Annotated in this window: 59 protein-coding genes and 1 pseudogene (1 of these 60 running past the window's edge); 24 read left to right on the forward strand and 36 right to left on the reverse strand. The window is 63.4% G+C overall.

Going from position 1 to position 54,130, the window contains the following annotated elements; genetic code table 11:
- Positions 1-317 precede the first annotated feature (317 nt).
- Positions 318-1,058, reverse strand: coding sequence for a sulfotransferase family protein (locus tag C7I87_RS24600; protein WP_149906654.1), 741 nt, complete (start codon positions 1,056-1,058; stop codon positions 318-320).
- 212 nt (positions 1,059-1,270) lie between these two features.
- On the opposite strand from C7I87_RS24600, the gene C7I87_RS24605 reads away from it, so the two are divergent.
- On the forward strand, positions 1,271-1,516 hold the full coding sequence (locus C7I87_RS24605; RefSeq protein WP_149906655.1) for an exopolysaccharide production repressor protein: 246 nt from the start codon (positions 1,271-1,273) through the stop codon (positions 1,514-1,516).
- A 65-nt stretch (positions 1,517-1,581) separates the two neighbouring features.
- On the opposite strand, the gene C7I87_RS24610 is transcribed toward C7I87_RS24605, so the two are convergent.
- A complete protein-coding gene (locus C7I87_RS24610) occupies positions 1,582-1,857 on the reverse strand; it encodes a hypothetical protein (protein ID WP_140759750.1) in 276 nt (91 codons plus the stop codon).
- Positions 1,858-2,648: 791 nt separating this feature from the next.
- Here C7I87_RS24610 and C7I87_RS24615 point away from each other — a divergent pair.
- Positions 2,649-2,948 (forward strand): DUF1236 domain-containing protein, encoded by a 300-nt coding sequence (locus C7I87_RS24615; RefSeq protein WP_149906656.1) that lies wholly within the window; start codon positions 2,649-2,651, stop codon positions 2,946-2,948.
- Between the two features lie 79 nt (positions 2,949-3,027).
- On the opposite strand, the gene yghU is transcribed toward C7I87_RS24615, so the two are convergent.
- A complete protein-coding gene (gene yghU / locus C7I87_RS24620; RefSeq protein WP_149906657.1) occupies positions 3,028-3,894 on the reverse strand; it encodes a glutathione-dependent disulfide-bond oxidoreductase in 867 nt (288 codons plus the stop codon).
- A gap of 248 nt (positions 3,895-4,142) precedes the next feature.
- Here yghU and C7I87_RS24625 point away from each other — a divergent pair, with 248 nt between their 5' ends.
- Both C7I87_RS24625 and C7I87_RS24630 read left to right on the forward strand, forming a co-directional pair.
- Positions 4,143-5,048 carry a S1C family serine protease gene (locus C7I87_RS24625; protein WP_149906658.1) on the forward strand — a complete coding sequence of 302 codons (906 nt, stop codon included), beginning with the start codon at positions 4,143-4,145 and terminating at the stop codon, positions 5,046-5,048.
- 11 nt (positions 5,049-5,059) lie between these two features.
- Positions 5,060-6,025, forward strand: coding sequence for a LysR family transcriptional regulator (locus tag C7I87_RS24630; RefSeq protein WP_149906659.1), 966 nt, complete (start codon positions 5,060-5,062; stop codon positions 6,023-6,025).
- A gap of 116 nt (positions 6,026-6,141) precedes the next feature.
- On the opposite strand, the gene C7I87_RS24635 is transcribed toward C7I87_RS24630, so the two are convergent.
- On the reverse strand, positions 6,142-6,870 hold the full coding sequence (locus C7I87_RS24635) for an SDR family oxidoreductase (protein WP_149906660.1): 729 nt from the start codon (positions 6,868-6,870) through the stop codon (positions 6,142-6,144).
- 190 nt (positions 6,871-7,060) lie between these two features.
- Complete coding sequence (locus tag C7I87_RS24640) at positions 7,061-7,405, reverse strand: VOC family protein (RefSeq protein WP_149906661.1); 345 nt, start codon at positions 7,403-7,405, stop codon at positions 7,061-7,063.
- A 192-nt stretch (positions 7,406-7,597) separates the two neighbouring features.
- Between C7I87_RS24640 and C7I87_RS24645 the strand changes: the two genes are divergently transcribed.
- Complete coding sequence (locus C7I87_RS24645) at positions 7,598-8,197, forward strand: YdeI/OmpD-associated family protein (protein WP_149906662.1); 600 nt, start codon at positions 7,598-7,600, stop codon at positions 8,195-8,197.
- 5 nt (positions 8,198-8,202) lie between these two features.
- Here C7I87_RS24645 and C7I87_RS24650 read toward each other — a convergent pair whose 3' ends face one another.
- From C7I87_RS24650 to C7I87_RS24660, 3 genes are all read right to left on the reverse strand, one after another.
- Positions 8,203-8,832 carry a glutathione S-transferase family protein gene (locus C7I87_RS24650; protein WP_149906663.1) on the reverse strand — a complete coding sequence of 210 codons (630 nt, stop codon included), beginning with the start codon at positions 8,830-8,832 and terminating at the stop codon, positions 8,203-8,205.
- 165 nt (positions 8,833-8,997) lie between these two features.
- Positions 8,998-9,255 carry a hypothetical protein gene (locus tag C7I87_RS24655; protein ID WP_373424760.1) on the reverse strand — a complete coding sequence of 86 codons (258 nt, stop codon included), beginning with the start codon at positions 9,253-9,255 and terminating at the stop codon, positions 8,998-9,000.
- Between the two features lie 185 nt (positions 9,256-9,440).
- Positions 9,441-9,755: an EthD family reductase gene (locus C7I87_RS24660; RefSeq protein ID WP_149906664.1), complete on the reverse strand. Its 315-nt coding sequence runs from the start codon at positions 9,753-9,755 to the stop codon at positions 9,441-9,443.
- Positions 9,756-10,028: 273 nt separating this feature from the next.
- On the opposite strand from C7I87_RS24660, the gene C7I87_RS24665 reads away from it, so the two are divergent.
- Positions 10,029-11,651 (forward strand): ABC-F family ATP-binding cassette domain-containing protein, encoded by a 1,623-nt coding sequence (locus C7I87_RS24665; protein ID WP_149906665.1) that lies wholly within the window; start codon positions 10,029-10,031, stop codon positions 11,649-11,651.
- Positions 11,652-11,720: 69 nt separating this feature from the next.
- On the opposite strand, the gene C7I87_RS24670 is transcribed toward C7I87_RS24665, so the two are convergent.
- Positions 11,721-12,161, reverse strand: a complete 441-nt coding sequence (locus C7I87_RS24670) for a lipid-binding SYLF domain-containing protein (RefSeq protein WP_149906666.1) — start codon at positions 12,159-12,161, stop codon at positions 11,721-11,723.
- 205 nt (positions 12,162-12,366) lie between these two features.
- Here C7I87_RS24670 and C7I87_RS24675 point away from each other — a divergent pair, with 205 nt between their 5' ends.
- Entirely contained in the window at positions 12,367-12,732 is a 366-nt protein-coding gene (locus C7I87_RS24675; RefSeq protein ID WP_149906667.1) for a hypothetical protein, read from the forward strand.
- A gap of 25 nt (positions 12,733-12,757) precedes the next feature.
- Here the strand turns inward: C7I87_RS24675 and C7I87_RS24680 are convergent, their stop codons facing one another.
- A complete protein-coding gene (locus C7I87_RS24680) occupies positions 12,758-13,462 on the reverse strand; it encodes a hypothetical protein (protein ID WP_149906668.1) in 705 nt (234 codons plus the stop codon).
- A gap of 305 nt (positions 13,463-13,767) precedes the next feature.
- On the opposite strand from C7I87_RS24680, the gene C7I87_RS24685 reads away from it, so the two are divergent.
- Positions 13,768-14,748, forward strand: a complete 981-nt coding sequence (locus C7I87_RS24685) for a GlxA family transcriptional regulator (protein ID WP_149906669.1) — start codon at positions 13,768-13,770, stop codon at positions 14,746-14,748.
- 65 nt (positions 14,749-14,813) lie between these two features.
- On the opposite strand, the gene C7I87_RS24690 is transcribed toward C7I87_RS24685, so the two are convergent.
- The 5 genes from C7I87_RS24690 to C7I87_RS24710 form a co-directional block, all read right to left on the reverse strand.
- Complete coding sequence (locus C7I87_RS24690) at positions 14,814-15,977, reverse strand: ABC transporter ATP-binding protein (RefSeq protein ID WP_149906670.1); 1,164 nt, start codon at positions 15,975-15,977, stop codon at positions 14,814-14,816.
- Positions 15,970-17,112 (reverse strand): ABC transporter substrate-binding protein, encoded by a 1,143-nt coding sequence (locus C7I87_RS24695; protein ID WP_149906671.1) that lies wholly within the window; start codon positions 17,110-17,112, stop codon positions 15,970-15,972. Before C7I87_RS24695 ends, C7I87_RS24690 begins: the two co-directional genes overlap by 8 nt.
- Positions 17,109-17,951 (reverse strand): ABC transporter permease, encoded by an 843-nt coding sequence (locus C7I87_RS24700; RefSeq protein ID WP_149906672.1) that lies wholly within the window; start codon positions 17,949-17,951, stop codon positions 17,109-17,111. Before C7I87_RS24700 ends, C7I87_RS24695 begins: the two co-directional genes overlap by 4 nt.
- A gap of 30 nt (positions 17,952-17,981) precedes the next feature.
- Positions 17,982-18,860, reverse strand: coding sequence for an ABC transporter permease (locus tag C7I87_RS24705; protein WP_149906673.1), 879 nt, complete (start codon positions 18,858-18,860; stop codon positions 17,982-17,984).
- A gap of 287 nt (positions 18,861-19,147) precedes the next feature.
- Positions 19,148-20,110, reverse strand: a complete 963-nt coding sequence (locus tag C7I87_RS24710; protein ID WP_149906674.1) for an SDR family oxidoreductase — start codon at positions 20,108-20,110, stop codon at positions 19,148-19,150.
- 150 nt (positions 20,111-20,260) lie between these two features.
- Here C7I87_RS24710 and C7I87_RS24715 point away from each other — a divergent pair, with 150 nt between their 5' ends.
- Positions 20,261-21,166 (forward strand): AraC family transcriptional regulator, encoded by a 906-nt coding sequence (locus C7I87_RS24715; protein ID WP_188393985.1) that lies wholly within the window; start codon positions 20,261-20,263, stop codon positions 21,164-21,166.
- Positions 21,167-21,236: 70 nt separating this feature from the next.
- Here the strand turns inward: C7I87_RS24715 and htpG are convergent, their stop codons facing one another.
- Entirely contained in the window at positions 21,237-23,123 is a 1,887-nt protein-coding gene (htpG, locus tag C7I87_RS24720) for a molecular chaperone HtpG (RefSeq protein WP_149906676.1), read from the reverse strand.
- A 359-nt stretch (positions 23,124-23,482) separates the two neighbouring features.
- A complete protein-coding gene (locus C7I87_RS24725; RefSeq protein ID WP_149906677.1) occupies positions 23,483-24,367 on the reverse strand; it encodes a hypothetical protein in 885 nt (294 codons plus the stop codon).
- A 136-nt stretch (positions 24,368-24,503) separates the two neighbouring features.
- On the opposite strand from C7I87_RS24725, the gene C7I87_RS24730 reads away from it, so the two are divergent.
- The gene (locus C7I87_RS24730; RefSeq protein ID WP_246696397.1) at positions 24,504-26,561 is read left to right on the forward strand and encodes an ABC transporter ATP-binding protein/permease; all 2,058 of its coding nucleotides are present in this window, start codon (positions 24,504-24,506) and stop codon (positions 26,559-26,561) included.
- A 52-nt stretch (positions 26,562-26,613) separates the two neighbouring features.
- Here the strand turns inward: C7I87_RS24730 and C7I87_RS24735 are convergent, their stop codons facing one another.
- Both C7I87_RS24735 and C7I87_RS24740 read right to left on the reverse strand, forming a co-directional pair.
- Complete coding sequence (locus tag C7I87_RS24735; RefSeq protein WP_149906678.1) at positions 26,614-27,336, reverse strand: haloacid dehalogenase type II; 723 nt, start codon at positions 27,334-27,336, stop codon at positions 26,614-26,616.
- 52 nt (positions 27,337-27,388) lie between these two features.
- Entirely contained in the window at positions 27,389-28,327 is a 939-nt protein-coding gene (locus C7I87_RS24740) for a DMT family transporter (RefSeq protein ID WP_149906679.1), read from the reverse strand.
- 209 nt (positions 28,328-28,536) lie between these two features.
- Here C7I87_RS24740 and C7I87_RS24745 point away from each other — a divergent pair, with 209 nt between their 5' ends.
- On the forward strand, positions 28,537-29,427 hold the full coding sequence (locus C7I87_RS24745; RefSeq protein WP_149906680.1) for a LysR family transcriptional regulator: 891 nt from the start codon (positions 28,537-28,539) through the stop codon (positions 29,425-29,427).
- 703 nt (positions 29,428-30,130) lie between these two features.
- Here the strand turns inward: C7I87_RS24745 and C7I87_RS24755 are convergent.
- The 4 genes from C7I87_RS24755 to C7I87_RS24770 form a co-directional block, all read right to left on the reverse strand.
- Positions 30,131-30,310: a hypothetical protein gene (locus tag C7I87_RS24755; RefSeq protein ID WP_149906682.1), complete on the reverse strand. Its 180-nt coding sequence runs from the start codon at positions 30,308-30,310 to the stop codon at positions 30,131-30,133.
- Positions 30,310-30,669: a hypothetical protein gene (locus C7I87_RS24760; RefSeq protein WP_149906683.1), complete on the reverse strand. Its 360-nt coding sequence runs from the start codon at positions 30,667-30,669 to the stop codon at positions 30,310-30,312. Before C7I87_RS24760 ends, C7I87_RS24755 begins: the two co-directional genes overlap by 1 nt.
- A 317-nt stretch (positions 30,670-30,986) precedes the next feature.
- Positions 30,987-32,618, reverse strand: coding sequence for a chaperonin GroEL (groL, locus tag C7I87_RS24765; protein WP_149906684.1), 1,632 nt, complete (start codon positions 32,616-32,618; stop codon positions 30,987-30,989).
- Between the two features lie 37 nt (positions 32,619-32,655).
- Positions 32,656-32,994, reverse strand: a complete 339-nt coding sequence (locus tag C7I87_RS24770) for a co-chaperone GroES (RefSeq protein ID WP_149906685.1) — start codon at positions 32,992-32,994, stop codon at positions 32,656-32,658.
- A 276-nt stretch (positions 32,995-33,270) separates the two neighbouring features.
- Between C7I87_RS24770 and C7I87_RS36120 the strand changes: the two genes are divergently transcribed.
- Together C7I87_RS36120 and C7I87_RS24780 are read left to right on the forward strand one after the other, a co-directional pair.
- A complete protein-coding gene (locus tag C7I87_RS36120) occupies positions 33,271-33,540 on the forward strand; it encodes a hypothetical protein (protein WP_149906686.1) in 270 nt (89 codons plus the stop codon).
- Entirely contained in the window at positions 33,503-33,769 is a 267-nt protein-coding gene (locus tag C7I87_RS24780) for a DUF1488 family protein (RefSeq protein ID WP_149906687.1), read from the forward strand. Before C7I87_RS36120 ends, C7I87_RS24780 begins: the two co-directional genes overlap by 38 nt.
- 13 nt (positions 33,770-33,782) lie before the next feature.
- Here C7I87_RS24780 and C7I87_RS24785 read toward each other — a convergent pair whose 3' ends face one another.
- The 7 genes from C7I87_RS24785 to C7I87_RS24810 all read right to left on the reverse strand — a co-directional run bounded on the left by C7I87_RS24785 (position 33,783) and on the right by C7I87_RS24810 (position 38,592).
- Positions 33,783-34,010, reverse strand: a complete 228-nt coding sequence (locus C7I87_RS24785; RefSeq protein ID WP_306440517.1) for a hypothetical protein — start codon at positions 34,008-34,010, stop codon at positions 33,783-33,785.
- Positions 33,985-34,209 carry a hypothetical protein gene (locus tag C7I87_RS24790; protein ID WP_149906689.1) on the reverse strand — a complete coding sequence of 75 codons (225 nt, stop codon included), beginning with the start codon at positions 34,207-34,209 and terminating at the stop codon, positions 33,985-33,987. The genes C7I87_RS24785 and C7I87_RS24790 overlap by 26 nt, the downstream gene beginning before the upstream one ends.
- Positions 34,210-34,253: 44 nt before the next feature.
- Positions 34,254-34,385, reverse strand: a complete 132-nt coding sequence (locus tag C7I87_RS36530; RefSeq protein ID WP_281409070.1) for a hypothetical protein — start codon at positions 34,383-34,385, stop codon at positions 34,254-34,256.
- A gap of 43 nt (positions 34,386-34,428) precedes the next feature.
- The gene (locus C7I87_RS24795) at positions 34,429-34,677 is read right to left on the reverse strand and encodes a hypothetical protein (protein WP_149906690.1); all 249 of its coding nucleotides are present in this window, start codon (positions 34,675-34,677) and stop codon (positions 34,429-34,431) included.
- Entirely contained in the window at positions 34,674-34,940 is a 267-nt protein-coding gene (locus tag C7I87_RS24800; RefSeq protein ID WP_149906691.1) for a hypothetical protein, read from the reverse strand. The genes C7I87_RS24795 and C7I87_RS24800 overlap by 4 nt, the downstream gene beginning before the upstream one ends.
- Positions 34,941-35,443: 503 nt before the next feature.
- Positions 35,444-37,120: an acyl-CoA synthetase gene (locus C7I87_RS24805; protein ID WP_149906692.1), complete on the reverse strand. Its 1,677-nt coding sequence runs from the start codon at positions 37,118-37,120 to the stop codon at positions 35,444-35,446.
- Between the two features lie 197 nt (positions 37,121-37,317).
- Entirely contained in the window at positions 37,318-38,592 is a 1,275-nt protein-coding gene (locus C7I87_RS24810) for a peptidoglycan-binding protein (protein WP_188393986.1), read from the reverse strand.
- Positions 38,593-38,918: 326 nt separating this feature from the next.
- Here C7I87_RS24810 and C7I87_RS24815 point away from each other — a divergent pair.
- Together C7I87_RS24815 and C7I87_RS24820 are read left to right on the forward strand one after the other, a co-directional pair.
- Positions 38,919-39,173 (forward strand): annotated as a pseudogene (locus tag C7I87_RS24815) (SDR family oxidoreductase); the annotation flags it as partial.
- Positions 39,174-39,262: 89 nt separating this feature from the next.
- Positions 39,263-39,475, forward strand: coding sequence for a tautomerase family protein (locus C7I87_RS24820; RefSeq protein ID WP_149906694.1), 213 nt, complete (start codon positions 39,263-39,265; stop codon positions 39,473-39,475).
- Positions 39,476-39,479: 4 nt separating this feature from the next.
- Here C7I87_RS24820 and C7I87_RS24825 read toward each other — a convergent pair whose 3' ends face one another.
- Positions 39,480-40,295: an oxidoreductase gene (locus tag C7I87_RS24825; RefSeq protein WP_149906695.1), complete on the reverse strand. Its 816-nt coding sequence runs from the start codon at positions 40,293-40,295 to the stop codon at positions 39,480-39,482.
- 55 nt (positions 40,296-40,350) lie between these two features.
- Positions 40,351-40,647: a YciI family protein gene (locus tag C7I87_RS24830; RefSeq protein ID WP_149906696.1), complete on the reverse strand. Its 297-nt coding sequence runs from the start codon at positions 40,645-40,647 to the stop codon at positions 40,351-40,353.
- A 113-nt stretch (positions 40,648-40,760) separates the two neighbouring features.
- On the opposite strand from C7I87_RS24830, the gene C7I87_RS24835 reads away from it, so the two are divergent.
- Positions 40,761-41,213, forward strand: coding sequence for a winged helix-turn-helix transcriptional regulator (locus C7I87_RS24835; protein ID WP_149906697.1), 453 nt, complete (start codon positions 40,761-40,763; stop codon positions 41,211-41,213).
- 67 nt (positions 41,214-41,280) lie between these two features.
- On the opposite strand, the gene gcvA is transcribed toward C7I87_RS24835, so the two are convergent.
- On the reverse strand, positions 41,281-42,192 hold the full coding sequence (gene gcvA, locus C7I87_RS24840; protein ID WP_149906698.1) for a transcriptional regulator GcvA: 912 nt from the start codon (positions 42,190-42,192) through the stop codon (positions 41,281-41,283).
- 213 nt (positions 42,193-42,405) lie between these two features.
- Between gcvA and C7I87_RS24845 the strand changes: the two genes are divergently transcribed.
- The 3 genes from C7I87_RS24845 to C7I87_RS24855 all read left to right on the forward strand — a co-directional run bounded on the left by C7I87_RS24845 (position 42,406) and on the right by C7I87_RS24855 (position 44,872).
- Positions 42,406-42,603 (forward strand): DUF1127 domain-containing protein, encoded by a 198-nt coding sequence (locus C7I87_RS24845; protein ID WP_149906699.1) that lies wholly within the window; start codon positions 42,406-42,408, stop codon positions 42,601-42,603.
- Entirely contained in the window at positions 42,600-43,478 is an 879-nt protein-coding gene (locus C7I87_RS24850; RefSeq protein ID WP_149906700.1) for an NmrA family NAD(P)-binding protein, read from the forward strand. The genes C7I87_RS24845 and C7I87_RS24850 overlap by 4 nt, the downstream gene beginning before the upstream one ends.
- A 293-nt stretch (positions 43,479-43,771) precedes the next feature.
- Entirely contained in the window at positions 43,772-44,872 is a 1,101-nt protein-coding gene (locus C7I87_RS24855) for a KamA family radical SAM protein (RefSeq protein ID WP_149906701.1), read from the forward strand.
- 7 nt (positions 44,873-44,879) lie between these two features.
- Here C7I87_RS24855 and C7I87_RS24860 read toward each other — a convergent pair whose 3' ends face one another.
- The 3 genes from C7I87_RS24860 to C7I87_RS24870 are packed head-to-tail and all read right to left on the reverse strand — an operon-like array spanning position 44,880 to position 50,109.
- Positions 44,880-45,524: a 4'-phosphopantetheinyl transferase family protein gene (locus C7I87_RS24860; protein WP_149906702.1), complete on the reverse strand. Its 645-nt coding sequence runs from the start codon at positions 45,522-45,524 to the stop codon at positions 44,880-44,882.
- Entirely contained in the window at positions 45,521-45,997 is a 477-nt protein-coding gene (locus C7I87_RS24865) for a GNAT family N-acetyltransferase (RefSeq protein ID WP_149906703.1), read from the reverse strand. The genes C7I87_RS24860 and C7I87_RS24865 overlap by 4 nt, the downstream gene beginning before the upstream one ends.
- The gene (locus C7I87_RS24870) at positions 45,994-50,109 is read right to left on the reverse strand and encodes a Pls/PosA family non-ribosomal peptide synthetase (protein ID WP_373424762.1); all 4,116 of its coding nucleotides are present in this window, start codon (positions 50,107-50,109) and stop codon (positions 45,994-45,996) included. The genes C7I87_RS24865 and C7I87_RS24870 overlap by 4 nt, the downstream gene beginning before the upstream one ends.
- A 597-nt stretch (positions 50,110-50,706) precedes the next feature.
- Here C7I87_RS24870 and C7I87_RS24875 point away from each other — a divergent pair.
- The 5 genes from C7I87_RS24875 to C7I87_RS24895 form a co-directional block, all read left to right on the forward strand.
- Positions 50,707-50,928: a DUF680 domain-containing protein gene (locus C7I87_RS24875; protein ID WP_149906705.1), complete on the forward strand. Its 222-nt coding sequence runs from the start codon at positions 50,707-50,709 to the stop codon at positions 50,926-50,928.
- A 124-nt stretch (positions 50,929-51,052) separates the two neighbouring features.
- Positions 51,053-52,024: an MBL fold metallo-hydrolase gene (locus tag C7I87_RS24880; RefSeq protein ID WP_149906706.1), complete on the forward strand. Its 972-nt coding sequence runs from the start codon at positions 51,053-51,055 to the stop codon at positions 52,022-52,024.
- A gap of 173 nt (positions 52,025-52,197) precedes the next feature.
- Positions 52,198-52,677 (forward strand): tetratricopeptide repeat protein, encoded by a 480-nt coding sequence (locus C7I87_RS24885; protein WP_149906707.1) that lies wholly within the window; start codon positions 52,198-52,200, stop codon positions 52,675-52,677.
- Positions 52,678-52,911: 234 nt separating this feature from the next.
- Positions 52,912-53,433: a DoxX family protein gene (locus C7I87_RS24890; protein ID WP_149906708.1), complete on the forward strand. Its 522-nt coding sequence runs from the start codon at positions 52,912-52,914 to the stop codon at positions 53,431-53,433.
- A 106-nt stretch (positions 53,434-53,539) separates the two neighbouring features.
- Positions 53,540-54,130, forward strand: the 5' portion of a protein-coding gene (locus tag C7I87_RS24895; RefSeq protein WP_149906709.1) for a BA14K family protein. The gene runs 9 nt beyond the window's last position; the window shows 591 of its 600 coding nt (coding positions 1-591); it begins with the start codon at positions 53,540-53,542; its stop codon lies off the right edge, out of view.

Raw genomic sequence — 54,130 nt, forward strand, 5'->3', positions numbered from 1 at the left:
AACCGAGGACACTTCCGGGCGACATGCATTAGGCAAATGCTTGCTTCGAGAAGCTATGCGATCCTCGGATCGAACCGCGCGGTTTTCCCTGTAGGACCAAGGTCTTGGGTGATGCGCGCAAAGGTCCGATGGGGCCTGTTCGGTTCCGGCAATGTCCATTGGACGTTCCGGTATTTTAGTCAATTGAGATATAATAGTGTGGCCTCGCCGCCAGGTTGAGAAGAGGCAAAAGCCCGGTCGGAGAGCCTGTCCAACAGGGAGCGCAAGCGCAAAATTGCAGCGAAGGCCGACATGGCGCAAAAACCGCCAGCGCGCGGTCAGCCCAGCCACCACCACAGCGCCGCGATCACAACCGCGATGGCGGCCGCCGTCAGCCCCAGCATGATGTAGGAGCCCTTGATGATGTCGCGGATGATCTTCTTGATCGTTTCGCGGTCGTTCAGGTTTGGGAAGGGTTCGTTCGGTTGCGCCACGTCGAGGAAATGGCAGAGCGGCCCCCAGCCTTCACTGACCTTGTAGACCAGCAGCTTTTCCGGCGGCACGGCCGCCTTCACTTCGTCGACATAGCTGACGTAGCGGGCCACCGCCTTGTCACGGTCGCCCATGACGCCGGCCAGTGTGCGGCCCCAGATGAGCTTGCGCGACATGTCGCCGAACTTCCGGCCGAACGGGGTAAGCCATTCCAGGATCTTGAACTGCCACAGGTTCTCGGTGAAGTAGATCGTGTCGATCGTGCTTTCGTACCAGGCCTCGGCGCCGCGTGGGTGCAATGTCAGCAGCACTTTGGCGTCGGGGTAAGCCGCCATCAGCTCGCGCCACACGCAGCAGCCGGGATTGTCGACCGTGGCGGTGTAATTGGCAAACACCTTGCCCCAATCCTGCTGAGTGCCGGGCGGGCTGTTGGCCACCTTGCGCCAGAAATCGAGATGGCCCTTATTGGCCTTGTTTATGATCACTTCCTGCATGTGGTAGCAGGGCAGGCCGAGCCTGTTCAGGGCGGCAAAGGTCGACCACGTGCCGGTGCGGCCGAAACCGGCCCCGATAAGCTTGAGCGTCATTCCCAACCCCCACCGGACTTCTTTTCCCGATTATCGCGGTCCGTGAGCATCAGACTGCTCCTGCCAGCGCCGCCGCGCAACAAATTTCTACGGGATGCTCAGCCGCATACCGTACTTGCGTAGTTGCTAAAATAATGAAAACCTGTGCGCGGGTGCGGAGATTAGGTAGGGAGTCGCCGGGACCGGGACGGGTTCGGCGATATTGAAGGTCGATGTATTTTGGGCCATTTCTCGTCGGGATGTCGGCGACCACGATCCTTATCGCGGTCTGGACCTATGTTGCCACGGGTTCTTTCTGGGAGGCACTCGTCTGGATGGCGGTGACCCTAGTTATCCTGCAGGCCGGCTACTTCGCGTTCGTGGTGAGGCTGATCTACAGGCGCACACAAGACGCCGCTGCAAGCCAGGATTCGGTCAACAGCTTGCCCCCGCTGCATAGGGATGGCGTCTGGCTTTGAAGCTCTGCCTAGGCTGCGGCTGGAATGGCGAACCTCGCGGCCCGCCATTCCTTGCCCGAAAGACGTCAGGCGTGGCCGGCCAGCGCGTTCAACTTGGCGCAGAATTCGGCATGCGGCTTGCTCATCGCGGCGTCCTGGCATTCCTTCATCATCGCGGTCTGGTTCTTCTTCGACATTTTCGCCCAGACCTTCTTCATGGCAGCGTCCGACTTCATGGTCTTCATGGTCTTGTCGGTGAAGAAGGGTGCCATCATCTTCGGCTCGTCGAGAATGCCGGCCAGTGCCGAGCCGGCAATCACGGTGGCAGCCAATACTCCCAGGCAGACGGTTTTGATATTCATGGATTACACTCCCCTGTTCCTGCCGCCGGATCGGCGACAGTCTGCGTTTAATACCATCATCCCAAGGTCATTTAGAGGCGGCTTACATTATTGACTGGTCACGTTTCAGTGAGGCGACGCGCCGAAAGCCGCCTGATCGGGTGGCTTACCAGCCCATCCATGCGTGAGCGCCCCAGGCAAGGCCGACAAGAGGCGCCATCAATGCGATAATGACAAACATCAGCGTGAAGGGATGCTTGGTCACGGGAGGACGGGGAGCCATGGCGCGGTGTCCGTGCTGGAAATTTCATCCGGAAAAATGCTGGAGAACAACGTCATGACGTCGACATGGTTGCATGCGGTGCAGGCTACGCTGCACGCCGCTGGAACCGGATCCCGACACCGGCGTTTTCCTCATGTGACCGGTGAGGCGCCACCTCCACCGGTCCATTGGGGGCTCGCTCTGCTCCCGGCAGGGCGGCCCTTTTTTGGATGTGAGGTAGGCCTTGGAACGACATCCGGCTGCAATGCGTTAGATGTTGCCAAGACGATGTGCGAATCGAACCACCCCGAAATGCGCCGTCGATCGCTTTCGCAGGCGCGAGGTTTTTGTTATTTCTGTCAAAACTAAGTAGAAGTTTATGGTGTGCAAACGAAGCATATCTCGGTTGAAATATTCACCTACAACGATAACAAAATGTTGCATACTGTTGGTTATTTGCCTTATTTATTTCAAAAAAGGAATGGAACCTCCAGGTTGCGGACGAGTTTTCCTCCAAGGCGGAACAAGATCGCCAATCACGGAGGTTGTTATGAAACGTTATCTTACGAGTGCCGCAGCTGCCATCGTCCTGCTGGGCGGTGCCGGTGTGGCCCTGGCGGACACCATCGTGGTCCAGCCGGAACAGGAGACGGTCGTTCGCGAATACGTCAAGAAGCAGCCGCTGGCGTCGGTGAACCTTCTCGGCGTCGAACTCAAGCTCGGCTCGCCGGTGCCGGACAAGGTCGAACTGCGTGAAGTTCCCAACGTGAAATATCGCGTTGCGGTGATCAATGATCAGACCGTGCTGGTCGACCCTGACACCCGTCAGATCGTGGAAGTCCTTCACTGATCCGTCTCATGCAATCAAGCAAAAAGCCCATCACCGATTGATCCGGTGATGGGCTTTCATTTTGGCGGCCAGTTGGAATTTACTCGGCGGCCAGCTTGTCCTGCGTCCTGGTGTCGAAATCGCTGGCATCATGGCGTTCGTGCAGCTGCATGGCCGGTTCGCCGAAGGCGCGGTTGACCATACGGCCACGCTTTACCGCTGGGCGTTGATCGATCGCTTTCGCCCAGCGCTGCACGTTCTTGTAATCCTGCACCGACAGGAAAGTGGCGGAATCGTTATACTGCCGGCCGAGCGCCAGTCCGCCATACCAGGGCCATACCGCCATGTCGGCGATCGAATAGCCGGTGCCGGAGAGGTATTCCACCTCGGCCAACCGTCGGTCGAGCACATCGAGCTGACGCTTCACCTCCATCGAGAAGCGGTCGATGGCATATTCGATCTTCTCCGGCGCATAAGCGTAGAAATGGCCGAAACCGCCGCCAAGATAAGGCGCCGAGCCCATCTGCCAGAACAGCCAGGACAGGACTTCGGCACGGGCCGGCTGTCCGGCCGGCAGGAATTCGCCGAATTTCTCGGCGAGATAGACCAGGATCGAGCCGGATTCGAAGACGCGCACCGGGGTCTTGCCGCTGCGATCCATCAGCGCGGGAATCTTGGAATTGGGGTTGATATCGACAAAGCCGCTGCCAAACTGGTCGCCATCGTTGATGCGGATCAGCCATGCGTCGTATTCGGCGCCCTTGTGGCCAAGCGCAAGGAGCTCTTCGAGCATCACCGTCACCTTGACGCCGTTCGGCGTCGCCAGCGAATAAAGCTGGAGCGGGTGCTTGCCGACGGGCAGTTCCTTGTCATGCGTCGGGCCGGCGATCGGCCGGTTGATGCTGGCAAAGGCGCCGCCATTTGCCTTGTTCCAGGTCCATACTTTCGGCGGGGTGTATTCGGTCATGTGAGGTCTCATGTCGTGGGAAGGATGGGTAAGTCATCTATAGCTAGGGTTGTGGAGGAGGAAGTTCAACTTGTGTTGAACTATGTTAATCTGGCGCCACCGCATTGCCGTGCCAGGCGTTCGAGACACGAAAGGCCAAACAATTGGCTTTTCGAGGCTATGGCCACCGTTTCTCACCCCCTTGCGCCTTGTCCCGCGTGGCATACCTATAGAACGAGGCGCCAGGCCATTCGCATCAGGACAAAATCATGACCATCAATCCCAATCCGCGCTCCGTCGTTGCCGTGCGGGCGACCGTTCCGGAGGATGCCTTCACGGCCGGAGCACTCGGCACGCTCAGGGAAGGCAGCGGCGTCGTCATCCGCGACGACGGGCTGGTGCTGACCATCGGCTATCTCATCACCGAAGCGGAGGAGGTCTGGCTGACCTCGCATGACGGCCGCGTCATCCCCGCGCACGCGCTGGCCTATGATCAGGAGTCGGGCTTCGGCCTCGTCCAGGCGTTGGCGCCGGCTGGCCTGCCCGCCGTGGCGCTGGGCGATGCCGGCAAGGCCAGGATCGGCGACGCAGTCGTGCTTGCCGACGGCATCGGTCGGGCGGTCGAGGCCAAGATCGTCACCAAGCAGGAATTCGCCGGCTATTGGGAGTATCTGCTCGACGAGGCGATCTTCATCGCGCCCGCGCATCCGTCCTGGGGCGGCGCGCCGCTGTTCGGCGCCGATGGCGCGCTGCTTGGCATCGGCTCGCTGCGCCTGCAGATGAGCCGCGCCGGCGAGGTGGCCGATATCAACATGGTGGTGCCGATCGACCTGTTGCCGCCGATCCTCGACGACCTCTTGACGCGGGGCCAGGTGGCCAAGCCGCCGCGCCCGTGGCTCGGCGCGCTGTCGGCCGAAAGCGACGGCAAGGTGGTGGTGATGAGCGTGACCGAGGGCGGTCCGGCCGCCAAGGCGGGCCTGCGCGAAGGCGACGTCATTTCCGAGGTGCGCGACGGCGCGGTCGACGGGCTCGCCGATTTCTATCGCAAGCTGTGGGAAAGCGGCTCGGCTGGCGCCGAGATCCCGATGCGGGTGGTGCGCGATGGCCGCGAGACCTGGCTGCGCGTCAAGTCCGCCGACCGCGGCAGCTTCCTGAAGAAGCCGCAGCTGCAGTAGCCGCGCCGGTAATGCATCCGAGACTGCTCAAGACCTTCCTCGCGGTGGCGCGGAGCCGCAACATCACGCGCGCCGCCGAGACTGTTCATCTCGCCCAGTCGAGCGTCAGCGACCAGATCCAGTCGCTGGAGGCAGAGTTGGGTGCGGCCTTGTTCATCCGCTCGAAGTCGGGGCTGGACCTGACACCGGCGGGACTGGCACTGAAGCCCATCGCCGAAGAACTGCTGCGGCTCGATGGCGAGGCGCGCGCGGCGGTGCTGCTGGCTGCCGGGCAGATCGGTGGAACGCTGAGCATCGGCGCGCTGGAGACGATCGCGTCGGCCCGGCTGGCGCCTTGGCTGCCGGGGTTCCAGGCCAGTCATCCCGACATCGCCGTGCGGATGAAGGTGGCCGACAGCGGCACGCTGCTGCGCCAGCTGGAGGACGGCGAAATCGATGTCGCCTTCTGTTTCGGCCGCGATGTCTCGAATGGCGGCACCGATCAGCGCTTCGCCAGGCACACGATAGCGGCCGAACCGCTGGCGCTGGTCGCCGCGCCGGGGCAGAACTTGGCTCCGTGCGATCTGGCCGCCCTTGCCGCAAAGCGCTTCGTGGCGACGGAGCCCGGATGCGTCTACCGGCATATGTTCGACACCGCCTTTGCCGAAGCGGGCATCGGTGCGTCGGAACTTGCCGCCGAAGTCGGCAGCATCGGCGCCATTGCCCGGCTGGTGGCGGCCGGCGCGGGGTTGGGCCTCGTTCCACGTCTGGCCGTCATCGACGCGCTCGAGCGTGGTGAGCTCATCGAACTGCCGTGGCCTGGCCGAGCGCAAGTGGCGCCGCTGACGATGATCTGGCGCCGCCGGCGCGTCCGGCCGCCGGCGCTACGCCAACTGCTCGCCGCCGCGCGCGACACACTGGCGCCGCCGCGCTCCGGAACCGGCTCAGGATCTGAATCGGCGAACCGCTCCAACGCCTTGTTTGCAAAGAATTCCTGACGGATGGCGCCGCTTACAGCATGTCGCTGCGAATAGAATTCGCCCGCCCTGCTGTAAGCTTCTGATTTTATGTATGTCGTTATCCCGGAACCGAGGACACTTCCGGGCGACATGCATTAGACCAGGCGATGCCCGCCCTCGACATGCAGCGTCGTGCCGGTCGTAAAACCATTGCCCATGAGGAAGGCAATCGCGTCGGCGATATCACCCGGCTGGCCGATCCTGCCGACCGGCAGCCGCTCGGCCATCGCCGCAAGCGCCTCTGCCTTCCTGTCGCCCGCCACCTGCGCCCAAATCCCGGTGTCGACCCAGCCGGGCGAGACGGCGTTGACGCGGATTGGCGCGAGTTCTATCGCCAGCGCCCGCACCAGCCCTTCGAGCGCGGCATTTATCGCGGCGACGACCGAGCCGCGCGCGGCGGGCCGGTAGGCGGCGATGCCGGAGACGAAGGTCATCGAGCCGGCCACTGCCAGCCGTGGCGCGCCGTGCTTGGCAAGCAGCAACGGACCGAAGAGCTTGCTGTCGACCACGCGTTGCGCCGCTTTCAAGGCAAGCTCCGGCAACAGCCGGTAGGCGCCTTCGATGTCGGCGGCGGTGCTGAGGATATGGTCGAGGCCGCCGATCCCGGCGAACAATGCCGCGACCTGGTCTTCTCGCGTGATGTCGACAGCGGCCATGTCCAGACCCGCGGGATTGCCCAGCGCCTCACGGGCCTGCCGCAACCTGTCCTCGCCGCGCCCGGCGATGACGACTTTGGCCCCGGCTTCGAGGCAGTGCCCTGCAAGCGCAAGACCCATGCCGGAGCCGCCGCCGACGATCAGGATTTTCTGATTCGAAATGCTCATATCCGCTCTGCCTTCGTTTGGTTGGACAAGGGCCGGGATTGGCAGGTCGGCGTGGAAAGCGAAAACGGAAGAAACCGATGGTGCTATCGGGGATGCCGATGACTGGAGAGACAGCTTGAGCGCCCCCTTTGTCCGGCAGGACAGAGGGGGCGTGAAGGAACGCTGTCCTTTGTACGGTTCAACCGTTCCTCTATTCCCTCTCCGCACTCGCAAACACCACCAGATTGCCATCGGGATCGCGCATGCGCATGATCCAGAAATGGTCGGCTTTCTCGATCGGGCCGGGTTCGAGGCCTGCATCCACCAGCCGCTGCCGCTCGGGCGCCAGCGGCAGGACGCCGAGCGTCAGTGTCGAGGTGCCGGCTTTTTCCTTGTCCTCGAAGAGCTGCACCTCGGCGCTTTCCGTGAACTGCCATTCGGCGAGCCCCGGCATCGGCCGGCGCAGCGGCGGTTTGCCGAAGAGCTTTCCATACCAGCCGATGCTGACCTCGAGGTCGGAGCAACTGACATGGGCGAAAACGGTCTGCACGGCCATCGCGATCCTCCATGGCGATTGCACTCTTGCCGGAACGCGGCGATGGATGGTGCGTTCCGTTGCCTGGCGGCACCGTGCCCCACTGCTGACGAAAACTGGTAGTGAACCATGCCATGATGTCGGGGAATCGCATGAACCGGAGGCAGACGACGTGACGCCAGCGACAACAGCACCGAATAGGCGGGCTTACTGATGGCGCCGGTCAAGGTCGATCCCGACAAGGTGCGGGAATTTCCCGACGCGGCGAGCTTTTACGCCTGGCTCAGCGAACACCACGCCACCGAAACCGAAGTGTGGATCAAGGTGCACAAGGTGGGGTCGGGACTGAAGTCCATCACACCGAAGGAAGCCATCGACGTCGCGCTGTGCTTCGGCTGGATCGACGCCGTGCGCAAGGGGCTGGACGAGAACAGTTTTCTGCAGCGCTACACGCCGCGCGGCAGGAAAAGCATCTGGAGCAAGATCAACATCGACAATGTCGCGCGCCTCGTCGAGGAGGGCCGCATGACCGGGCACGGGCTGAAACAGGTCGAGGCGGCCAAGGCCGACGGGCGCTGGGCGCGCGCCTATGGCAGCGGCAAGGAGATGAAGATCCCCGATGATTTGCAAGCGGCGATCGATGCCGAGCCGGCGGCCAAGGCGATGCTGGAAAAGCTCAGCGCGCAGAACCGCTTCTCGCTGGCTTTCCGCACCCACAATATGAAGACCGAGGCCGGGCGCAAGAAGAAGATCGAAACCTTCGTGGCAATGCTGAAGCGCGGCGAGACGATCTATCCGCAGGGAAAGAAGTAGATTGCTCAGGCGCCCGAATGCGGGTCGATGCCATAGGGATGGACGGGGTAGCCGGGTCCGACGGCATCGCGCACGCGGTCGGTCCATGCGGCGAACGCCGGATAGTCCGCAAGCGAAAAGCCGCAATCCCCGGCAAGATGGCTGTAGGCATAGACGGCGATGTCGGCGACGGTGAAGTCGTTGCCGGCGAGGAACGGCGTTTCGCCAAGGCTGCGGTTCAGGGCCACGAGCGTGCGGGCTCCCGCCTCGCGCTTGCCGGCAACCATGGCCTGGTTGCGCTCCAGCCGTCCAGTCAGGGTCCAGAAGCGCAGCGAGCCGATGACGGGCTCGACATTGTATTGTTCGAAGAACAGCCACTGCATGACCTTGGCGCGCCGGTAGCGGTCGGCCGGCAGGAGCGGCGTGCCTTCCGAGAGGTAGGTGAGGATCGCATTGGATTCGGCGATGGCGTTGCCATCTTCGAGTTGAAGTACCGGAACCGCGCCGGCCGGATTGAGCGCCAGGAAGGCGTCGGTATGGCTCTCGCCCTCGAAGATCGAGACGAGGTGGCTGTCATAGGGGATCTTGAGCAGCCCGAGCAGGACCCGGACCTTCCAGCCGTTCTGCGACGGCAGATAATCGTGAAGCGTGAGCATGACCGATCCTTGTGATGGGTGAACATCGCATGGCGCGACACCCACCGACACCCGATTCATGCGCACCGAATTCATGCAGTCGGTCGCACGATGGCTGTGATCGTGCTTACGCCGACAACTGGCACGGCGGGACCGAGCGCAATAGCCAGACCTTTTGGGCTGTCGTCACTGGTCGAGGTCGATCGGTGTCACGCCGAGAAGCTTCAGGGCGTTGGCATAGGTCCGGATGCCTTGGGCCTGCTTGCTCTCGGCGCACAACCGGTTCGCCTTGTCGTGCAGTGCCGTTACCTCTGCGATCTGGCTCGCGCCAGCACCGGGTTTGGCCTTGGTCTGGATGGCTCCGTCGAGTTGAAGGCCGAGCCGGCTGCAATATTCGCTGCGGGTGACCGCCGCCTCCGCGCCCGGCTGTGCGACCGCAAGCATGGCAAGCGAAATGCCTGTCAGGGCACTTATCCATCCAGCGGAACGTCGTTGCCTTGCAGGCAATATCCCTTGGCGTTGTGGCGGCCGCTGTCCGGCCGCCACGGGATGGTTTATCGCAGAGGATCTTTTCGCCAGTTTTTCCCGGATGTTGAATCTTGTTTCTGGAGTGTGTCTGGAGGCCGGGCTCACACTTCGTCCGCCTCGAACAGCAACATCGTCAGATCGTCGTCGCCCGGGGCCAATATCCGCCGGTCGGCGGCGCAGGCAACGCCGATTTCGCTGGCGAATGCGGTGCGGATGTCGTCGAGGCTGTCGAAATACAATGTCCCGACCAAGTAAGGCATCTCGCCCGCCGAGAGCTTGACGATGGGCCGCCTGCTGACATCGTAGCGCCGCAGGCCGGGAAGCTTCTTGGCGAGCGGTATATGAACATCGAAATAGTGCCGGTCGAACGCGGCCGGATCGGCCGGGGTTTTGTAGATCACAAGCATCTTGGCCATTGCCATGGTCCTGTCCTGTTGGCGTTGCTGGTCGGGCCGTGCGGGCCGCCAATCGCAAGTCGTTCGGCAAGGGTGGATTTCGACCGCCGGTCGATTTTTATCTGCGCGGGCAGGGGCCAGCGGCTATGCAACAGCCGATTTCTCCCATTGGGGAGATCGGCGGCTCGCGTCCCGTCAGGCATCTGCGGCGCTTCTGCCTCTTCCCCCGGCATCGTCATTCGCGTAAGGGCGCGGGCAAATCCCAATTCCGCATCGATACCCTCTGGAATACCCATGATCAGACTTGAAAACATCGGCAAGCAGAACGGCCGCCAGCTTGTCTTCATCGAGGCGTCAGCCTCGCTGCAGAAGGGCGAGAAGATCGGCCTTGTCGGACCCAATGGCGCCGGCAAGACGACTTTGTTTCGGATGATCACCGGGCAGGAGCAGCCCGACGAGGGCCAGGTGCAGGTCGATCGCGGCGTCACCATCGGCTATTTCAGCCAGGATGTCGGCGACATGGCCGGCCACAGCGCGGTGGCCGAAGTGATGAACGGCGCCGGGCCGGTGAGCGACGTGGCGGCTGAGATGGCGGAACTCGAGGCTGCCATGGCCGATCCCGACCAGGCCGACCGGATGGACGAGATCATCGAAAAATATGGCGAGGCGCAGCACCGCTTCGAGGAGCTCGACGGCTATGCGCTGGACGGCCGCGCGCGCGAAGTGCTCGATGGTCTCGGCTTTTCGCAGGAGATGATGGACGGTGATGTCGGCAAGCTTTCGGGCGGCTGGAAGATGCGCGTGGCGCTGGCCCGCATCCTGCTGATGCGCCCCGACGTCATGCTGCTCGACGAACCGTCGAACCATCTCGACCTGGAAAGCCTGATCTGGCTGGAGCAGTTCCTGAAGGGCTATGACGGCGCGCTGCTGATGACCTCGCACGACCGCGAGTTCATGAACCGCATCGTCAACAAGATCGTCGAGATCGATGCCGGCTCGCTCACCGCCTATTCCGGCAACTATGAATTCTACCAGCAGCAGCGGGCGATCGCCGACAAGCAGCAGCAGGCGCAGTTCGAGCGCCAGCAGGCGATGCTGGCCAAGGAGATCGCCTTCATCGAGCGCTTCAAGGCGCGTGCCTCGCACGCCGCGCAGGTGCAGAGCCGGGTGAAGAAGCTCGACAAGATCGACCGCGTCGAGCCCCCCAAGCGTCGCCAGGTGGTGAATTTCGAGTTCCAGCCGGCTCCGCGCTGCGGCGAGGATGTCGTGACCTTGAAGAACGTGCACAAGGCCTATGGCAGCCGCACCATCTATGAAGGGCTCGACTTCCAGGTGCGCCGCCGCGAACGCTGGTGCATCATGGGCGTCAACGGCGCGGGTAAGTCGACGCTGTTGAAGCTGGTGGCCGGCGCTTCCGACCCCGATACCGGCACGGTGGCGCGGGGACCGAGCGTGAAGATGGGCTATTTCGCCCAGCACGCCATGGAACTCCTGGAAGGCGAGCGCACCGTGTTCCAAACGCTGGAAGACAATTTTCCGCGGGCCGGCCAGGCGCCGCTTCGGGCACTTGCCGGCTGTTTCGGCTTTTCCGGCGACGAGATCGAGAAGAAATGCCGGGTGCTGTCGGGCGGCGAGAAGGCGCGGCTGGTGATGGCGCTGATGCTGTTCGACCCGCCCAACCTGCTGGTGCTGGACGAGCCGACCAACCATCTGGACATCACCACCAAGCAGATGCTGATCGAGGCGCTGTCGCAATATGAAGGCACGATGCTGTTCGTCTCGCACGACCGCCACTTCCTGGCCGCGCTTTCGAACCGCGTCCTCGAATTGACGCCCGAAGGCATCCACACCTATGGCGGCGGCTATACGGAATATGTCGAGCGCACCGGACAGGAAGCGCCGGGCCTGCGGAGCTGATTCGAGTTTTCGGTATATGCGCCGAAGCGCGTCGCATGATCCACGGCGACGCGCCCTAGGGATGGCGGCTTATTTCAGCGAGATGGCCAGCCCGCTCAGGTCTGCGTTGACCTGTAGGCCCACCTGTCTGCCCGTGAGTTGGAGCTGGGCGCCCTTGTCGTTGGTCATGACGATCACCTGGGCGCCTTTGCCAAGCGTGCCGCCGCCGCCGGCCGCGCCGTATACGCCGGTCACGTCCCGTACGCGCCTGATGTGGCGCACGGTGCCCTGGAAATAGGTCTTGGAGGCGCCGAAGGCGAGGCCGCCCGAGACGCCGCCGATCGAGATCGGATATTTGCGGCCATGGAAGGTCAGCGTGCCCTCGCCGCCAGAGCCGCCAATGAAGAAGGCCGCCTTGTAGACGGAGAAGCGGATCGTACCGCTGTCGGCATGCGCGGCGCTGGCAAGGCTGACGCCTACGGTCGCGATGGCAGCTACGGCGATCGAACGAAATCCGGACGAAATAGTCATGATGGGAACTCCTGAAGGTGGCCGCCGGCAAGAATGTCTGCGTCGTATCGAAGTTACAACTGAACAGTCTCGCCCAACATTGGTTCCAAGCGGCGGTCTGAATCTGGCGGGGGAGACCACCATGAAACAAGGCCGGCTCTCTGGTCGCGGCGGTCTCTTTGTGGGATGGAGACGCCCGTGTACGTGGTTGGCAAAGGGGTTCGGGATGAGAATTGCGACGGGAGTGGCAATGTCGGCATTGGCCGCGACGATGGCTGGATGCGCGACCTCTCCGGTCGACTATGGAGCCTCACTTTCGCAGCAGGACCAGAAATGGGCGACGCCACAATGCCAGCACGCAAGGACGGCGGCTTCGGACTACGCGGTCCGCGAAAAAACGCATCCAGGTTGGGAATTCGCAGCACTTGGCCCCTACGGGCTGGGGATCATAGCGGCCACCAAGGAGCACGAGCAGAAGCAGCGAAAGCTGCTCGCCCGCGACGTGCACCTGCAATGTTCGAGCCTTCCCCTGCCGAAGGAGCTGCAAGGTGATTTGAGCCCCGCCGGCGCCAGTCATACGCAATATCCATAAGCTGAAAACCACCACGGGCTTGCTTCTAGCGTAGCAATCCGTCCGCCTCGAACGTGTCCCAACCTTCGAGCTTTGGCGCATCGTCCTTTCCCGCATTTCTGGTGCCGCGCGCCGTGCCGCTCCGCTTTCCTGCTCGCGTCAGTGCGGCCTTGCCGGCCCCGCGCCGTCTGTTTTCGGACGCCTCCAGCGCATCCTCCTCCCGCCAGGCGGTCGCCAGGTCGCGATCGAGAACGTCCTCGATGTGACGTGGATCGAAGACATGGAAGGTTACGGCCTTGGATCGCCCGCGCATCTTCACGGTGCGCGTGCCGATGCTTTTCAGGCGGCCATCCCTGAGCCATTTGTGCCGCTCGCGCGACGAGATGGTGAGAATGTCCTCTGCCTCTCGCGGAAGCACGGCCAGGGCTTCGATCTCCTCCAGTGTCCTGGAGATGGTTGCCGAGGCGGCCCGGAACGCATCCGCGTCGGTTTGCAGCATGCGCAAGACGATGCGGCCGGTCTCGGCCTTGGCGAATTTCCGCACCGTCCATGGCAGCCTGGCCCGAACTTCGCGTTCGATCCCTTTCAGGCGCAAGGAGGAGCCAAGCGTCGCCGATGGCGGCAGCGGCCATTCGGCGACCATCGACGCGGTGCTCGTGCCTTGCCCGGCCGTGGGATCAGGGGCGGCGGCAATTTTCGCCGCGACGCCGCTCAGGATCTTCCGCAGGGAACCCCGCTTCTTGTCTGCCATGTCTGGTCTTCGCTCATCGGGTGCCTTCGTGGAACGACAATTCGCACGGCAGACAACCGAAATCAGGCTCAAACAGTTCCCTGCATGCGCAGGCGAGGGACCGTTGATTCATCTGGATGCAACCCTTCACGCAAGCGTCTCTGGACAGCGGTCCTATTACCTTGAAGCCGTGAGAAGGGCGCCCTGGACTGCGCGGCCGGCGACAAGCAAGAAGTCCGATGCCGCTTTTGGCAAACACATCGTCCGGTGTTCCGGGATAATGTGTTGGCTGAATATGCTTGAGACAAGGCGGTTCCGGAAACACCATGGCCAGGCGGTTTGCCTTTCTCCTCGTGCGCGACTTCACGCTGTCGCCGCTGTCGCTGTTCATCGACACGCTGCGGCTGGCGGGCGATGAGGGCGATCGCAGCCGCAGGATAGAGTTCGACTGGGAGATCGTCGGCGAACGCGGCCTGCCGATCCGGGCAAGTTGCGGTGTCGAATTGCTGCCGACCAAGGGGATCGGCAATCCGGAGGATTTCGACAATGTCGTCGTGGTCGGCGGCCTGCTCGACACCAACCGCAGCCTGAGTTCCGAGAAGGAGGCCTTCCTGTTGCGGGCCGCAGGCAAGGGAGTGCCGCTGACGGCGCTCTGCACGGGCAGCTTCGTGCTGGCGCGCTACGGGTTGCTCGATGGCTATAGTGCCGCCGTCAGCTGGTTTCATATCAAGGATTTCCGCAGCCAGTTCCCCGATGTCAACGCCCATGCCGACAGCCTGTTTTCCGTCGACCGTGGCCGCTCGACATGCGCCGGCGGCACGGGTGCGGCCGACCTTGCGGGCCACTTCGTGTCCCAGTTCATCGGCCAGAAGGCGGCGGAAAAGGCCGCCAAGATCCTGGTGCTCGACCGGATCAGGAGCAGCCGCGACGTGCAGCCCGTCGGCGACCTGTTTCCGGAAGCGTCGAGCCGGGCGGTGAAGCGCGCTTTGCTGTTGATGGAGAGCAACCTCCAGGAGACGCTGTCGGTCGCCGAGATCGCAAGCCGCCTGAATTGCTCGCGGCGCCAGCTCGAACGGCTCTTCGGATTGGAACTGGGCACCGGCCCGATGGCCTGTTATCTCGCGTTACGAGTGCATCATGCGAAGTCGCTGCTCGAAGGCAGCGACCTGCAGATCGGCGACATCGCCTACCGCTGCGGCTTTACCAATGCCGGCCATTTCAGCCGCGTGTTCCGCCAGCAGACCGGCATCACGCCAACCCACCTCAGGCATCCAAACCGCCTACCAGGCGGGGCGGCGAGAGTATGAAGCGGGTCAGGAAGCGCGCGCGCCTCGGCGCCGCCCGAGCCGTACCCGCTACCAAGCGGCATGCATCACGAAATCCGCTGGCCGCCCTCGTCGAGCAGAACGCAACCCTCGGCATCGAATCCGAGGTCGACCGTCTCGCCTTCACGAAGGACGCGGCCAGTGATCGGCGCGTTGGCGCGCAGGCTGGCCTTGCCGCCGATATCGATCTCGTAGATTGCGCTGCCGCCCAGATACGAGGCCGAAACGACGCGGCCGGTGAGCCGGTTGGCGCTCGCTCCAGCACCGACCGAAAATTTCTGCGGCCGCACCACGACGGTGACCTTGCTGCCGTCGGCAAGCGGTCTTGGACAGGCCACGTTGATCGTCTGTCCGGTCCCAAGCACCACCACCGCCGTCTTTCGGTCCGATCCGCGCACGGTCCCGGCAAGCATGTTGGCCTTGCCGAGGAAGTCGGCGACAAAGGCCGTGGCCGGCGCCTCGTAGACCTCCTCGGGCGTGCCGATCTGCTCCACCGCGCCGGCATTCATCACCACGATGCGATCCGACATGGAGAGCGCCTCTTCCTGGTCGTGCGTGACGAAGATGGCGGTGATGCCGGTTTCCTTCTGGATCTTCTTGATCTCGACGCGCATCTCCTCGCGCATGTTGGCGTCCAGCGCCGACAGCGGCTCGTCGAGCAGCAGCACCTGCGGCTCGAAGACGATGGCGCGGGCGAGCGCGATGCGCTGCTGCTGCCCACCAGACAGCTGCGACGGCAGCTTCTTCTCGCTGCCCGGCAGCCGCACCATCTCGAGCGCCTTGCCGACCTTGCGCGCAATCTCGGGCTTCGGCACGTTGCGGTACTTCAGGCCGAAGGCGACATTGTCGAACACGTTCTTGTGCGGGAACAGCGCATAGCTCTGGAAGACCAGCCCGATGTTGCGCTTGTAGATCGGGACGTCGTCGACCCGCCGGCCGTCGATCATGATCTGGCCGCCCGAAATATCGACCAGGCCGGCGATGGAGCGCAGGATCGTGGTCTTGCCGCAGCCCGAGGGTCCGAGCAGGGTGACGAAGCTGCCCTTGCGGATCGAAAGCGAGAAATCGCGCACCGCGACGAACTTGCCGTAGGCGATGTCGATGTCGCGGAACTCGACCGCCGGGCTGTTCGCCTCGGCGGCCGCGCTCGCGCCGGCTGCACCGGCCAGGACAGGCCGGGGATGGAGTGTCGTGCCCTGGCTGTCAGGCACCTTTCGAGATCCTGTTCCACTGCTTGGTCCAGGCGTCCTCGTTGGTCGCCCAGTAGGTCGGATCGGCGAAGGTCAGCGACTTCATGGTGCCGGTCTTGTCGAATGCCGGCAGCTTCTCGATCTTCTCGGTCAGCTTGACCTTGTTCGGGTCCAGCGACGGCGGATAGCTCTGGCCTTCGGCCACTGCGATCGAGGTCGCCGGGTCGAGCATGAAGTTGATCAGTTCCTCGCACTCGGCCATCGGCGAGCCCTTCAGGATCAGCATGTCCTCCATCCAGGCATAGGAACCGGCCGGATCGAGATAGCCGATCGGGTGGCCCTGGTCCTGCAGCGCGGCGACGCGGCCCGACCACGCATCGGTCACCACGATCTCGCCCTTGGAGAGAAGGTCCATCAGCTCCGCTCCGGAGCTCCAGAACTTCTTGGCGAGGTCGCGCGTCTCGCGCACCTTGGCCCAGATGGCGTCCATGTCCTTGAGATTGTTGGGGTCCTGCCCGGTGGCGAGCGCCGCGTACCAGACGCGCGTCGTCATGTCGGAATAGCCGCCGACCTTGCCGGCATATTTCTTGTCGAGCAGCAGGGCCGCGCCCTTTTCCTTGGCCTCCTCCGGCGAGATCACCTTGGTGTTGTAGGCGATGCCCGTCGTGCCATAGTCGTAGGGCACGGCGGAAAGCTTGGGCGTCAGCTTGCGGAACGGCTCGATCATCGGCTGCAGCACATTCGCCATGTTGGGAATGTTGGCCTCGTTGATTTCCGAGGTCAGGCCGGCGTTCACATATTTGATGTAGTAGTTGACGCCCGAGGAATGGATGACCTGGTAGTCGCCTGGCTTGGCGGTCTTGATCTTGGTGATGATCTCGTCCTCGTCGCCGAACGTGCCCTGGACCACCTTGATCTTGGTCTTGGCCGTGTAGGGCTGGAAGGCGAACTTGTCGATTGCGTCCTGCACGGTGCCGCCCCAGCCATCGAAGCGAACCTCCTGGACCGCGGCGAGCGCCCGGCCCATCCACGGCATGGAAAGGCCCGCCGATGCCGCTGCGGCGGCGGTCAGTGTCAGGAAAGTGCGGCGGCTCAGGTCGCCATTGGCGTATCGATCATGCAGCCGTTCCAGCCGCTTCGTGGTGGTGAGTTTCATTGTGTTTCCTCCTTTGGTTCGCCACGTCTTCTCAGTTTTGTCAGGCTTTGCAGGACCAGGCCGCCGATGAGCGGGATGCCGACGGTCACCAGGATCATCACGGTGCCGAGCGCGTTGATTTCCGGGCTGATCGAGATCTTGAGCATCGAAAGGATCTGGGTGGGCATGGTCTCGACACCGGCCGGCCGCCAGAACAGGCTGGCCGAAGTGTTGTCGAACGAGATGGTGAAGGCGAGCAGGGCGCCGCCCACCACGGCCGGGATGAGCAGGGGCAGCGTGATCTCGCGGAAGGACGAAAAGCGCGAGGCGCCAAGCGACAATGCCGCCTCCTCATAGACGCGCCGGATGCCGATCATGCGCGCCTGGGCGATCAGCACCACATAGGGCACGGCAAGCAGGATATGGCCAAGCACCAGCAGCAGCATCGTCCTGGGCTGGTCGACCGCCTTGATCAGCACCAGCAGGCCAACGCCGAGAATTGTTTCCGGCACCAGCGCCGGCAGGATCACCAGCGTGCTCAGCGCCTGCTTGCCGCGAAAATCGAAGCGCACCAGTGCAAACGCCGTGGTGACGCCGATGGCGGTGGTGACGATCGCGGTCACCAATGCAATCCACAAGGACGTGCGGAAGGCGGCCAGCACCGCCTCATTGGCCATCAACTTGCCGTACCATTGCAGGCTGAAGCCGGTCATCGGGAAGCCGCCGAACATCGAGGCATTGAACGACAGGATCACTGTCGCCACGATCGGCGCGAACATGAAGATGTAGACGCAGACCGTGACGAATCCGGTCAGCCGCCACGCCCATCTGCCTTCCTGCTTGCGCCGTGTTTCTCTCATCCTCCCAATCCCTTCATCCGCCCAATCCCGTCATCCGCCCAGTCCTTTGACGATCTGCGACATGCCCATGTAGCGCGTGTAGACGGCGGCGAATAAGCCGAGCACGATGAACAGCACGATCGAAAGCGTGGCGCCCATCGGCCAGTTCAGCTCGCCCATGATGGTGTCGTAGATCAGGTTGCCGAACAGCGCGTCGCGCCCCGAGCCGAGGAGCTGCGGCGTCACATAGCTGCCGGCGGCCAGCACGAAGCAGAGCAGCAGGCCCGCCGCCAGGCCGGGCAGCGACAGCGGCAGCGTGACCTCGCGGAACGCCTGCGCGCTGGTGCAGCCCATCGAGCGGGCCGCCGAAATCAACGTTCGATCAATGCTTTCCAGGCTGACATAGACGTTGAGGATCATGTAGGGCAGCAGGAAATGCAGCATGCCCAGGATGACCGCCCCCTCATTGTAGAGCATCGGCAGCGGCTCGTTGATGATGCCCAGTTTCAGCAGCGCAACGTTGATGACGCCCTGTTCGCCCAGGATGTTGATCCAGGAAAAGGTGCGGATGGTGAAGCTGATCCAGAACGGCACGATCAGCAGAAGCAGCAGCAGCCATTTGTGCCTGAAGGTCGTCGCCCAGATGAAATAGGCGGGGAAATAGCCGAGCACCCCGCAGAGCGCCGCTGTAATGGCCCCGACCCTCAGCGTCTTCAGGAGGAAGCCGGAATAATAGCTGTCGGTGAGGAATTCGTGCCAGTTCGCCGTGGTCAGCGCGCTCGTTTCTACGCCGGCGGTGACGAAGGTGAAGAAGGTATAGCCGGCCATCACGGCGATCGGCAGCACCAGGAAGAAGATCAGCAGCAGGAGCACCGGCGCGACGAGCATCCAGGCCAGCCGTGGATCATACAATGTCCATCGTCGTTTCATGATCACCCGGACGTCCGCGCTTTCTTTGAAGCGCTATTTTGTTCCCGGAGCCAAGATTGGGTGATTGAACGCGCGATGTCTACAGTCGGCGATTGAGCCAGTGGATTTCGGCGCATCACTGGCCGCAGTAGACGCCGGAACTGATGGGCGGATGGAATCACAACGCCGAGGCATGACCGAATTTTACCGGCGGCAAATCGGCGCGGGAAGCGCCTGGTCGGGGAACTGAGCGGGCAGGGGACGCACACGCCCCAGCCACATCGTCGCCCCGCCTCGGCGGGTTGGCTTCAGGCGCCGAAGTAGCCCGGCCGGTTGATATCGGCGATCAGCCCCGGCTTGCCTGGTTGCCACCCGAGCCGTTCTCGCGTCCGCTGGCTTGACGCCGGGTTGTCGGCGGCAACAAAGGGCGCGAGCCAGCTGAATTGTCCCGCCCCCTCCCGTGCTGTCTTGGCGGCGACCGGCACGCCCAACCGACTGCCAATCACATCCGCGATCGCGCGAAACGCCACGCCCTCATCGGCGACACCATGATACCTGGCGCCTGCCGTGCCCTTCTCCAATGCCAATCGGAAGAGATAAGCAGCATCGAGGCGGTGCACGGCGGGCCAGCGATTGCTTCCGTCGCCCAGATAGGCCGAGACGCGCTTCTTGCGCGCAATGCCGATCAACTGCGCGATGAGACCCGTGTCGCCGTCGCCGTGGACCGACGGCGGCAGTCGGACGATCGACGCGCGTACCCCGCGCGACGCCCATACCTGCACCGCCTTCTCCGAAGCGGCCCGACTGGCCCCCGGGGAGCGCGGATCGGGTGCATCCTCCTCTGTCATCGCGCCGCTGGGAACCAGACCCATGGTGCCGAAGGTAACGACCAGCGGCCGCCCCGAGCCTTCGAGTGCCGAGCCGAGCGCGTCGATGGCGCGCCGATCCGCTTCACTGCTGACTGCCAGGAACCGCGAGATGATACCGCCTGGAAGACCACCGAACAGGATCCGAAGACGCCCGCCAATCGTCATTTTGGAGAGGCCGTGCATATAGGCGAGGTGGATCACGCCGTCCGCGGCCGCCGCCCCCGCGCGCAAGCTCGCCACGTCGTCGATCGAGCCGTGATGCGCTTGTGCGCCGGCGGCGGCCAGGGATTTGGCCGCCGCGTCCGAACGCGCCAGCCCGACCACCTGATGGCCGGCGCCTATCAATTCCTGAACGACGGCCGAGCCGATGAACCCGGTCGCCCCGGTTACGAAGACACGCATCTGGATATCCTGTTCTGCCGCGACCCGGCCTTGATGGCGCGGCCGTTGTTGTTTTCACCGAGCAGTCAGTCGCCCCTATCCAGATCTTTACCGCGGAACATTCGGAGTATATATAATCAAGACTCCGGGTTTGTTTATCAGGCGTCCAAAATGGATCCATTATCCCAAATCATCGCACTGTCGAAGCCGCAAGCGCTGGCGTGGCGGGTCATCGAGGCACACGACGCCTGGTGCATCCGTTTCCCGACGACAGACGTGGTCGTCTTCGGCCAGGTGATCGAAGGAAGATGCCAGGTGGAACTGGCGGACGGTGCGCAAATGGACATTCAGGCCGGCGATTTCCTGCTGCTGGCGTCTCCGTCTTCCTGGACAATGGGTACCTCCGGCAGCGGGCGCGCCGTCGACTTCAAATCCGTCGTCGACGACCCTGCATGCCTGATTTCGTCGGCATGCGACCCGACGATCACGCGGTTCATCGCGGGCGCCTTCGTTTTCGCGGCGCCCAACGCTGACCTGCTGACGGGGTTGATGCACCCCGTCATCCATGTGCGCGGCGCCAACATCGTGGCGGACCGTTTGGAGGCGTTGCTGAGGATTCTGGGAGACGAGGCCCTGGCGAGCCGGCCGGGTCGGTCGCTGATCCTCGACCGGCTGCTGGAGATCATGCTGGTCGAATCTCTTCGGCATCGGGCTGGCGATCTTGCTGGGGCGAAGCGAGGCCTTCTAGCCGGTCTGGAGGACGTACACATCGGTGCGGCTCTGCGGCTGATGCACCAGGAGGTCCAGCGGCCGTGGACGGTCGCCATGCTGGCGCGGCAGGTGGGTATGTCCCGGTCGTCATTCGCGGCGCGTTTCACAGAAACCTTGGGGACGCCCCCCATGGACTATCTTTTGAACTGGCGCATGAACCTCGCCAAGGCCGCCCTTACGTCGTCAAAGAAACCCATGTCCGAGATCGCGGAACTGGCTGGCTATCAGTCGGTCAGCGCGTTCAGCACGGCATTCAGCCGCGCGACCGGCTGCTCTCCGACCGCGTATATGCGAATGTCGGCCTAATGATCGCGGGCGCGGCTCCGTGCCGGCGCCCTCTTGCCAATCGATATCAAGGCGTGGCGTTGCCCTGGCCTCAGCCCTTCGAGATGCCGCGCGCGATCAGCCGGGCAAGGCGTTCGGAAAAAGCCCTGGCGTCGGCAGGCTTGTCGCCGTCGAGCACGCGCGCCTCGTCGTAGAGGAGGTGGGCCGCGTCGTCCTTGAAGGCCTGCTCGTCTTCGCCGAGGCCGGCGAGCGCCAGGACGCGCTCGTGGCGGGGGTTGATTTCGAGGATCGGCTTGGCCGTCTTGTCCAGGCGGCCGGCGGCGTTGAGCAGTCGCTCGAACTGCCGGTCGGGACCGTGTTCGGGCGCGACCAGGCAGACCGCGCTTTCGGTCAGCCGATCGGAGGCCTTCACGTCGGAGACGGCATCGCCGAGAGCGGTCTTGACGAAGGCCAGGAAGCCATCGACTTCGGGCGTCGCCGCCGTGTCCGGCTTCTTTGCCTCGTCGAGCAGCGGGATTTCGGAAAGCTCCGCCCCGCCCTGCGTCACCGACTTGAACGGCTTGCCGTCGAATTCCGGCGCCATCGACGTCCAGAAACTGTCGACCGGATCGGTCAAGAGCAGCACCTCGATGCCGCGTGCCTTGAAACCTTCGAGCTGCGGCGAGGCCTCGAGCCGCGCGCGGTCGTCGCCGGCCATGAAGAAGATCGCCTTCTGGCCCTCCTTCATCGCCGAGACATAGCCGGCAAGGCCGCGCCAGCCTTCGCCCGAGGCCGTCGAACGGAAGCGGGCGAGCTTCAAGAGCTGCTCGCGCCGCTCGTAATCCTCGTACAGCCCTTCCTTGAGGACGACGCCGAAATTCTCCCAGATTTTCCCGTAAGCCTCGACTTCGTTTTCCGCCAGTTTGGTCAGGTCGCCGAGCACGCGGTTGGTCAGGCCCTTGCGGATCGAGGCCAGCAGCGGGCTTTCCTGGATCATCTCGCGCGAGACATTGAGCGGAAGGTCGGCGGAATCGACCAGCCCGCGTATGAAGCGCAAATAGCGCGGCAACAAATCGGCCTCGTCGGTTATGAAGACGCGGCGCACATAGAGCTTCATGCGGCCCTTGCGGTCCTGGTCGAAGAGATCGAAGGGACGCGAGCCGGGCACGAAGGCGAGCACGCTGTATTCCTGCCGGCCTTCGGCGCGGAAATGGATCGTGGCGGCCGGCTCGTCATACTGGCCGGAGAGGCCGCGGTAGAAGTCGGTGTATTCCTCGGGCTTGATCTCGCTTTTCGGCCTGACCCAAAGGGCCGTGCCATCAGCGATGTCGCGCGGCTCGGCGCCCGGTTTCTCGATGAGCGTGATCGGCACAGGCACGTGGCCCGACTGCGACTTGGCTAGCTGCTCGAGACGGTAGGATCCGGTGTAGGACACGGCGTCGTCCATCAGATGCAGCACGACGCGGGTGCCGCGTTTGGGTGCGGCTTCGAGCGGGGCGGGCGCGATTTCGTAGGAACCCTTGCCGTCGGACGACCAGCGCCAGGCCTCATTGCTTCCCGCCAGGCGGCTGATGACGTCGACCCGCTCTGCGACCATGAAGGCGGAGTAGAAGCCGACGCCGAACTGGCCGATGAGCTGTGTGTCCTCGGTGCCGGAGCCGACGCGCTCGATGAAGGCGCGCGTGCCCGAGCGGGCGATCGTGCCCAGCGCCTCCGTCATGTCGTCGCGGCTCATGCCGATGCCGTTGTCCTCGACGGTGATCAGCTTGCCGTCGGGATCGGCCGAGATCGAGATGCGCGGCTTGGGATCGTCGGCCAGCAATTCCGGATGGCTGACGGCCTCGAAGCGCAGCTTCTCGCAGGCGTCGGCGGCGTTGGAGATCAGTTCGCGCAGGAAGACGTCCTTGTCGGAATAGACCGAGTGCACCATCATGTGCAGCAGCCGCGAAACATCCGCCTCGAACACCTTGGTTTCCGTCGCTTTTGTGTCTGTCGTCATTCCGAGTTTCCCACGCTGTTCATCCGCCCGCCGCGCCATGCACGATCCAGGTTCGTCCTTCAACCATTTTCAATTGCTCTGGCGACTCTGTTCAAAGGCCAGCGCGCCGACAATATCGTGACGCGATGCGCAGGCCGCAAGGGGCGGAATCGGCGCTGACGGCGAAACAGCCAATCTCCCCCCTCGTGGGGGAGATGCCCGGCAGGGCAGAGGGGGGCGCGAAGGATCTCGGCCTTGCCGCACTATCACACTGGGAGTAGCACGAGCGTCGACTGAGACGTCGGCGGGACAGCGCCCCCCTCTGGCCTGCCGGCCATCTCCCCCACGAGTGGGGAGATTGGCAGCATCGGCGCCGCGTCTTACTTACCTGCCATGTGGTCGGCCAGCGTCTGCGCCTGGGCAAGCAGCGCGGGGAAGACGGGGCTGTCAGGCAGGTTCTTGCCCATGCAGGCGCGGAAGTCGCTGTCGCCTTTTGCCCAGGCGGCGTCGGCGGCATCGGATGTATTCTGGTCGCTGTCGTCGGTGGCCTGCTTGACCAGTTTCTGCGCGGCGGCGTCGGCGGCGGTCCACACCGCGTCGCAGGCCGCGATCCTCGGGACGGGCGGTGTCGCGGGCGCCTCGGCGATCATGACGCTGTTGCCCTTGACGACCGTGACGACGACCTCCTGATCGTAGTTCGGCCCGACATCCTGTGCCCAGCCGCCGAGGCGGGCGATCGCCATGTCGGCGCCGTCAGGCTTCTTCAGCGCAAAGTCGAGCGTGCCGGTGAAAGCGGCGTCGCTGCCGATGGCCTGGGTGTAGAAGGCATCGAGCTTCAGCGCCGCGTCGAAACTGGTTGGCAGCTTGAGATCGGCATCCGTCTCGGCGGCGCGCGATTGCAGCCAGCGCTCGACCAGCCCGCGCGTCGACACCACGATGCTGGGGCCGTCCTCGGTGCCGTGGCGAAGTCCGTCCAGCATGCCGAAGCCGACATCGGAGGAACTGAGGCTTTCGATATTGATCGTGCCGGCCGCCGGAAAATCCTTGACCGTGAAGGGGCCGAGAAGCGTGGAAAGGCGCTTTTCGAGATCGGCGCGGGCCTTTTCATTGGCCGCATCGAGCGTTTCCACGGGGGCGTTCGCGCTTTCCATCGCGGCGATGGCTGATATCGCCTTGTCGCGCGCGGCGATGTAGTCGTCCTCCGGCGAAGCCGCATAGGCAGCACCGCTCGCCAGCGCGAACACCAAAGTCCAGACCAGACGCATCGTGGAACCTCCGTTTCGCAAGCTCTTCGCGTGGCTTGGTGGCGATTGTGCGGCGGTGAAGCCCTGGCGAGCTTGCCGCTGGCCGGGATGCTAGAACAGCCTTGGCACGGCCGGAAGTCGTCATATCAGGAGGACAATGAAACCTTCCGATTTCCAGGCCGTTATGGCCGTTGTGGCAGATATCAAATCCAAACCGAGGCCGGCCGACGGCGCCAAACCAAACGGTGCCAGAAAGCCCCGCCGGCAGAAGGCGCCTGATGTCGAGGCCGCTTCCGAGGTCGTCGGCGAGTCCGCACCGCCGCCGGAGGCGGTGGAGACTGATCCGCAATTGACCCCCGAACAGGCCGAGCAGGCGCGCAAGAAATATCTGCTGAAACGTTTCTGGATCAGCGCGCGCGGCTACTGGAGCCGGCGCGGCGACGGCCTCGCCTGGCCGTGCACGATCGGGCTCCTGATCCTGATCTGCGCCAATGTCGGCTTCCAGTACGGAATCAATGTCTGGAACCGCTCGATCTTCGACGCCATCGAAAAGCGTAATGCCCCGACCGTCTATTACCTGAGCGCCGTGTTCGTGCCACTGGTGCTTGGAAGCGTCAGCCTCGTCGTCGCGCAGGTCTATCTGCGCATGACCATCCAGCGCCGCTGGCGCTCCTGGCTCACCACATCGGTCATCGGCCGCTGGCTCACCAACGGCCGCTACTACCAGCTCAATCTCGTCAGTGGCGATCACCAGAACCCGGAAGCCCGCATTGCCGAGGATCTGCGGATCGCCACTGAATCCCCCGTCGATTTCGTCTCCGGCGTCATCAATGCCTTCCTGGCGGCCTCGACCTTCATCGTCGTGCTGTGGACGATCGGCGGTGCGCTGACGCTGCCGATCGGCGGTGCGAACATCACCATTCCAGGCTTCCTCGTCATCACCGCGGTCATCTATGCCGCCATCACGTCCACCTCGATGGTGGTCATCGGCCGGCATTTCGTCGAACTCTCCGAGCAGAAGAACCAGGCGGAAGCGGAATTTCGCTACACGCTGACGCGCGTGCGCGAAAACGGCGAGAGCATCGCCTTGCTCGGCGGCGAGGAGGAGGAGCGCAGCGGCATCGACAGGACCTTCGCCGGCGTGCTGGGGCGTTGGGCGATGCTTGCGGGCCAGCACATGCGCACGGCGCTGGTCTCCCAGGGATCGAGCCTGTTCGCGCCGGTGGTGCCGGTGCTTTTGTGCGCGCCCAAATTCCTCGACGGCTCGATGTCGCTTGGGCAAGTCATGCAGGCGGCATCCGCGTTTGCCATCGTGCAGGGCGCGTTCGGATGGCTGGTCGACAATTACCCGCGTCTGGCCGACTGGAACGCCTCGGCACGGCGCATCGCCTCGCTGATGATGTCGCTCGACGGGCTCGAACGCGCCGAAGAGAGCGACGCGCTCGGACGCATCAGTCATGGCGAGACCAAAGACGATACGATGCTCAGCCTGAACAATCTCTCCGTGTCGCTCGACGACGGCACCGCCGTGGTCAAGGAAACCGAGGTCGTGGTCCAACCGGGCGAGCGGTTGCTGGTGGCCGGCGAATCCGGTTCGGGCAAGAGCACGCTGGTGCGGGCCATAGCGGGGCTGTGGCCGTGGGGCGGCGGCAGTGTCAATTTCCACCCCGACAGGCGCATGTTCATGCTGCCGCAGCGTCCCTACATTCCCTCGGGCACGCTGCGCCGGGCAGCAACCTATCCCGGCGCCGCGGACGACTGGACGGTTCCGCAGATCAAGGCAGCCCTCGACAAGGTGGGGCTCGGTCATCTCGGCGACAAGATCGAGGAAGACGCGCCATGGGACCAGACCCTGTCGGGCGGCGAGAAGCAGCGGCTGGCCTTCGCGCGGCTCCTCCTGCACGCGCCCGATATCATCGTGCTGGATGAGGCGACGGCGGCACTCGATGACAAGAGCCAGGACAGGATGATGGAGACCATCATCCACGAATTGCCCGATGTCACCATCGTCAGCGTGGCGCACCGGGCCGAGCTGGAGGCCTTCCACAGCCGCAAGATCACGCTCGAGCGGCGCAAGGGCGGCGCCAAGCTCGTCAGCGATATCGATCTCGTTCCGCGCAAGCGCAGGGGCCTGCTCGGCCGCGCCTTGTGGGGTTCCGGCGCGCCGGCCGAAAGGCCGCGTGAGCACAATGGTACCGCCCATAAAAAGAATTGACGGCCCTCAGGTGAGTTCTGCTTTTTCGCAAGGACGGCCCGGCGACTGTTCATCAGGCGCGCAATTCCTCCCTATGCGCCTTCACCAGGTCGGCCATGCTGTCGAAGCGGAAGTCCACTTTCGGCATGTCGCCGGGATGCATCGTGGCGCCAAAACCCTGGTCGGCGTGCCGGCGATGGATCCAGCACGATGCGAGCCCCAGGCGGTTGGCGACAGTGTGATCATGGAACAGGCTCTCGGCGGTGTGTAGGACCTCCTTGTCGCCAATCCCGAGCGTCGCCAGCTTTTCGAGCATATAGTCGAAATTCCGGGGCGACGGCTTGTAGGAGCCGATGTCCTCTGCGGTGTAGATCGCATCGAAATCGACGTCGAGTTTCCTGTTGCTAAAGGAGAAGCTCGTGTTGTCGACGTTGGAGAGGATGACCAGCCTGTAGTGCTGCTTGAGGTATTGCAGGGCGGCGGCGGTGTCGGCGAAGGCCGGCCAGTCCTTCACGCTTTGGCCATAGGCGATGCATTCCTCCGGTGTGGCCACGACGCCCCATTCCTCGGCGAGCCGCTTGTAGACGACAGCCAGAAGGTCGCAGTAGCGTTTTTGCGGCGTCCAGTTCTGCTGGCTGGATTCGTGACGGGCGTGCGCCTGCAGGATCTCGTCTCGGCTCAGGCCGCGGTCGACCCGCGCGGTCAGCGGCCTCAGGGCTTCGATCATGCCGGTCTCCCAATCTATGAGGGTGCCGTAGCAGTCGAAGGTCAGGGCCTTGAAATCAGTCAGCTTCATGGGGTTCACTCTCTTGCGGTTCATCGTTTGGCCTGGTTTGCGTGGATCGCGGTCACTCCGCCGGTTGCCCGACGGGCTGGCCGACTGGGCGCAGACCTGCCTTCGATGCCGTGCCGCGTGGCGATGTCAGCCAGACGCCGAACAGCGTCACCGCAAGGCCGAGGAACATCGCCGCCGAAAGCGGCTCGCCGAAGAGCAGCCAGGCCCAGAGCATCGTCACCGGCGGGCTGAGATAGATCACGCTGCTGACCTGCGCGGCGCTGTAGAGGCGCAGGCTCACATAATAGACGCCGTAGCAGAAGAACGTCGAAAACAACACCAGCCAGGCGATGCCGAACTCGAAGCGGCCATCGAGAGGCGGCATCAGCCCGCCGTTCCAACCGGCGCAGGCGGCAAAAAGGATCGCCGCCGTCAGGCATTGAACGCACAGGCTCTGGTGGATGGGCATGTCGATCGTGCCCATCCGCTTCTGCAGCACGGTCGCCAGGGCGAAGACCATCATGGAAGCGATGGTCACCATATACGCCCAGGCCGGCGCCGTCCCGAGGCTGAGGCTGTTCAGCGAGACGATCAGCACGCCCAGCACCCCGAGCGCCGTTCCGGTCCATTGCCTCGATGTCAGCCGGTGGCCCAGGATGGGCTGCGAAAGTGCCGCGATGGCGAGCGGGACAAGGTCCGAGATCAGCGCGACCAGGCCGGTCGGCACGCGCTGGCCGATGGCAAGCGCGAAGCCGCCGAGATAAAGGAACATCATCGCCACGCCGAACGCCATCTGCCGTATCAAGGCGCGTACGCCGATGCGCGGTCCGACCATGAGCGCGAAGGGCAGAAGGACCAGTCCCGACATCAAGGTCCGCCAGAACAGGACCAGCATGACGTCGGCGTTCTCGCTGGCGTAGCGGATGCCGACGAAGCCGGAACTCCAGCTGACGACCAGCGCGGCCGCCATCAGCGGCCAGACCAGGCGATGGGACGGTTTCGGGAGGGTCATGCGGTCTCTTCGTTGAAGCGGCGCCGGGCTCCACAAGCGGATCACGGCCAATCCCGGGTGCGGACTTATGGCGACCTGCATTCGCTTTTGCACATGACAAATTTCGATGCATCCATGAAATAGCCACGAAATCTGGCATATTCATTTGCCTGAAAACCGGTTCCGCGCCAGCACCTGGAGCGCCGCTTTCGTTTCAAACGAGGATTGTCATGGCTGGAGTGATGAGCCGCCGCCTGGATGTCGATGCCTTGCGGGCGATGGTGGCAATCGAGAAGCATGGCGGCGTCACGCGCGCCGCCGAGATGCTGGGCTTGTCGCAGTCGGCCGTCAGCCACAAGATCAGGCGGCTGGAAGCGAGCCTCGACTGCGAAATCCTCAGCCGCAAGGCCAATGCGCCGATGTTCACCAGTTCAGGGCAGGACCTTCTGGGCTATGCCAGGCGCATCCTGGGCATCCATGACGAGGCGATCCTGAGCCTGTCGAAAAGCACGCTGCAGGGCAAGATCGCGTTGGGGATGACCGAGGATACGACCTGCACGGACCTTTCGCGCATCCTTGGCCGGTTTCGCCGGCTCCACCCCGAGGTCAGCGTGCGCACGCAAGTGCGCATGAGCCTTGCCTTGCAGAAGCTGCTGGGCGAGGGCGCGCTCGATGCGGCCATCATCCAGGTGTTCCAGCACGAGGTCCGGCCCACCGATATCCTGCTCTTCCGCGAGAGCCTGCATTGGGTGAAGTCGCCCGAACTGACCCTGGCGAAAGGGGACCCGGTGCCGTTCCTGTCCTTCGACGACAACTGCTTCTATCGCCGTTGGGGCCTCGATGTCGGCCAGGACGAGGGAACGGTGTTCGAGATCGTGTTCGAATGCTCGAGTGCCGCCGGCATCATCGCCGGCGTGACGTCCGGGCTCGGCGTCGCGCTGCTCAGCCAGCGGCACCTGCAACCCGGCATGGAGATCGTCGACAAGCAGTTCCCCAAGCCCCCGGACCTCGCCTACGTCATCCGCCGCGCCCGCAACGCCCGCAACCCCGCGCTGGAAACGCTGGTGAGGGAGATCGAGGCCGAGGTGAGGCGCCACGGGGCGCTGCAGATCGCGGTGTGAGGGATGGCGGATTGGGGTGGCCTGGGCGTTCTGGATTCAAGAAAATCTCGTTTTCTCCGTCCTTAAGCCGATCAATGCTAGACGTTTGCTTTGCGCCGCATCCACGCCGTGCGCGGTGTCAATCGCTGATCCGAGCCGTCGGCGAAACGGGAGCGTGACGCCTCAGCGCTTTGTCCGCCCCGCCTCGGTCAATCCGAACGCAATAGCCCGCTTCCTGCGGTGGCGGCCTTTTGGATCTCACACCGCAGCGGCTGGGAGGGGGTGCGGAACGCAAGGAACGAGTGAGCCAGCGTTCGCGTTATTTAACGTCGAACTAATGGAGGTAACCGTGAGAAAGCTGATATTGGCGTCTGTGCTCGCGCTTGCTGCGACGGCCGCTGTGACTTCACCAACCAAGGCGCAATTTCTGTTCTCACCGTTCGGTGGTTTTGGTGGTTTCGGAGGCCCGCCATTCCCCTACCGGCCCTATTACAACCCGTATTACGGCCCGTACTACGACCCGTATTACCAGCCATATCGACCGTACTACCGATACCACCGCAGGTATTATCACCGGTACTACTACCCGCACCGGTATTATCACCACAGGCGCCATCACAGGCACCACTATCGATAGCTACGGTTGAGCCGTTGGTCAGATCGACGATCCCTGTCAGGCGCGTGGACGGGGTAAGGAGGTCAAGCCCTTCTATTTACCCGCTCATCATCTGGCGCGGTTCTTCGTTGACGGCTGCGATCTGTCCACGTCTTTCGATCCGTGGGCTGCTTTGACCAACCGATCCAGCACTGGGGAATCTTTCAAATCTCGATAGGGCGTCAGGTCGAGGTCGTGAGGGACGGCTTTCACCTTCTCCTCGTCGATGGGCTTCTCGTTGCTCTTCATCAGGGCTGGTAGGCCTGCCATGAAACACCGGCTGCGCGGACGGCATCCCGCTCCGTCCGAAGCGCTATTTGGTGGGCATGCAGATAGTGAAGTCGCAATTTGTCCAAGAGCGATTTCTCGACCACCTCATGCGTGAGCAAAAAGGGCGCAAGCCTTACCGCCCGGCCCTGCGACGCCATGGATCGCGGTAAGTGGCGGTCGATATAGACGGTTCGCCCATCCTCGCTGTAACCGGCAAGATAAGGGATATCGAAGTCGTGGTTCACCTCGATCCGCCGCTGCAAGGCAAGCACGACGTCTGCGAGGACGGCATTGTCCACATCTTCGGATTTGTGGCGGGCTTCGTCCTCGAGTCTCATCAGCAGCAACCCGGCCCAGACGGCCGCTTGCGCCTCATATCGGCCGCTAAGGGCCGCTTGCCGCTTCCGAAAGCAGACGTCGCCAGCGCCTCCCGCTGAGGTCGTGGTCGCGGTCGGACCGCCTGCGCGGGGTGAATATCGCAGACGGCCCGTATCATTCGCCCGAAGGTTAAGCCGGTCAGATCTGAGATCGCGGCGCAATTATAAGTGCGGCGATCCGGCGGCATGCTGAAAGAAATCTATCGCGCAATGCTGTGGTTCCGCTCCGCTTGCCTTGTCGGCGGGCAGTTGGCCACACGGGTCAAAGATTTCGGTTCTTAGAAACCCATGCCGCCGCCGCCTCCACCGCCACCAGGCGCCGCATCCTTTGCCGGAACGTCGGTAATCATCGCTTCGGCGGTGATCAGCAAGGCCGCGATTGAACCGGCGTCCTGCAGTGCGGTGCGCACCACCTTGGCCGGGTCGACGATGCCGGCCTTGATCATGTCGACATAGGTCTCGTTCTGGGCGTCGAAGCCCTGATTTTGATCCTTGCTGTCGGCGAGCTTGCCGACGACGATCGAGCCTTCGACGCCGGAATTCTCGGCGATCTGGCGGATCGGCGCCTCAAGTGCGCGAAGCACGATGGAGATGCCGGCAGTGGCATCGGCATTGGCGCCGTTCAGGCCTGATAGCGCCGACCGGGCACGAAGCAGGGCGACGCCGCCGCCTGGCACGATGCCTTCTTCCACGGCCGCACGCGTGGCATTCAGCGCGTCGTCGATGCGGTCCTTCTTTTCCTTCACTTCCGATTCGGTGGCGCCGCCGACGCGGATGACGGCAACGCCGCCGGCGAGCTTGGCCAGCCGTTCCTGCAGCTTTTCCTTATCGTAGTCTGAGGTCGTCTCCTCGATCTGGCCCTTGATCTGGGCGACGCGCGCCTGGATGGTTGCCTTGGTGCCGGCGCCGTCGACGATCGTGGTGGTATCCTTGTCGATCAGCACGCGCTTGGCGCGGCCGAGCATCTCGATGGTGACGTTTTCGAGCTTGATGCCGAGATCCTCGGAGATCATCTGGCCAGCGGTGAGCACCGCAATGTCTTCCAGCATCGCTTTGCGGCGATCGCCGAAGCCCGGCGCCTTGACCGCCGCGACCTTGAGGCCGCCGCGCAGCTTGTTCACGACCAGGGTGGCGAGGGCCTCGCCTTCGACATCTTCGGAAATGATCAGCAGCGGTTTGCCGCCTTGCACCACCGCTTCGAGGATCGGCAGCATCGCCTGGAGGTTGCCAAGCTTTTTCTCGTGGATGAGGATGTAAGGGTCCTCGAGTTCGGCGCGCATCTTGTCGGCATTGGTGACGAAGTAGGGGCTGAGATAGCCGCGGTCGAACTGCATGCCTTCGACGACGTCGAGTTCAGTTTCAGCGGTCTTGGCTTCCTCGACCGTGATGACGCCGTCATTGCCGACCTTGTCCATCGCCTTGGCGATCATCGCGCCGACGCTGGCGTCGCCATTGGCGGCGATGGTGCCGACCTGCGCGATCTCGGCCGACGACTTGACCTTTTTGGCTTTCGCCCTGATTTCCCCGACGACGGCTGCGACCGCCTGGTCGATGCCGCGCTTGAGGTCCATCGGGTTCATGCCGGCGGCGACCAGCTTGGCGCCTTCGCGCAAGATCGAAGCGGCCAGCACCGTGGCTGTCGTGGTGCCGTCACCTGCGAGGTCGTTGGTCTTGGAGGCCACTTCGCGCACCATCTGCGCGCCCATGTTCTCGAACTTGTCAGCAAGCTCGATCTCCTTGGCGACGGTGACGCCGTCCTTGGTGATGCGCGGCGCGCCATAAGCCTTGTCGATGATGACATTGCGGCCCTTGGGGCCTAGCGTCACCTTGACGGCGTTGTTGAGGATCTCAACGCCGCGCAGCATGCGGTCACGCGCATCGGTGGAAAATTTGATTTCCTTGGCAGACATGATTTTTATCCAGTTCGGTTTTGGGGGAACAGCGAGATCAGGCGGCCTTCTTTACCGCTCCGGTCTTGTCGATGATGTCCGTCTCGCTCTTGTCGATAACGCCCATAATGTCGGCTTCCTTCATGATCAGCAGGTCTTCGCCGTCGATCTTGACCTCGGTGCCCGACCATTTGCCAAACAGGATGAAGTCGCCGGCCTTGACGTCGAGTGGAACAAGCGCGCCGTTTTCGTCACGCGCACCCGGGCCGACGGCGATGACTTCGCCTTCCTGCGGCTTTTCCTTGGCATTGTCGGGAATGATGATGCCACCCCTGGATTTGGTATCGCTTTCCGCGCGCCGGATAACGACGCGGTCGTGGAGTGGACGGAACTTCATGGGGACTCTTTTCTGGGGCCGGCATGATGGCGACCGCGCCCTGTCTATTAGACGCTTTGGCAGTCGATAGATAGCAGTGCCAAAAAGTTATTGATGGGCCGCGCCTAAATTCAAAAGGAATTTTTTTGCAGTCTCGCCCAGCCGTATCGGCTGATATGCAAATATTTCAAATTTGAATTTATCGTTCTAGCTACCTATTTTATGGCGGCCTTCCTTTTAGCATTTCCATTCACCAGCGGGAGAATTTGCCGATGGCCGAAACCAACCCCGAATATCATGGAAAAAGCGGAAGCCCGTTTTGCAGACAAGCAGAAGAAGACTACTCAGCGCAACAAGGCGACCGCCGAGTACATGTCCGAAGCAAAGCTCAGGGAGCGCAAGACAGCGAGGCTCAGGGACTTGCGGCTGGCCAAGCAAGAGACCGATCGCATAGCGGGGTCCTTTAGTTCGACCCCGAAGAAGAAACTGCCAACGCGGGCCATCAAGCGGCGGCAACGGAGGTATAGTGATGAGCCTGACATTTCCCAATACCAGCCGCAGTTATGACGAGGCGGGCAAGCGCATCCGCTTCGTCGGCCATGACGGCATGTTCCAGATTTCCTTTTCGGTTGCTGCCGACGCCATGTCGAAGATCAATCCGGAAACCGCTGCCGACGAGGCCGGCTACCTCGCCGCCTTCGACATCGCGAGCAATGCAATCCATGTCGTGGCGGCAAAAGCCTACGACCGCACCCGCAGAAGCATGTATGTGCTGACTGCCGCCGATTTTGGATAAGCGCGTCGAGGCATCATGATTTGCGTTCGGCCTTTTCCCGTCGCTTGATGTCGCGAACATTCATCTGAACGACCATGGCATCCGCATCGCGCGTGTCCATGCCGACCATGATCCGCTGTTTCACCACGGCGGGCTCGCCGGTGAAAACGTCGAAAATTGTCCAGCTGTGCGGGTGTTCCATTCGCAGTGCATAACGGTTTGCCATTGGGTGCCTTTCAGATGCTGACCGGATACGCACCATCGGCCGGGCCGACATAAAGCTCGCTGCCGTTCTCGTCGCAGATGCGCAAACGATCGGGAATCTGCGGCATGGCCAACGTGTGGAACAGCGCAGCCGCGCTCTGCAGCGCGGCGCGCAGGTTTGGCGCCTCCAGCGACACCTTGTCGAGCGTGGCTTCGTCGGCATTGCGCGATCGGTAGAACTCGATGAGGAAGTTCAAGCACGCCTCCGTGCGGTTAGGGCAGGTGTCTGGCGCCCGTGACTTCAGCCCTTGGACTTCAGGCCGGCTTGCGCCTGCTTGACGGCCGAACCGAACGGCGAGGCCGGCTTGGCCACCACCTTGTCCTTCTTGGGCTTGCGTGTCTCGCGGTTGCTACGCTGTTGACCCTTGGCCATCTTCCATCCTTCGTTGTGTTTGGTGCCGGCGATTCAAGCGGACTTAGACAACTGGAGTATCGGCCGCCTCGAGATTGTCTTCTGTTGTGACGCGTTCATGGGTCTCCTGATCGCTGCGGATGCGATATTGCGGCGAGCCGTCCTTGACCGGCAGTGTGCTCTTGATCTCGAACAGCTCTGTCGTCTTCTCGCGAAGGCCGGTGCGGCTTTTCATGCGAACAGTCTGGCCCACTGAGAAAAGATGCGAGGGCGTGTCATTGCGCGGGCGTGCATTTTGCTGGAAGCGAATCATGCGGCATTCTCCCTGTCTTGCCGAAGCGCCGTTTCGAGTTCGGCGTGGTCGATGGCGACGAGCTGGCTGGTCGGGCTTTTCACGGTTCTTGCCGGCAGATGGATGAAAGTGGCGACGCGGCGCCAGGCCAGTCGCGATGTGCTGTCGATCAGCTCTTCGTCATGGTCGATGTCGTAGTCGCCAGCCGGCATTGTTCCTGCCAGCCCACCGAGCACGAAGGGTGCTTCGAAATGCGCGATGGAGCGGGTGGTGCGGCCAGACATTCGTGCCTCGATATCTGTCTCGGCCTGAGCCGAGTTGAAAACAAAGAAGCGGGGACGACTCCCGCTCTCCTATTTCCGGCAATCGCTGGAAATATGCCTCGTTCGAGAGCTGCCAGTACATCCGTGGTCAGCGATCTCAAGGTTGCCAAGATTGGCCCAAAGCGATTTCTGTAAAATAGGCCAAATTTGCTGCTTGTTCAAGGCGATTTCCAAAAAACCCCCCGCGCTTATAAAAAATAGATCGCGATGATTATTTGCGAAAAACTGCCAGATATTCGAAATGTTTCTGGAAAATTATTTAGGAATTTGCTGGAGAGATTGCCCGCATTTCTGGTTTTGTATATTCGCGAAAGAAAAACCATGATTTTGACGGAGCTTCGAGGGTAAGGCAATAGCAACCAAGCTGGTCGCCATACATGCCATTGCAGTTGGACCGACCGGCAACCCGATTATCGTCAAGTTGACCCGGCAGACCATAAGAGGTGACGAGGCGGCAAGGCGAACTATTGCCGACACCGATGGGACCCCTTCCTCTTCTCCACCTCCGCTTTCCGCAGCAAAAACCGCTGGATCTTGCCGCTCGGCGTCTTCGGCAGTTCCGCCACGAAGTCGATCTCGCGGGGATAGGCATGGGCCGAGAGGCGTTTTCTGACATGTTGCGCCAGTTCCTCGGCCAGTTCCGGGCTGCCTTTGTAGGCAGGGGCCAGGATGACGAAGGCTTTGACGATCTCGGTGCGCTGCGGGTCGGGCACGCCGACCACCGCCGCCTCGGTCACCGCGGGATGTTCGATCAGCGCGCTTTCGACGTCGAAGGGGCCGATGCGGTAGCCGGATGAGGTGATGACATCGTCGGCGCGGCCGATGAAGGAGACCGAGCCGTCCGGCTCGTATTCCACGGTGTCGCCGGTGCGGTAGTAGCCGCCTGAAATGGCTGGGGTCTCCGCCTGGTGATAGCCGCCGAACCAGCGCAGCGGCGAGTTGGCGATGTCGACGGCTAGCACGCCGGGCTGGTTGGGGCCGAGCTCGTTGCCAGCCTCGTCCAGCACCACCATGCGGTAGCCCGGCATGGCAAAGCCGGCGGAGCCGGCGCGGACAGGGTGCGCGAGGCCATGGTGGTTGTTGACCATCATGCCGTTCTCGGTCTGGCCGTAATGGTCGTGGATCGGAGCGGCGAGATGGGCGTCGAACCAGCGGATCACTTCCGGGTTGAGCGGCTCGCCGGCGCTGCTCACAACGCGGAGCCGACCCTTTGCACGCGCCGCGGCGTCGGGGCCTTCGGCGAGCAGCAGGCGGAAGGCGGTGGGCGAGCCGGCGAGGCTGGTGACGCCGAGCCGCTCGATGACGTCATAGGTGCTCCTGGCGGTGAAGGCGCCCTCGTTGAAGGTGGTGGCGATACCGAGCAGCAGGGGGCCTGATATGGCGTAGTAGAGGCCGTAGGCCCAGCCCGGGTCGGCGATGTTCCAGAAGATGTCGTCGGCGCGAAGCCCGATCGCGTCGCGCATATAGGCGCCGAAGGCCATGAGCGCGTTGAGCGGCACCGGCACGCCCTTGGGCAGGCCCGTGGTGCCCGAGGTCGACATCATCATGAACAGGTCTTCGCCCTTGCGCATCACTGGCTCGCAGTCGGGGGAGGCGGCGGCGAGGGCGGCGCGGAAATCGATGTCGCCCGGGGGCAGGGCCTCGCCGGCGCCGAGGATGGTCGCGACAAGCGGAGGGCTCGCGACCTCGTCGAGCTTGCCGCGATTGGCCGGATTGGTCACCACCAGCCTAGCGCCGCTGTAGCCGAGGCGATGCTCGATGGCCTTCGGGCCGAAGGCGGTGAACAGCGGCTGGTAGACGGCGCCGATGCGCCAGGCGCCGAGGATCAGCGCCACAAGTTCGGGGATGCGCGGCAGCATGCCGGCCACGACATCGCCAGGGCCGACGCCCAGCCGCTTCAGCAGATTGCCGACACGGCCGGACATGTCGTCGAGATCGTCGAAGGTGAATTCGCTGAGTTCGCCAATGGCGGAGATCGCCCGCAGCGCCAGCCGGTTCTGGCCGATATGGCGGCCGCAGCATTCGACATAGGCGTTGATGCCGGTCGCCGGGTCGCCGTCGAGCCTGGCGATCTCATCCTCGATGCGAAAGCGCTGAACGGCGTCCTCATAGCGGGGCAAGCCGGCTTGTGCGCTGGTCATGAAAACCCTCCCTGGCGCTGCGCCATCTCCCCATGGCGCGCTGTCGCGGCGACAATGGCATCAGATGGCGCCGATGGGCAACGATCGATGCTCGTCCCCTGTCTCTTTGTCGAGAGCGCCGGGCAGGAAGCGCGGGGGCTGAGGACAGGAACGGCTGCTTGCCGCTGGCAGTCTTGTAACAGCGGATCTCTCGTCCCTTACTTCTTCAGCGGAACGTTGAGCAGGGCGAGCGACATCCCTGCCAACAGGTCGTATGCTCTGCGCATCTCGGCTGTTCCTTCATCCGTTGTCGTCACGCCGTCCGGACCGGGATTTGACGAGGGCGGCGCGACGGTCGTCATCAGGCCGGTGCTTTTCGTGACTTCGATATAGCAGAACCCATGCGAGACCCGATCTCCGATGTGCTGCACGCAACCGAATTCGGCCAGCCGTTTTTCTCCGTTGGTCGTGAACGTTACCTGTGACCTCCTATCGAGGTAATCGGCACCGCCTTCCTCGCTCGCCTTCTTGTCGGCCATCGCCTCCATCTGGGCGAATACGTCCGATCCATCGACATGGTAGAGATCGACGACATCCGCCTCCGGGCTGGCCGGATCGGCCACCGTCGTCGTGCACCTGATCTTGCTGTCGCCCGCCAGGCGGCCGCAGCTGAAAGTGCCCTGGAAGCTGAAACGATCGCTCGTCTGGCGGTTGATGTTGCCGATGCCTTCCGACAGGGCCCCGTTCAGGGCCTCTTCGTTCACGCCGAATGCCTCAAGCGGGGAGATCGGTATGTTCTGCGATGTCGATGCCTGCGCGACCTCGGCGCGCGGCGCTGCGGTCTTTGTGTGCCAGTCCGATGTATCGATATTGCGATTTCCCTCCAAAATGGCCGCCACGAGTGCGCCGGCGCCGCCGAACTTGGCCGTCAGCTGGTCGAGGGTTTTCTCGTCGGGCTCACCGGTGACCGGCAGCCCCGCCTGGGTTTGAAACGACCTTAGCGCGCTCCGTGTGTCCGATCCCGCGTTGGCGTCGATCCCGCCTTTATAGTAGCCCAGCTTGAGCAACAGGACCTGCGCGTAGAGCGTGCGGTCGAACAGCGCATTGTCCTCCTGGCTGATGGATTGATTGCGCTCGGAGAAGGTGGTTTGCGTGTGACACAAGCCTTTCACCGTGGTCATGCACACCAGCCCGGCCTCAATGCGCGCGTTGACCTCGTTGGAGGTCTCACAGGCCATGCCATAGCCGCCATTGTCGCCGGTGGCGATCGCCCCCCATCCGCCCTGGCATTCCAGGGCCAGCTGGCAATTGACGCCGCCGGCGTCCTTGCACTGCCCAAGCGCGCATTTGCGCGCGGCTTCCTTGCTTGTGTAGCCCGAGCACCAACCATAGGACTCATCGTCGCCGAAGAAGATCGCGCCGGCTGCCCGAGTGCTGGTGGGCTCCAACAGGCCAAGCAGAATACAGCCAAGCATGAGGGTAACGCGCTTCATCGCAGCCTCCGATTTCCATTTCCGAGCATTCTCGGCAGGGTGTGACGGCGGCGGCTGCGTTCCGCGATGCCGCAGCCAAACGGGAAATGCCATTCAAGCGTCCGGAGCATCGAGCTGCTCATGGCGACCAGGCCTGACCAAGTCCGCCTTTCGCGGCCTGGTCTTGGGAGCAAGGCGTATTTTGCCTTGCCAGGCATCATCTCACGGCGGCCGGCTCACGTCCCCCTTCATAGTGATGAAGACAGCTGCATTTGCGATGCCTCGATGTCGGTCCGGCGGCGGCCATGCCGAATATATCGGATGCACCGGGCAGGAGGCGTGGGAGGGCGATGACGCACATCCTGGCCAAGGAACTTGGCGCGCGCCGGATCACTGTCAACGCGGTGGCGCCCGGACCGGTCGAGACGGCGCTGTTCACGGACGGCAAGAGCGCCGCGCAGATCGAGGCCATCGAAAAAATGATCCCGCTCGGCCGCCTTGGCCAGCCCGACGACATTGCCGGCCTAGTCTCGTTTCTGGCCGGGCCGGACAGTGGCTGGGTCAATGGACAAATCATCCGCGCCAATGGCGGCGTGATCTGAAGGAGGCAGGCCGCTGCTGCTGCGGCGGCCTTGCCGATCTGTTCCATCCCAAACCGGAAATCCAACCTTGAGAAGATAAGGAAAAAATCATGCCATTCGCCAACATCAAGATGCCGCAGGCGGCTCTCTCAAAGGCGCAGAAGGAAGACCTCATCCATCGCACCACAGCCATGTTCGTCGACTTTTTCGGCGAGGGCGTGCGGCCCTATACGATGGTGCTGGTGGAGGAGATCGCCGACGGCGGCTATGGCCGCGCCGACGAGGTGTTCATCGTGCCGGAAGCTTTTCGCGCCAAGGAGTAAGCCTTCAGGCCGGCAGGTTCATCTGTTTTCGAAGGCTTTTGTCGAAAGCACTCGCTGGAACAAACCGTCGCAGCAGGTACAGGCGACGCGCCTGCTTGCTGGCGGGATAACGCAGCTTCGGCGATGTCGCCGTGGCCGCGGTGACGACGGCCTGGCCGACGATCTCAGGTGGATCGCCGGCCTCGATCGCGCTGTTCCAGACCGCGGTCGCCGTTGCCCGCGCCTGATCATAGACACTCATCATCCTGTCCGGCTTCGTCGCATTGTGGTCGAGAGCCGTGCGGGTGAACGCGGGTTCGACCAGCAGGACGCGAATGCCGAAGGGGCGGACCTCATGATCCAGCGATTCGGAATAGCCCTCGACTGCATGTTTCGTGGATGTATAGAGCGCGCTGAAGGGGCTGGGGACGAAGCCGACGACCGAGCTGATGTTGACGATGCGGCCGCTGCCCTGGCTTCGCATGATCGGCAGCACCTCGTTTGTGACGCGGATGAGGCCGAAGACGTTGACGTCGAAAAGGGCTTTTGCCTGTTCGACCGACGATTCTTCCGCACCCGCGATCAGGGCATTGCCGGCATTGTTGACCAGCAGGTCTATGCGCCCGGCCTGGCTTATGACCTCCGACACCATGCGTGCGACGGAGTCCGCGTCGGTCACGTCGCAGCTCAGCATGGTGATCCCTGGCGGTGACCCGGCTGTGGCTTTCCGGCTCGTGCCGAAGACGCGGTAGCCTGCCGACAGAAGGGCCTTGGCCGTCGCAAGCCCGATGCCGCCCGCTGCTCCGGTGACGACGGCGACGCCGCGATCTTTGTTGCTCATTTCAATATCCTTCGAGATGCACGATCAAAGCCATGGCGCTTGTGCCGACGCATTGTCAGCCACGTACGCTCAGGTGAAGCATGGGGTGATGTTCGTAATGGCCGGCGCCATTCCTCACGATGGGGTCCTGCGAGGTTATCGTCTGGATGTCCTGGTCATCGCCGATCCGGTAGAGCGACAGGCCGTAGCCGCCGCCCGGATCCATCACCGGCCCATGAGCGACGATCAGTCCGCGATCGAGCAGCTCGTCCAAAAAGGCGCCATGCTGCTTCATCCATTCCCGCTCGTCGCCGGTCATGGTCGCAAGAAAGTCGGCGCGGGGCGGGATGTACTTGCATAGATAGAACTTCATTTTGGACTCCAGCGGCGCGGTGACCGGCCTTCACCTTCACTTTTCGGTGGAACGGCCTCGCGACGTCGGATACTATCAAATTAATAGTAAGTCACTATCAAAATGGTATCGATGTGAAGAATCTTTCCGACCAGCCCTGTTTGATCGCCCGCAGCCTCGGCTCGGTGGGCGATACCTGGAGCATGCTGATCATGCGCGACGCCCATGCGGGGCTCAGCCGTTTCGACGAGTTTCGCAAGAACCTCGGCATCGCCCCGACGATGCTGACCAGCCGGTTGGCAACCCTCACGGACGAGGGGCTGCTGGAGAAACGGCGATATTCAGAGCGGCCGCCACGCGATGAATATGTGCTGACCCAGGCCGGTCGGGATTTGCTTCCCGTGCTGTTCTCGCTCGCCGCATGGGGGGGCAAGCACCGGGGTGGTGGCAATTTCACCCGGTTCTTCGACGCCGAGACAGGAACCGAAATCGACCCCGTCAGCATCGATCGCGGAACCGGGGCGCCGATCGGCAGCCGTCCCATCCAGATCGTGATGCCCAAGGTCCCTGACGAGCCGTCGGACTGACCGGTTGCGCAGCCTCCGCTCCGGATATCTCGCTCGGCCTGACAGGGAATTTGGGGGCCTTGTCGGATCATCCGCTCTTCTTCGCGCCGACCCAATCAGCCGCGATCTCGGCGAACAGCCAGTCACGGAAGGCCCTGACCTTTTTCTGGCGCAGCGCGCCTTCGGGATAGACGACGTAGTAGCTGGCGGCTGATTTCAGCGCGAGGTCGAAGGGCCGGACCAGCCGCCCCGCCGCGAGATCGGCCGAGACCAGCGCACTGCGGCCGAGCAGCACGCCTTCGCCGTGCACGGCGGCCTCGACGGCGAAGGTGGCGGAATCGAAGCGCACGCCGCGTTTGGAGTCGATGCCTTCGACGCCGGCCTGTTCAAGCCATGTCGCCCAGTCGATGCGGAAGGCGTCGTGGATCAATTTGTGATGCCTCAAATCGTTCGGCTGCCGCAACGGATGCTCGCCTTGCAGGAACTCCGGGCTGCAGACAGGGAAGACCTCCTCGTCGGCGAGGAATTCCGCCGTCACTCCGCTATAGCCGCCGCGCCCGTAGCGGATGGATATGTCGATGCCGTCGCTCACGAAATCGGCCAGCACGCCCGAGGTCGCCAGTCGCACGTCGATGTCGGGATTAGCGCGATGGAAGCGGTGCAGCCTCGGCACCAGCCAGCGGCCAGCGAAACCATCCGAGGTGCTGACGTTGAGGATGCGCGTCGAGCGGTCCGGCGTGGCGGCGATGGTGGCGGCGGCGATCTGGTCGAGCGCCTTGCCGACCTCTGCCGCATAGGCCGCGCCGACAGCGGTGAGGTGCACGGAGCGCGTGCCGCGATCGAAGAGCTGAATGCCCAGCCTGTCCTCGATGTTGCGGATCGCCCGGCTGACCGCGCCATGGGTGAGGTTGAGCTCTTCGGCGGCCTTGGAGAAACTCAAATGCCTGGCTGCCGCGTCGAAGGCGGGCAAAGCGGTGAGGGGCGGCAATCTGCGCGGCATAGTTCTACCTGTGAGCGTTGCTCACAAATCCTGCACAAAGAGTCGTTTGTCGTCCAGCCCCGAATGACCCAATATTCAGGCGTACCAAGCATCCGCACCGGCCTTCCGGTTCATCGATGCGCTGAATCGACCAGACAAGTGTGAGCAATCGTCATGCTCGCCCAGTGGGCGACATCGGCAAGCTTGCGCCCAGTGAAACACAGGAGACGGACAATGACCTTGACCCTTCGACCCATCGGCGCCGCGATGAGCGGCCTTGCCATGCGAAGCGCGGCAGCCTTCGAGCGCCGCCGCACGCTGCACCAGATCGCCCGGCTTTCCGACCGCCGTTTGCATGACATCGGCCTGGAACGCGACTGGGACGGCTCCATCCTTGCTAACGGAATCCTGGGCAACGGGAGGGGGATATGACCAGCACGCTGATCATCGGCGCCAGCGGGCTTCTCGGCAGCGAGATGGCCAAGGCCAGCGCCCGCAATGGCGATAGCCTGCATGTCCTGGTCCGGCCGGCAACATCAGGCAATGGAGAGCGGATGCGCCCGCTGAAGGAATTGGGTGCTACCGTTCATGTCGGCGACCTCGACGACTATGACAGCCTTGTGCGGGCTGTCGGAAAGGTCGATCGCGTCATCAGCTCGGTGCATGTCGGGTCGGCCAGCGAGATGACGCTGGTACGCGCCGTCAAGGATGCCAGCGTCTCGCGCTATGTGCCGTCCGCCGGCTTCGGCCTCGACTTTGCCGCCGCCGCAGCCGGCTCGATCGAACCGCTCGACATCAAGCGGGCCGTCTTCGACGCGGTCAGGGAGGCCGACCTGCCCTATACGGTGATCTACACCAACGGCTTCTTCTCGACCTGGGTGGCGACACTGGGCGACCTGACGCGCTTCGGCTCGTCGCCGCTGCCGCCAGACGAGGTGACGCTCTATGGCGACGGCAATGTGCCGGCGACCTTCGTCAGCGAAAAGGATATCGCTGCGGTCACTTTGCGCGCGCTGGAGGATCCCGACGCCGTTCGCAGCGAAATCCGCATCGCGCAGAACAAGATCACGCAAGGCGAGATGATCGAGCTGTGGCGGCAAGTGAGCGGCCGTTCGGCGCACATCAAGCAGATGAGCGCCGAAGAACTGGAGGCGCTGATCGCAGCGGTTCCCGGCCTTGGATTGCTGCGCGCGTTCTGGATTCGCGGCGAGACTGCCCTCGAGACGGCCACCCCTGAGGCCGGGAGGCTTTATCCGGAGCTTAGGTTTCAAAGCATCGAGAGCGCTTTTGTGGCGATGGCGGGCTAAGGATGGGCGGAGGTTGGGAAGGCAAAGGTAGCGCTCTACGGCGCCCCCCTCTGTCCTGCCGGACATCTCCCCCACGAGGGGGGAGATCGGATGTCGCGAGGGCCTTCGCCAATCTCCAGAGGTTTAAGGGGAGAGCCGGCGCTGAAACCGCCAATCTCCACCCTCGTGGGGGAGATGTCTGGCAGGACAGAGGGGGGCGCCGTAGGGCGCGGCGGGTGTCGTTGGCTTCCTGGCGGTTGACCCGACAGCCCAATCCGGCCGATAGGTCCGCGCGAACAGCCCGAGACCTGCCGATGCCAAACCTCAAAGATGCAACCCGCGCCGCCGATACCGCCTGGCAGGACGATGTCCGCGCCGGCGTTCGCCATGTGCGCGACCTCGCCTCCCTGCCGCTTTTGGCGGCCGAACGCGAAGCCGCGCAAGCTGCCGCCACGCTCCACAAGGTGCGCGCGCCAAAAAGCTATCTCGACCTGATCGACTGGAACGATCCCGCCGATCCGATCCGGGCGCAGGTGATCCCGTCGCCTGAGGAGATGGAGGAGGCGGAGGGCGAGCTTGGCGACCCGATCGCCGATCACGAATTCAGCCCGGTGCCCAGGCTGACGCATCGCCATGCCGACCGGGTGCTTTTGTTCCCGACCTATCAATGCGCGGTCTATTGCCGGTTCTGCTTCCGCAAGGAATCGCTGACTTCGATCGGCCGTGGCTATACGCGCGAGGCGCTGGAGCCGGCGCTGGCCTATATATCAGGCCACTCCGAAATCCGCGAAGTGATCCTGACCGGCGGCGATCCGCTGTCGCTGCAAGATACGGCACTTGCCGAAATCCGCGCCCGCATCGAGGCTATCCCCCATGTGCGGCTCTTGCGCATCCACACGCGCGTGCCGGTGGCGTTGCCTTCGCGCATCACGCCAGGGCTGGTCGCGGCGCTGCAGGGCCGGCTGATTGTGACTGTGGTTACCCACTTCAACCACGCGCGCGAGATCACCGATGCCACCGAAGCGGCTTGTCGCACCTTGCGGCAGGCGGGCTTCGTGCTGCTCAACCAGAGCGTTCTCTTGAAGGGCGTCAACGATAGCGTCGAGGTGCTGGAAGAACTCTGCCGCGAACTGATGTACCGGCTTGGGATAAAACCCTACTACCTCCACCATGGCGACCTCGCGCGCGGCATGGCGCACCGGCGCACGACCATCGCGCAGGGCCAGGCGCTGGCCGAAGCGCTGCGGTCCCGCCTGTCGGGCATCTGCAATCCGGTCTATGTGCTGGACCTGCCGGCAGGGGGAGGGAAGGTGCCGCTCGGACCTTGCCATGTCGAGGGACAGGACGGGCAGAGCTGGCGTATACGCGGGCTGGATGGGGAGGTGAGGACCTATCGGGAAGTGGTTGGCGAATAGCCAATGCCTATCTTGCAACAAACGCCAGCACGACCACGCGCGGGGCAACGCAGTATGTGAGCCGCGCCTTGCGGCCGCTCCTCGTCGTTGCGTGGCCGGTCTCGAGGTCCACGGTGATGTCCTCGTAGCCCAGCACCTCGCGATCCAGCGGATAGGCGGCCTTGTAGACCGCTTCCTTGGCCGCGAAGAGGATGCGGCCGGCGAGCTGCCGGTTGGCTGCACCTATCCGGTCGGCGGGAATGGCAACGAGGGCGGAAATCTCGTCGGGCAGGGGCAACGCCGGCTCGACATCGATACCGAGCGAGCCGATGCCGGCAACGGGCGCGACCGCCGCCACGGCCATGTCGTCATCATGCGCGAGCGAGCCCGTCATCCCCTCTGGCCAGGCGGGTGCACCGGACGGCGTGCGCAACAGGGCGAAACCGTCGAAGCCGGCATCCGCCAGCAGCCGGTGCGCGATCCAGCGCGCCGCGCCGCTGGCCCGCCGCATGGCAGGCTGGCGGGCAGGGATGGAGCCTGCCTCCGCCGGCAGCAGATGGGCCTCGTCACCTTCGCGGATCAGCCGGCAACCTATGCGGACCCCGGCCGGGGCCATGGCGGCCATGGCGCGCGTCAGCGCGATTTCCTCGGATAGATCGGCGGGCGGTGTCATCGATTGCCGGCCGGGAGGACGAGGTCGGCGATCATTTCGCCGTCCTCGTCGAGCCCTTCCTCGACGAAACCGGCGCTGCGATAGAGTCGCCGTGCCGCTTCGTTCTCCGGTTCGTAGCAGATCGACACGTGCCTGATGTGGCCGAGCCCGCGGATTTCCTCCAGCACCGCCCGCAGCGCGGCCTTGCCATAGCCCCGGCCCTGCCAGGCGCGGTCGATCATGAAGCGGTAGATGCGCGCCTCGTCATCGTCGCGCGGCGCCTCGTACATCAGGAACCCGACGAGCTGGTCCCCGGCCATCACGGCGCGCGGCCGCGCGTCCCGATCGGACCCGGCTTCACGCAGGGAGTCTGCATTGCTGGCGACGAAATCCATCTGCTCCGGAGCCAGTTGCAGGGCCGTGACCAGGGCTCGATTGGCCTTGGTCACGGGAGCGATACGGATGTCCCCGGTGCCAGGTGCGCGGTCCGTCAAGACGCCGATGCCCGGGAGCCGTCGCTGATCGGCTCCACGAACCGATGCAGCTTGGCTGGGTTGCCGCGCCAGATGGAGTTGGGCTCCAGCTCTTCGCCCTTCATCACGAAGGCGTCGGCATCGACCATCGAGCCTTCACCCATCACGACGCCGTAGTGGACGAAGGCGGAGGGCCCGAGCGTGCAGCCCCTGCCGATGCGGATGAAGTCCGACTTGAACGCACCTTCTTCCAGGGAGTGGGCCTGGATGACCGATCCCTCGTTGAGCGTGACGTCGTCACCGATCTCGACCAGGGAACGCTCGGTCAGGTTGCTGCCGCCGTCATAGACGCGCTTGCCCACCTTGACGCCCAGCATGCGCAGGATCATCGGCCGGAACGGCGTGCCGCTGAACAGGCGCACGATCGGCGAATCCGCGAGTTTCCAGTGGCGTTCGTGGCGCCAGAAGGTGACGTCGTAGATCGTCGTTATCTGCGGCTTCAGCTTGCGAAAACCAAGGCTTGCCCGCTCGACGAAGATGTAGAACGGAATGGTGATCGCCGAGGTCAGAAGCACCGCCACGAAGAGGGCGATTTCCGCCCATTCGGTATAATAGTTCAGCGCCCGGTCCCAGATCGCCAGCGTGGCGAACAGCATGACCCATTGCGTCGCCACGAACAGGATGATCGTCACCAGATTGTGGAGGTTCTTGAGCGGGATACGCTTGCGCCGGTCTTCCTCGTCGATGCCGGCGATGAGTTCCTTGTCGCGATTCACCATCCGTGGGATTTCAAAGGGCGGCGAACCCAGAAGGCCGACATTCTCGCGCACCGGTCCGTCGATGGGAACCATCACCTTGGTGCCGAGCAGGACGTTGTCGCCCGTGCGTCCATCCGGCGGATAGTAGATGTTGTTGCCGAGATAGTTGCGCTCGCCGATCCGCGTCGGCTCGAGCCGGAATGCGGAAGCGGACTTGTGCATGTTGATCATGAAAAGCCCGTCCGACACCATGGTCTGGGTGCCGATCTCGCACAGGAGCGGGTTTTCGTGCTGCTGGTTGGAGCCGAAATTGGAACCGGTCTGTACCACCTTGTTGAGGTTCCAGCCGATGGCGCTCATATAATGGACGATGGCCGAGCTGTCGCCGAACAGCAGCCCGAGCACGCGGGAGTTGCTCGAGAACTGGGCAACCGTCTGCAGCCAATAGCGGAAGCCGTAGAGCGTGTAGGTGCGGCCGGGTTTCAGGATCAGGCTGAACAGGCGCGGCACCACCGTGGCGGCGAGGAAGGCCACGGCGATGTAGCCGAAAAGCGTGACCGTGGTGCCGATCGCCACAATGCCGATCGTCTCCTGATAGTCGTCGCCGACATTCTCCCAATAGCTGTGGAACAGAAGCGGCAGCGGGGTGACGATGGCAAACAGGCCCATCAGCTGCACGGCTTCGTAGAGGAAGCGCCGGATACGGGGAGGATTGACATTGCGCACCTTGCAATAATCCGCCGTGGTCGGCACCGCCGGCGATCCATGCCAGTGTTCGCCGTCCGGGATGCTTTGCCCGCGCTGCAGCGAGGAGGAATGTCCGAGCTGGCCGTCGTCGCCGATCGCGGTGTCGATGTCGAGCGTGCAGCCGACGCCCACGAAGGCATCGCGGCCGATGGTCAACGGCCCGGTGTGGATATAGCCGGCCTGGGCGCGATAGCCGAGGATCAGCGATTCCTTGCGCAGGATGGTTCGGTCGCCGATCGAAATCAGGTCCGTGCACACGGGCACGGCACGGGATTCGATGACCACGTTCTTCCCTATCCTGGTTCCCAGGAGCTGCAGATACAGGCTGTAGAGCGGGCTTCCGCGGAACAGGACGACGGGTGCGGAGCGGATCAGGGTCTTGACGACCCAGAAGCGATAGTAGCGCAGGCCCCAGATCGGGAACGCTTCCGCCTTCCAGCGGCCGACCAGCACCCATTTGGCGAGAACGGCAAAGCCCGACATGCCGAAGAATACGCCGCCCGAGAGCACCACGCACCTGACATAAAGCTGAAGCGGATCGTCGAGCGCGTCATAGACCCAGTTGAGGCCGCCGTTGATCGCCCACAATGCCACGTAGCTGTAGGTTGCGTAAAACAGCAACTGCGCCGCGCCGCAGGTCCAGTAGACGAGGTCGGATGTCCGACGGGTGAGAACAGGCTCGTTGGTGGCCGTCGTCATCTCTTCCGCCGCGCTCAGGTGCTTGGCCAGGCGCGCCACGGTCGGATAGAGATAGATGTCGCGCATCGACGTCGTCGCCCATTCCTTGCGGGTACGCACTCGGGCGCAGAAATGCGCCATGAGCAGCGAGTTGGCGCCGAGATCGTCGAAGAAATTGTCCTCGACGGACACGTCGTCGAATTTCAGCACGGCGCATAGCGCGTCGGCCAGGAAACGCTCGTCGTCATTGCCGGGCGGCACCATGGCGCGGTCGGCCGAAAGCCGGACGCTCGTCGGTTTGGGAAGCTGGCGAAGGTCGACCTTGTTGGAGACCGTCATCGGGATCGCCGGCAGTTCCTCCAGGTAGGAGGGCACCATGTAGTCCGGCAGCCGCCGCTTCATCGTCTGGGCAATGTCGGCGCGCGAGAGCGCCGGCTGGCCGGCCTTGGGCGCGTAATAGGCAACAAGCTCGACGCGGCCGGGCTCGATCTCCCAGGTGGTGACGGCGGCCTGCGCGATCCCAGGCTGGTCCAGCAACACGGCCTCGATCTCGCCGAGTTCGATGCGATAGCCGCGGATCTTCACCTGGGTGTCGATGCGCCCGGCATACTCGATCTCGCCGGCATCGTTGATCCGGCCAAGGTCGCCGGTGCGGTAGATGCGCTTCGACGGGTTGTTCGGCAGGCCGAGGAAATCGGCAATGAACTTCTGTTCGGTCAGGTCCGGCCTGTTGAGATAGCCGACGGCGAGCCCAATGCCGGCAATGCCGATCTCGCCCAGTTCGCCGGGTTCGGCAAGTTGCGGCAGCGAAGGGTCGAGAATGGCGATGGAATAGGTGGGCAGCGGCGCGCCGATCGTTACCGGCCTGTCCGGCGTCAGCGCACCCATGGTTGCCGTGACGGTCGCCTCGGTCGGGCCATAGGTGTTGAGGATCTGCCGGCCGGGCTTCGACCAGCGCACCACCAGATTGTGGGGGCAGGCCTCGCCGCCCACCAGCAAGGTGCGCAGGCTAGGCACGTCCGATGTCATGGACGACAGAAGCGTCGGGCTGCAGGCCATGCAGGTGATGTCGTGATGGCGCAGGAAATCGGCGAGTTCTTCGCCCACCAGTGGCATCTGGCCCGGTGCTGGCACGACGGTCGCGCCGGCGACGAACGGCACCCAGATCTCTTCGGACGAAAAGTCGAAGGCGATGGTCATGCCCTGGTAGACGCGGTCGCCCGGCTGGTAGCCGTAGGACGCGGCGGCGACGCGGATGAAGTTGACGAAGCTCTGGTGGCGGATGGCCACGCCCTTCGGGCGGCCGGTGGTGCCCGAGGTGTAGAGGATGTAGCAGATGTCGTCGGCTGGAGTGGGCGCCTTGTGCGGCTTCAGCGGCGCGCTGGATTGTTTGGCGATCTCGGCGGAAGCGCTGTCGATCAACAGGTGGGGAACGGGCAGTTGACCGGCCCGCGATGCATAGGTGGCAATGGTGACGATCAGGCTGACGCTGGCGTCTTCGATGATGAGCGCCATGCGCTCTTCAGGAAACGCGGTGGCCAGCGGCACGAAGGCGGCACCCGCCTTCACCACGGCGAGCAAGGCAACATAAGTCTCGGCGGACCGGTCGAGAATGAGGCCGACCCGGTGACCCGGTTGCACGCCGCGCTTGACCAGCAGGCGGGCGAACTGGTTGGCGCGCTTGTCCAGCTCCTGATAGGTCCAGGTGCGGCCCTCGGAGATCACCGCCGGCAGCGTGGCGAATGTTTCGGCGAGTTGCTCGAAGACCTTGTCCAGCCGCTCGTCCGGCTGACCTGCCCGCGCAAAATCGGCGCCCGTCAGAACCTGCGGGTGCGCGAGCAGTTCGAGGCCGGGGGCGATCTTGACAAGCGCTTCGCCCATTTCGGGCCGGACAGGTCTTGCCTCGTCCCTGCCACATTCGGCAATATCCGCACCGTGGTCCATTTCCAAACTTTCTTGTCCTGGTCGAGCTGTCACAGGCACATCCCAATCATGCCGCCGCTCAGACAGGCATTGTCGGCTGTGCCGCCGCTGCAATTTGACCGTTGTTGATGGAGGTGGAATGACCGAAGACGCCGGAATTCCGACCGGCGGTCACTGATCGCCGAGTCGCACCCCTCTTTGGCCGGCCCGTTATCACAAATTTTCCTGCCGCGCGATCATATAATTGTGGGCGCAAAGCGGACACGGGTGCATCGCCTCGGCGCCGCCGGCGGCGAGTGCCATGCCGGGCAGGGCACCGGTCCATCCGTTCGAACCTCGTTGCATTGCCTGTATCTAAACCCCCTGCACCCGTGCCGCGGCCAGATTTCCGGCCGTTGAGGGATGCTTATGCCATCCGATCTTTTCGCCAGTTTTTCTGAACTGTTGAATCTTGTTTCTGGATTGTGTCTGGGCTCTCTGCCGCATGGCGGCCGCCGGTTTCTGCCCTTCGAGAAAAAATCTCAGACCTCCCGGGAATAAAGCGTGGCCCTCGGGGGTCTTCTCTGCAAGCGGGGCAATCTTGCGGTCCGCGACCCCTAGGAAACGAAACAAGGATTTACCGATATGACCAAGCTCGCTCTCAGCGTGGCCGCGATGTTGCTTGCCTCGAGTTCCGCCTTTGCCGGCAGCGACCATTTCGACACCCGCGCCACCGACCAGACGCGCGCCACCGTCGACAACACATACACCGCCTCGACCGCCAAGACGGACGTGGTCCGCCATGGCATGCAGGCGGCGATGAAATCCGATGCGGACGAACCAGGCCAAGGCATCTGGGGCAACTGAGTTCAGGGGTTCGGACCACCTTCGAGGTCCTGACCCCGTCCGCGATCAGGACGGAGGGCCATGTGGCGTGGCTCTCCGTCACCAGCGCCGCCACCGCCACCGCCACCCCATAGGAGAATACGCCATGTTCAGCATGTCACGCCGCACAGTGCTTCAATCCGCCGCCGCCGCTGCCGCTTTCGGCCTTGCCGGCAAGCTTGAGTTCACCCGGCCCGCCTTCGCGCAGACGCCGCTGGAACCCGCCGTCGGCTTCTACAAATACACGGTTGGCGACATCGAGGTCACCGCCGTCTATGACGGCATCTGGAAGAAGCCGCACGACCCGGCCTTCATCAAGGACGTCTCCGTCGACGACACCAAGGCCGCTCTCGCCAAGGCGGGGCTGACCACCGACTTCATGCCCATTCCGCTCACCGTCGCCGTGCTCAAGATGGGCGGCAGGCTGATCATGATGGATGCGGGCTCCGGCGTCGGCCAGTGGCAAGCCAACGCCACGCATCTGCCGGCCAACATGGCCGCCGCCGGCATCGACTACAAGGCGATCGACACCATCATGATCTCGCATTTCCACCCCGACCATGTCTGGGGCCTGATGGAGAAGGGCACCAACACGCCGGTGTTCCCCAATGCCGAGCTGATCGTCAACGCCACCGAATATAGCTGGTGGACCGATCCCGCCCGTCTGGCCAAGCTGCCCGAGGGCCGCAAGCCGGCGGGCAAGCGCATCGCCGAAAACTTCCCGAAATGGAAGAACTGGAAGCTGGTCGAGGACGGCGCCGAGGTCGCGCCCGGCATCCAGATCATCGGTGCACCCGGCCATACGCCCGGCCATTCCGTCTATCTCGCCAATTCCGGCAAGGAGCAGCTGATGATCTCGGCCGACACCATGTATGTGCCGGCTCTGCTGGCGCCGCATCCGGAATGGCAGGGCAGCTACGACCAGGACGGGCCGACGGCGATCGCCACGCGCCACAAGATCATCGACCGGGTGATCGCGGACAACATCCGCATCTCCGGTTCGCACTTCCCGTTCCCAGGCACCGGCGTCTTCGTGAAAGACGGCAATGCCTATGGCTTCACTCCGGTCCAAATTTGAGACCGTTTGGAAACTCTACTCTGGCGGCCATCTGAAGGCGTTTTCTGCGCTTCCGTTGCTCACGGACCCAAACGTCCGCTGCGCTACGGTTCTCGAAACCACCATCAAATGACTCGCCAGAGCGAATTTCGAAACGGTCTCTCAACGTCAGCACCCAACCAAGCGAGACAGCAATGAAACAGATCCTTTTGGGCAGAAACGCCCTGTTCGGCCTGCTCGGCGCCATTGCCGTGCTGACCGTCGTTCCCGTCGCCACAATCATGCCGGCCTATGCTGTCGACGACATCGAGGGCGCCGATGCGCCCGACCTCACCGCCGTCAAGGCCAAGATCGACGCCAAGGACTACAAGGGCGCGCTGGCCGATCTGCGTGATCTGGCGCAGGACAACCAGCAGGCCGATGTCTACAATTTGCTCGGCTTCACGTTGCGCAAGACCGGCGACACCGCCACCGCACTGACCTACTACAACAAGGCGCTGGAGCTGAAGCCCGACCACAAGGCGGCCCGCGAATATCTGGGCGAGCTCTACGTCGAGACCGGCGACATGGCCAAGGCCAATGAGCAACTGGCCTCGCTGCAGAAACTCTGCCCCGCCGGCTGCGACGAGCTTTCCGACCTGCAGAAGGCCATCGACACCAAGGTGACGAAGTAGCGCTACCTATTTCCTCTCCCCCACGGACGTGGGGGAGAGGTGGCCGCGAAGCGGCCGGATGGGGGCCTGGCACTAACCCGTCCCCCAACACCCCAGTTCGGGCGCTCGTGGCTGGCGCCCATTGCCGGAGCCGGCACCTCTCCCTCAGGCCGGCTCCGGCCCTTTCAAGCATCACTTTCGGCAAGCGCCATCCCCGCGCGTGCCCGCACGGTGTAAAAATATCGGAGCCCGACCATGACCCTGAACGAACGCGCCGCGAAGCTGTACGCCCTCGCCGCCAGACTCTATGTCAGGGATGTGATACTGCTTGTCGGGCGCCTGCTTATGTCCTTCATCTTCCTGCATGAGGGGATGACACTGGCCACCCATTTCGACGGCGCCGCCAAGGCGATGGCCGCGCAAGGCGTTGGTCTGCCGCTGTTTGTCGCCACCATCGCGTTGCAACTGGGGGCGGGGCTCTCGGTGGCGACGGGCGTGCTGACGCGGCTGGGAGCCATCGGCCTCGGCCTCTTCTGCCTGGCAACGGCCACACTGTTCCACACCAATTTCGCCAGCCAGAGCGAGTTGCTGAATTTCGAAAAGGATCTGGCGATATCAGGCGGCATGTTCGTCCTGGCCGTCGCCGGCGCCGGCCGGATCTCGCTGGACTGGCTCCTGGCTGCCTACTTGCAGCAGCGGCGGCGCGACAAGGACATGGTGGCGGCGCTGCTGGCGGTCGAGAACCAGTTTTCGCTGGAGGTGAGGCTTCCGGTTTGAGGGGAGCTGAGCCCGCGCGCCGTCCACGCAGGCTTGCCGCACGCACTGTGCTGGAACCAGCCTTGATGCTCCGCATTTCTATAAGCAGGGACTGAAGGAGCGTGACGTGAAAGCGATTTTGGCACTGGTTAGCGGCTTCGTCTTGACGCTTGCGGTCTTCGGCAGTGGGCTGGGTTTTGCCGCTTGGCTGCTGGCCGCCAAGTCCCCGCATGAGGCAAGGCCGACCGTCAGCGTGGCCGAGCTGTGGACCAGGGACGCGCGGCCGGTGAACAAGGCGGCGCAAAATCTCCAGCGCCTGCCGGCGGACCAGCCCGCGCCGCCCGATCCCGTGGCCAAGGTCCAGGCACCTGACCCGACCGCGACCGGCTCGATCGCGCCGGCGACTGGAGCCGACGCGCTGCCGGCGTCCCATCTCCAGTGGTGCGCCGACCACTACCGCTCCTACCATCCCGACGACAACAGCTACATGTCCTATAGCGGACGGCAGCGCCCCTGCGTCTCGCCCTATCTCGACGCCGGCGCCGACCAGGGTACGCAGCCTACGGCGGCGGTCAGCTATGCCGAGACGGGCGACGCCGCTTCGGCCGCCACGACGGGACTTTCGGCCGACCATGTCGATTCCTGCTTCAGCCGCTACCGCTCCTACCGGCCTGAGGACAACAGCTACCAGCCATATTCCGGCGGACCCAGGCGCCAG

The sequence above is a fragment of the Mesorhizobium sp. SARCC-RB16n genome (assembly GCF_008520305.1).
Classification (GTDB): Bacteria; Pseudomonadota; Alphaproteobacteria; order Rhizobiales; family Rhizobiaceae; genus Mesorhizobium.

Excerpts from the sequence above, each read along its gene's own strand:
- C7I87_RS24600 (WP_149906654.1), bottom strand. The coding sequence starts at position 1,058 with ATGACGCTCAAGCTTATCGGGGCCGGTTTCGGCCGCACCGGCACGTGG.
- C7I87_RS24605 (WP_149906655.1), top strand. The coding sequence starts at position 1,271 with ATGTATTTTGGGCCATTTCTCGTCGGGATGTCGGCGACCACGATCCTT.
- C7I87_RS24610 (WP_140759750.1), bottom strand. The coding sequence starts at position 1,857 with ATGAATATCAAAACCGTCTGCCTGGGAGTATTGGCTGCCACCGTGATT.
- C7I87_RS24615 (WP_149906656.1), top strand. The coding sequence starts at position 2,649 with ATGAAACGTTATCTTACGAGTGCCGCAGCTGCCATCGTCCTGCTGGGC.
- yghU (WP_149906657.1), bottom strand. The coding sequence starts at position 3,894 with ATGACCGAATACACCCCGCCGAAAGTATGGACCTGGAACAAGGCAAAT.
- C7I87_RS24625 (WP_149906658.1), top strand. The coding sequence starts at position 4,143 with ATGACCATCAATCCCAATCCGCGCTCCGTCGTTGCCGTGCGGGCGACC.
- C7I87_RS24630 (WP_149906659.1), top strand. The coding sequence starts at position 5,060 with ATGCATCCGAGACTGCTCAAGACCTTCCTCGCGGTGGCGCGGAGCCGC.
- C7I87_RS24635 (WP_149906660.1), bottom strand. The coding sequence starts at position 6,870 with ATGAGCATTTCGAATCAGAAAATCCTGATCGTCGGCGGCGGCTCCGGC.
- C7I87_RS24640 (WP_149906661.1), bottom strand. The coding sequence starts at position 7,405 with ATGGCCGTGCAGACCGTTTTCGCCCATGTCAGTTGCTCCGACCTCGAG.
- C7I87_RS24645 (WP_149906662.1), top strand. The coding sequence starts at position 7,598 with ATGGCGCCGGTCAAGGTCGATCCCGACAAGGTGCGGGAATTTCCCGAC.
- C7I87_RS24650 (WP_149906663.1), bottom strand. The coding sequence starts at position 8,832 with ATGCTCACGCTTCACGATTATCTGCCGTCGCAGAACGGCTGGAAGGTC.
- C7I87_RS24655 (WP_373424760.1), bottom strand. The coding sequence starts at position 9,255 with ATGCTTGCGGTCGCACAGCCGGGCGCGGAGGCGGCGGTCACCCGCAGC.
- C7I87_RS24660 (WP_149906664.1), bottom strand. The coding sequence starts at position 9,755 with ATGGCCAAGATGCTTGTGATCTACAAAACCCCGGCCGATCCGGCCGCG.
- C7I87_RS24665 (WP_149906665.1), top strand. The coding sequence starts at position 10,029 with ATGATCAGACTTGAAAACATCGGCAAGCAGAACGGCCGCCAGCTTGTC.
- C7I87_RS24670 (WP_149906666.1), bottom strand. The coding sequence starts at position 12,161 with ATGACTATTTCGTCCGGATTTCGTTCGATCGCCGTAGCTGCCATCGCG.
- C7I87_RS24675 (WP_149906667.1), top strand. The coding sequence starts at position 12,367 with ATGAGAATTGCGACGGGAGTGGCAATGTCGGCATTGGCCGCGACGATG.
- C7I87_RS24680 (WP_149906668.1), bottom strand. The coding sequence starts at position 13,462 with ATGGCAGACAAGAAGCGGGGTTCCCTGCGGAAGATCCTGAGCGGCGTC.
- C7I87_RS24685 (WP_149906669.1), top strand. The coding sequence starts at position 13,768 with ATGGCCAGGCGGTTTGCCTTTCTCCTCGTGCGCGACTTCACGCTGTCG.
- C7I87_RS24695 (WP_149906671.1), bottom strand. The coding sequence starts at position 17,112 with ATGAAACTCACCACCACGAAGCGGCTGGAACGGCTGCATGATCGATAC.
- C7I87_RS24700 (WP_149906672.1), bottom strand. The coding sequence starts at position 17,951 with ATGAGAGAAACACGGCGCAAGCAGGAAGGCAGATGGGCGTGGCGGCTG.
- C7I87_RS24705 (WP_149906673.1), bottom strand. The coding sequence starts at position 18,860 with ATGAAACGACGATGGACATTGTATGATCCACGGCTGGCCTGGATGCTC.
- C7I87_RS24710 (WP_149906674.1), bottom strand. The coding sequence starts at position 20,110 with ATGCGTGTCTTCGTAACCGGGGCGACCGGGTTCATCGGCTCGGCCGTC.
- C7I87_RS24715 (WP_188393985.1), top strand. The coding sequence starts at position 20,261 with ATGGATCCATTATCCCAAATCATCGCACTGTCGAAGCCGCAAGCGCTG.
- htpG (WP_149906676.1), bottom strand. The coding sequence starts at position 23,123 with ATGACGACAGACACAAAAGCGACGGAAACCAAGGTGTTCGAGGCGGAT.
- C7I87_RS24725 (WP_149906677.1), bottom strand. The coding sequence starts at position 24,367 with ATGCGTCTGGTCTGGACTTTGGTGTTCGCGCTGGCGAGCGGTGCTGCC.
- C7I87_RS24730 (WP_246696397.1), top strand. The coding sequence starts at position 24,504 with ATGAAACCTTCCGATTTCCAGGCCGTTATGGCCGTTGTGGCAGATATC.
- C7I87_RS24735 (WP_149906678.1), bottom strand. The coding sequence starts at position 27,336 with ATGAAGCTGACTGATTTCAAGGCCCTGACCTTCGACTGCTACGGCACC.
- C7I87_RS24740 (WP_149906679.1), bottom strand. The coding sequence starts at position 28,327 with ATGACCCTCCCGAAACCGTCCCATCGCCTGGTCTGGCCGCTGATGGCG.
- C7I87_RS24745 (WP_149906680.1), top strand. The coding sequence starts at position 28,537 with ATGGCTGGAGTGATGAGCCGCCGCCTGGATGTCGATGCCTTGCGGGCG.
- C7I87_RS24755 (WP_149906682.1), bottom strand. The coding sequence starts at position 30,310 with ATGAAGAGCAACGAGAAGCCCATCGACGAGGAGAAGGTGAAAGCCGTC.
- C7I87_RS24760 (WP_149906683.1), bottom strand. The coding sequence starts at position 30,669 with ATGAGACTCGAGGACGAAGCCCGCCACAAATCCGAAGATGTGGACAAT.
- groL (WP_149906684.1), bottom strand. The coding sequence starts at position 32,618 with ATGTCTGCCAAGGAAATCAAATTTTCCACCGATGCGCGTGACCGCATG.
- C7I87_RS24770 (WP_149906685.1), bottom strand. The coding sequence starts at position 32,994 with ATGAAGTTCCGTCCACTCCACGACCGCGTCGTTATCCGGCGCGCGGAA.
- C7I87_RS36120 (WP_149906686.1), top strand. The coding sequence starts at position 33,271 with ATGGAAAAAGCGGAAGCCCGTTTTGCAGACAAGCAGAAGAAGACTACT.
- C7I87_RS24780 (WP_149906687.1), top strand. The coding sequence starts at position 33,503 with ATGAGCCTGACATTTCCCAATACCAGCCGCAGTTATGACGAGGCGGGC.
- C7I87_RS24785 (WP_306440517.1), bottom strand. The coding sequence starts at position 34,010 with ATGGTGCGTATCCGGTCAGCATCTGAAAGGCACCCAATGGCAAACCGT.
- C7I87_RS36530 (WP_281409070.1), bottom strand. The coding sequence starts at position 34,385 with ATGGCCAAGGGTCAACAGCGTAGCAACCGCGAGACACGCAAGCCCAAG.
- C7I87_RS24795 (WP_149906690.1), bottom strand. The coding sequence starts at position 34,677 with ATGATTCGCTTCCAGCAAAATGCACGCCCGCGCAATGACACGCCCTCG.
- C7I87_RS24800 (WP_149906691.1), bottom strand. The coding sequence starts at position 34,940 with ATGTCTGGCCGCACCACCCGCTCCATCGCGCATTTCGAAGCACCCTTC.
- C7I87_RS24805 (WP_149906692.1), bottom strand. The coding sequence starts at position 37,120 with ATGACCAGCGCACAAGCCGGCTTGCCCCGCTATGAGGACGCCGTTCAG.
- C7I87_RS24810 (WP_188393986.1), bottom strand. The coding sequence starts at position 38,592 with ATGAAGCGCGTTACCCTCATGCTTGGCTGTATTCTGCTTGGCCTGTTG.
- C7I87_RS24820 (WP_149906694.1), top strand. The coding sequence starts at position 39,263 with ATGCCATTCGCCAACATCAAGATGCCGCAGGCGGCTCTCTCAAAGGCG.
- C7I87_RS24825 (WP_149906695.1), bottom strand. The coding sequence starts at position 40,295 with ATGAGCAACAAAGATCGCGGCGTCGCCGTCGTCACCGGAGCAGCGGGC.
- C7I87_RS24830 (WP_149906696.1), bottom strand. The coding sequence starts at position 40,647 with ATGAAGTTCTATCTATGCAAGTACATCCCGCCCCGCGCCGACTTTCTT.
- gcvA (WP_149906698.1), bottom strand. The coding sequence starts at position 42,192 with ATGCCGCGCAGATTGCCGCCCCTCACCGCTTTGCCCGCCTTCGACGCG.
- C7I87_RS24845 (WP_149906699.1), top strand. The coding sequence starts at position 42,406 with ATGACCTTGACCCTTCGACCCATCGGCGCCGCGATGAGCGGCCTTGCC.
- C7I87_RS24850 (WP_149906700.1), top strand. The coding sequence starts at position 42,600 with ATGACCAGCACGCTGATCATCGGCGCCAGCGGGCTTCTCGGCAGCGAG.
- C7I87_RS24855 (WP_149906701.1), top strand. The coding sequence starts at position 43,772 with ATGCCAAACCTCAAAGATGCAACCCGCGCCGCCGATACCGCCTGGCAG.
- C7I87_RS24860 (WP_149906702.1), bottom strand. The coding sequence starts at position 45,524 with ATGACACCGCCCGCCGATCTATCCGAGGAAATCGCGCTGACGCGCGCC.
- C7I87_RS24875 (WP_149906705.1), top strand. The coding sequence starts at position 50,707 with ATGACCAAGCTCGCTCTCAGCGTGGCCGCGATGTTGCTTGCCTCGAGT.
- C7I87_RS24880 (WP_149906706.1), top strand. The coding sequence starts at position 51,053 with ATGTTCAGCATGTCACGCCGCACAGTGCTTCAATCCGCCGCCGCCGCT.
- C7I87_RS24885 (WP_149906707.1), top strand. The coding sequence starts at position 52,198 with ATGAAACAGATCCTTTTGGGCAGAAACGCCCTGTTCGGCCTGCTCGGC.
- C7I87_RS24890 (WP_149906708.1), top strand. The coding sequence starts at position 52,912 with ATGACCCTGAACGAACGCGCCGCGAAGCTGTACGCCCTCGCCGCCAGA.